Annotated in this window: 58 protein-coding genes and 3 tRNA genes (2 of these 61 cut by a window edge); 32 read left to right on the forward strand and 29 right to left on the reverse strand. The window is 68.0% G+C overall.

From position 1 onward, the window contains the following. A protein-coding gene (locus tag ACFWQC_RS10720) for a PLP-dependent aminotransferase family protein (RefSeq protein WP_378676960.1) crosses the window boundary here: on the forward strand, positions 1-1,075 show its 3' portion. The gene continues 242 nt to the left of window position 1, outside the view; the window shows 1,075 of its 1,317 coding nt (coding positions 243-1,317); its start codon lies off the left edge, out of view; the stop codon is at positions 1,073-1,075. Positions 1,076-1,359: 284 nt separating this feature from the next. Here ACFWQC_RS10720 and ACFWQC_RS10725 read toward each other — a convergent pair whose 3' ends face one another. The 3 genes from ACFWQC_RS10725 to rsmG form a co-directional block, all read right to left on the reverse strand. Next, positions 1,360-2,400, reverse strand: a complete 1,041-nt coding sequence (locus ACFWQC_RS10725) for a ParB/RepB/Spo0J family partition protein (protein WP_378676963.1) — start codon at positions 2,398-2,400, stop codon at positions 1,360-1,362. Positions 2,401-2,459: 59 nt separating this feature from the next. After that, entirely contained in the window at positions 2,460-3,455 is a 996-nt protein-coding gene (locus ACFWQC_RS10730) for a ParA family protein (RefSeq protein WP_378676966.1), read from the reverse strand. 161 nt (positions 3,456-3,616) lie between these two features. Further along, complete coding sequence (gene rsmG / locus ACFWQC_RS10735) at positions 3,617-4,357, reverse strand: 16S rRNA (guanine(527)-N(7))-methyltransferase RsmG (RefSeq protein ID WP_378676968.1); 741 nt, start codon at positions 4,355-4,357, stop codon at positions 3,617-3,619. 359 nt (positions 4,358-4,716) lie between these two features. On the opposite strand from rsmG, the gene ACFWQC_RS10740 reads away from it, so the two are divergent. Both ACFWQC_RS10740 and ACFWQC_RS10745 read left to right on the forward strand, forming a co-directional pair. Beyond that, positions 4,717-5,046: a GIY-YIG nuclease family protein gene (locus ACFWQC_RS10740; RefSeq protein ID WP_378676971.1), complete on the forward strand. Its 330-nt coding sequence runs from the start codon at positions 4,717-4,719 to the stop codon at positions 5,044-5,046. A 489-nt stretch (positions 5,047-5,535) separates the two neighbouring features. Next, the gene (locus ACFWQC_RS10745; RefSeq protein WP_378676974.1) at positions 5,536-6,291 is read left to right on the forward strand and encodes a peptidoglycan-binding protein; all 756 of its coding nucleotides are present in this window, start codon (positions 5,536-5,538) and stop codon (positions 6,289-6,291) included. Between the two features lie 86 nt (positions 6,292-6,377). On the opposite strand, the gene ACFWQC_RS10750 is transcribed toward ACFWQC_RS10745, so the two are convergent. Genes ACFWQC_RS10750 through rpmH form a run of 5 tightly spaced genes read right to left on the reverse strand, consistent with a single transcriptional unit; the run spans position 6,378 to position 8,729 of the window. Further along, entirely contained in the window at positions 6,378-6,872 is a 495-nt protein-coding gene (locus ACFWQC_RS10750; RefSeq protein ID WP_378676977.1) for a protein jag, read from the reverse strand. 23 nt (positions 6,873-6,895) lie between these two features. Next, positions 6,896-7,885: a membrane protein insertase YidC gene (yidC, locus tag ACFWQC_RS10755; RefSeq protein ID WP_355018865.1), complete on the reverse strand. Its 990-nt coding sequence runs from the start codon at positions 7,883-7,885 to the stop codon at positions 6,896-6,898. A gap of 4 nt (positions 7,886-7,889) precedes the next feature. After that, positions 7,890-8,216 carry a membrane protein insertion efficiency factor YidD gene (yidD, locus tag ACFWQC_RS10760; RefSeq protein WP_378676980.1) on the reverse strand — a complete coding sequence of 109 codons (327 nt, stop codon included), beginning with the start codon at positions 8,214-8,216 and terminating at the stop codon, positions 7,890-7,892. After that, a complete protein-coding gene (gene rnpA / locus ACFWQC_RS10765) occupies positions 8,213-8,566 on the reverse strand; it encodes a ribonuclease P protein component (RefSeq protein ID WP_378676983.1) in 354 nt (117 codons plus the stop codon). Before rnpA ends, yidD begins: the two co-directional genes overlap by 4 nt. A gap of 25 nt (positions 8,567-8,591) precedes the next feature. Beyond that, positions 8,592-8,729, reverse strand: a complete 138-nt coding sequence (rpmH, locus tag ACFWQC_RS10770) for a 50S ribosomal protein L34 (RefSeq protein ID WP_091044043.1) — start codon at positions 8,727-8,729, stop codon at positions 8,592-8,594. Between the two features lie 545 nt (positions 8,730-9,274). Here rpmH and dnaA point away from each other — a divergent pair. From dnaA to gnd, 3 genes are all read left to right on the forward strand, one after another. Then, the gene (gene dnaA, locus ACFWQC_RS10775) at positions 9,275-10,960 is read left to right on the forward strand and encodes a chromosomal replication initiator protein DnaA (protein WP_378677258.1); all 1,686 of its coding nucleotides are present in this window, start codon (positions 9,275-9,277) and stop codon (positions 10,958-10,960) included. A gap of 607 nt (positions 10,961-11,567) precedes the next feature. Continuing rightward, positions 11,568-12,707, forward strand: a complete 1,140-nt coding sequence (gene dnaN, locus ACFWQC_RS10780; protein ID WP_008355535.1) for a DNA polymerase III subunit beta — start codon at positions 11,568-11,570, stop codon at positions 12,705-12,707. Positions 12,708-12,798: 91 nt separating this feature from the next. Beyond that, positions 12,799-13,689, forward strand: coding sequence for a phosphogluconate dehydrogenase (NAD(+)-dependent, decarboxylating) (gene gnd, locus ACFWQC_RS10785; RefSeq protein ID WP_378676986.1), 891 nt, complete (start codon positions 12,799-12,801; stop codon positions 13,687-13,689). A gap of 63 nt (positions 13,690-13,752) precedes the next feature. On the opposite strand, the gene ACFWQC_RS10790 is transcribed toward gnd, so the two are convergent. Continuing rightward, positions 13,753-14,199, reverse strand: a complete 447-nt coding sequence (locus ACFWQC_RS10790) for a DUF2752 domain-containing protein (RefSeq protein ID WP_378676989.1) — start codon at positions 14,197-14,199, stop codon at positions 13,753-13,755. Further along, positions 14,174-14,596 carry an NINE protein gene (locus ACFWQC_RS10795; protein WP_378676992.1) on the reverse strand — a complete coding sequence of 141 codons (423 nt, stop codon included), beginning with the start codon at positions 14,594-14,596 and terminating at the stop codon, positions 14,174-14,176. Before ACFWQC_RS10795 ends, ACFWQC_RS10790 begins: the two co-directional genes overlap by 26 nt. Positions 14,597-14,625: 29 nt before the next feature. On the opposite strand from ACFWQC_RS10795, the gene recF reads away from it, so the two are divergent. The 5 genes from recF (at position 14,626) to ACFWQC_RS10820 (ending at position 22,068) form a co-directional block, all read left to right on the forward strand. Further along, the gene (gene recF / locus ACFWQC_RS10800) at positions 14,626-15,783 is read left to right on the forward strand and encodes a DNA replication/repair protein RecF (protein ID WP_378676995.1); all 1,158 of its coding nucleotides are present in this window, start codon (positions 14,626-14,628) and stop codon (positions 15,781-15,783) included. Further along, the gene (locus tag ACFWQC_RS10805; protein WP_378676998.1) at positions 15,776-16,345 is read left to right on the forward strand and encodes a DUF721 domain-containing protein; all 570 of its coding nucleotides are present in this window, start codon (positions 15,776-15,778) and stop codon (positions 16,343-16,345) included. The genes recF and ACFWQC_RS10805 overlap by 8 nt, the downstream gene beginning before the upstream one ends. Before the next feature lie 356 nt (positions 16,346-16,701). Next, positions 16,702-18,765 carry a DNA topoisomerase (ATP-hydrolyzing) subunit B gene (gene gyrB / locus ACFWQC_RS10810; RefSeq protein ID WP_378677260.1) on the forward strand — a complete coding sequence of 688 codons (2,064 nt, stop codon included), beginning with the start codon at positions 16,702-16,704 and terminating at the stop codon, positions 18,763-18,765. Positions 18,766-18,814: 49 nt separating this feature from the next. Further along, entirely contained in the window at positions 18,815-21,514 is a 2,700-nt protein-coding gene (gene gyrA, locus ACFWQC_RS10815) for a DNA gyrase subunit A (RefSeq protein ID WP_378677000.1), read from the forward strand. Further along, complete coding sequence (locus tag ACFWQC_RS10820) at positions 21,514-22,068, forward strand: DUF3566 domain-containing protein (protein ID WP_357333662.1); 555 nt, start codon at positions 21,514-21,516, stop codon at positions 22,066-22,068. The genes gyrA and ACFWQC_RS10820 overlap by 1 nt, the downstream gene beginning before the upstream one ends. 73 nt (positions 22,069-22,141) lie before the next feature. Here the strand turns inward: ACFWQC_RS10820 and ACFWQC_RS10825 are convergent, their stop codons facing one another. Then, positions 22,142-22,369, reverse strand: coding sequence for a hypothetical protein (locus ACFWQC_RS10825; RefSeq protein ID WP_378677003.1), 228 nt, complete (start codon positions 22,367-22,369; stop codon positions 22,142-22,144). Positions 22,370-22,531: 162 nt separating this feature from the next. On the opposite strand from ACFWQC_RS10825, the gene ACFWQC_RS10830 reads away from it, so the two are divergent. Continuing rightward, positions 22,532-22,605: transfer RNA gene (locus ACFWQC_RS10830), tRNA-Ile, on the forward strand. Between the two features lie 266 nt (positions 22,606-22,871). Here the strand turns inward: ACFWQC_RS10830 and ACFWQC_RS10835 are convergent. Continuing rightward, the gene (locus tag ACFWQC_RS10835; RefSeq protein ID WP_378677007.1) at positions 22,872-23,537 is read right to left on the reverse strand and encodes an MBL fold metallo-hydrolase; all 666 of its coding nucleotides are present in this window, start codon (positions 23,535-23,537) and stop codon (positions 22,872-22,874) included. A gap of 8 nt (positions 23,538-23,545) precedes the next feature. Then, a complete protein-coding gene (locus tag ACFWQC_RS10840; protein WP_378677010.1) occupies positions 23,546-23,800 on the reverse strand; it encodes a hypothetical protein in 255 nt (84 codons plus the stop codon). 72 nt (positions 23,801-23,872) lie between these two features. On the opposite strand from ACFWQC_RS10840, the gene ACFWQC_RS10845 reads away from it, so the two are divergent. The 3 genes from ACFWQC_RS10845 to ACFWQC_RS10855 all read left to right on the forward strand — a co-directional run bounded on the left by ACFWQC_RS10845 (position 23,873) and on the right by ACFWQC_RS10855 (position 25,113). Further along, entirely contained in the window at positions 23,873-24,820 is a 948-nt protein-coding gene (locus tag ACFWQC_RS10845; RefSeq protein ID WP_378677012.1) for a hypothetical protein, read from the forward strand. A gap of 80 nt (positions 24,821-24,900) precedes the next feature. Beyond that, positions 24,901-25,020, forward strand: a complete 120-nt coding sequence (locus ACFWQC_RS10850) for a DLW-39 family protein (protein ID WP_378677015.1) — start codon at positions 24,901-24,903, stop codon at positions 25,018-25,020. 17 nt (positions 25,021-25,037) lie between these two features. Further along, positions 25,038-25,113, forward strand: a tRNA-Ala gene (locus ACFWQC_RS10855). Positions 25,114-25,320: 207 nt separating this feature from the next. Here the strand turns inward: ACFWQC_RS10855 and ACFWQC_RS10860 are convergent. Genes ACFWQC_RS10860 through ACFWQC_RS10875 form a run of 4 tightly spaced genes read right to left on the reverse strand, consistent with a single transcriptional unit; the run spans position 25,321 to position 27,235 of the window. Beyond that, the gene (locus ACFWQC_RS10860; protein ID WP_378677018.1) at positions 25,321-25,917 is read right to left on the reverse strand and encodes an SRPBCC domain-containing protein; all 597 of its coding nucleotides are present in this window, start codon (positions 25,915-25,917) and stop codon (positions 25,321-25,323) included. Positions 25,918-25,920: 3 nt separating this feature from the next. Next, complete coding sequence (locus ACFWQC_RS10865) at positions 25,921-26,253, reverse strand: ArsR/SmtB family transcription factor (RefSeq protein WP_378677021.1); 333 nt, start codon at positions 26,251-26,253, stop codon at positions 25,921-25,923. A 43-nt stretch (positions 26,254-26,296) separates the two neighbouring features. After that, on the reverse strand, positions 26,297-26,800 hold the full coding sequence (locus ACFWQC_RS10870; RefSeq protein WP_378677023.1) for a hypothetical protein: 504 nt from the start codon (positions 26,798-26,800) through the stop codon (positions 26,297-26,299). Between the two features lie 33 nt (positions 26,801-26,833). Continuing rightward, the gene (locus tag ACFWQC_RS10875; RefSeq protein WP_378677025.1) at positions 26,834-27,235 is read right to left on the reverse strand and encodes a DUF1304 family protein; all 402 of its coding nucleotides are present in this window, start codon (positions 27,233-27,235) and stop codon (positions 26,834-26,836) included. Positions 27,236-27,405: 170 nt separating this feature from the next. Between ACFWQC_RS10875 and ACFWQC_RS10880 the strand changes: the two genes are divergently transcribed. The 7 genes from ACFWQC_RS10880 to ACFWQC_RS10910 all read left to right on the forward strand — a co-directional run bounded on the left by ACFWQC_RS10880 (position 27,406) and on the right by ACFWQC_RS10910 (position 32,855). Continuing rightward, positions 27,406-27,825 (forward strand): MarR family winged helix-turn-helix transcriptional regulator, encoded by a 420-nt coding sequence (locus ACFWQC_RS10880; RefSeq protein WP_378677027.1) that lies wholly within the window; start codon positions 27,406-27,408, stop codon positions 27,823-27,825. A 250-nt stretch (positions 27,826-28,075) separates the two neighbouring features. Then, on the forward strand, positions 28,076-29,113 hold the full coding sequence (locus tag ACFWQC_RS10885) for a TauD/TfdA family dioxygenase (RefSeq protein ID WP_378677029.1): 1,038 nt from the start codon (positions 28,076-28,078) through the stop codon (positions 29,111-29,113). A gap of 95 nt (positions 29,114-29,208) precedes the next feature. Continuing rightward, positions 29,209-30,111, forward strand: coding sequence for a hypothetical protein (locus ACFWQC_RS10890; protein ID WP_378677032.1), 903 nt, complete (start codon positions 29,209-29,211; stop codon positions 30,109-30,111). Between the two features lie 78 nt (positions 30,112-30,189). Next, positions 30,190-31,026, forward strand: a complete 837-nt coding sequence (locus ACFWQC_RS10895) for an SURF1 family protein (protein WP_378677034.1) — start codon at positions 30,190-30,192, stop codon at positions 31,024-31,026. Next, positions 31,023-31,355: a DUF3817 domain-containing protein gene (locus ACFWQC_RS10900; protein WP_160026085.1), complete on the forward strand. Its 333-nt coding sequence runs from the start codon at positions 31,023-31,025 to the stop codon at positions 31,353-31,355. Before ACFWQC_RS10895 ends, ACFWQC_RS10900 begins: the two co-directional genes overlap by 4 nt. 78 nt (positions 31,356-31,433) lie before the next feature. Beyond that, on the forward strand, positions 31,434-31,943 hold the full coding sequence (locus ACFWQC_RS10905; RefSeq protein WP_378677036.1) for a peptidylprolyl isomerase: 510 nt from the start codon (positions 31,434-31,436) through the stop codon (positions 31,941-31,943). Positions 31,944-31,967: 24 nt separating this feature from the next. Continuing rightward, positions 31,968-32,855, forward strand: coding sequence for a rhomboid family intramembrane serine protease (locus tag ACFWQC_RS10910; RefSeq protein ID WP_378677262.1), 888 nt, complete (start codon positions 31,968-31,970; stop codon positions 32,853-32,855). 144 nt (positions 32,856-32,999) lie between these two features. Here ACFWQC_RS10910 and ACFWQC_RS10915 read toward each other — a convergent pair whose 3' ends face one another. Next, on the reverse strand, positions 33,000-33,461 hold the full coding sequence (locus ACFWQC_RS10915; RefSeq protein ID WP_141802023.1) for a cell division protein CrgA: 462 nt from the start codon (positions 33,459-33,461) through the stop codon (positions 33,000-33,002). Positions 33,462-33,576: 115 nt separating this feature from the next. Between ACFWQC_RS10915 and ACFWQC_RS10920 the strand changes: the two genes are divergently transcribed. Next, positions 33,577-34,305, forward strand: coding sequence for a DUF881 domain-containing protein (locus ACFWQC_RS10920; protein ID WP_378677039.1), 729 nt, complete (start codon positions 33,577-33,579; stop codon positions 34,303-34,305). Between the two features lie 26 nt (positions 34,306-34,331). Here the strand turns inward: ACFWQC_RS10920 and pknB are convergent, their stop codons facing one another. From pknB to ACFWQC_RS10955, 7 genes are all read right to left on the reverse strand, one after another. Then, on the reverse strand, positions 34,332-36,140 hold the full coding sequence (gene pknB / locus ACFWQC_RS10925) for a Stk1 family PASTA domain-containing Ser/Thr kinase (protein WP_378677041.1): 1,809 nt from the start codon (positions 36,138-36,140) through the stop codon (positions 34,332-34,334). Further along, a complete protein-coding gene (locus ACFWQC_RS10930) occupies positions 36,133-37,674 on the reverse strand; it encodes a serine/threonine protein kinase (protein ID WP_378677043.1) in 1,542 nt (513 codons plus the stop codon). The genes pknB and ACFWQC_RS10930 overlap by 8 nt, the downstream gene beginning before the upstream one ends. Further along, positions 37,671-39,137 carry a peptidoglycan D,D-transpeptidase FtsI family protein gene (locus ACFWQC_RS10935; protein WP_378677046.1) on the reverse strand — a complete coding sequence of 489 codons (1,467 nt, stop codon included), beginning with the start codon at positions 39,135-39,137 and terminating at the stop codon, positions 37,671-37,673. Before ACFWQC_RS10935 ends, ACFWQC_RS10930 begins: the two co-directional genes overlap by 4 nt. Continuing rightward, complete coding sequence (locus ACFWQC_RS10940; RefSeq protein WP_378677048.1) at positions 39,134-40,567, reverse strand: FtsW/RodA/SpoVE family cell cycle protein; 1,434 nt, start codon at positions 40,565-40,567, stop codon at positions 39,134-39,136. The genes ACFWQC_RS10935 and ACFWQC_RS10940 overlap by 4 nt, the downstream gene beginning before the upstream one ends. Positions 40,568-40,643: 76 nt before the next feature. Beyond that, positions 40,644-41,978: a PP2C family protein-serine/threonine phosphatase gene (locus tag ACFWQC_RS10945; protein WP_378677051.1), complete on the reverse strand. Its 1,335-nt coding sequence runs from the start codon at positions 41,976-41,978 to the stop codon at positions 40,644-40,646. Continuing rightward, on the reverse strand, positions 41,975-42,457 hold the full coding sequence (locus ACFWQC_RS10950) for an FHA domain-containing protein (protein WP_378677054.1): 483 nt from the start codon (positions 42,455-42,457) through the stop codon (positions 41,975-41,977). Before ACFWQC_RS10950 ends, ACFWQC_RS10945 begins: the two co-directional genes overlap by 4 nt. Next, positions 42,454-43,161, reverse strand: a complete 708-nt coding sequence (locus ACFWQC_RS10955) for an FhaA domain-containing protein (protein ID WP_378677057.1) — start codon at positions 43,159-43,161, stop codon at positions 42,454-42,456. Before ACFWQC_RS10955 ends, ACFWQC_RS10950 begins: the two co-directional genes overlap by 4 nt. 244 nt (positions 43,162-43,405) lie before the next feature. On the opposite strand from ACFWQC_RS10955, the gene ACFWQC_RS10960 reads away from it, so the two are divergent. Next, a tRNA-Leu gene (locus tag ACFWQC_RS10960) sits at positions 43,406-43,489 on the forward strand. Between the two features lie 112 nt (positions 43,490-43,601). Here ACFWQC_RS10960 and ACFWQC_RS10965 read toward each other — a convergent pair. Further along, positions 43,602-43,871 (reverse strand): hypothetical protein, encoded by a 270-nt coding sequence (locus ACFWQC_RS10965; RefSeq protein WP_378677060.1) that lies wholly within the window; start codon positions 43,869-43,871, stop codon positions 43,602-43,604. Continuing rightward, the gene (locus ACFWQC_RS10970) at positions 43,820-44,431 is read right to left on the reverse strand and encodes an alpha/beta hydrolase (protein ID WP_378677062.1); all 612 of its coding nucleotides are present in this window, start codon (positions 44,429-44,431) and stop codon (positions 43,820-43,822) included. The genes ACFWQC_RS10965 and ACFWQC_RS10970 overlap by 52 nt, the downstream gene beginning before the upstream one ends. 207 nt (positions 44,432-44,638) lie before the next feature. Here ACFWQC_RS10970 and ACFWQC_RS10975 point away from each other — a divergent pair, with 207 nt between their 5' ends. From ACFWQC_RS10975 to ACFWQC_RS10995, 5 genes are all read left to right on the forward strand, one after another. Beyond that, positions 44,639-45,184, forward strand: a complete 546-nt coding sequence (locus ACFWQC_RS10975) for a TetR/AcrR family transcriptional regulator (protein ID WP_378677065.1) — start codon at positions 44,639-44,641, stop codon at positions 45,182-45,184. 342 nt (positions 45,185-45,526) lie between these two features. Beyond that, positions 45,527-47,899: a sulfatase-like hydrolase/transferase gene (locus ACFWQC_RS10980; RefSeq protein WP_378677068.1), complete on the forward strand. Its 2,373-nt coding sequence runs from the start codon at positions 45,527-45,529 to the stop codon at positions 47,897-47,899. Positions 47,900-47,967: 68 nt separating this feature from the next. Then, a complete protein-coding gene (locus tag ACFWQC_RS10985) occupies positions 47,968-48,339 on the forward strand; it encodes a DoxX family protein (RefSeq protein WP_378677071.1) in 372 nt (123 codons plus the stop codon). Positions 48,340-48,395: 56 nt separating this feature from the next. After that, the gene (locus ACFWQC_RS10990; RefSeq protein WP_378677074.1) at positions 48,396-50,945 is read left to right on the forward strand and encodes a LuxR C-terminal-related transcriptional regulator; all 2,550 of its coding nucleotides are present in this window, start codon (positions 48,396-48,398) and stop codon (positions 50,943-50,945) included. Positions 50,946-51,010: 65 nt separating this feature from the next. Continuing rightward, on the forward strand, positions 51,011-51,457 hold the full coding sequence (locus ACFWQC_RS10995; protein WP_378677077.1) for a cupin domain-containing protein: 447 nt from the start codon (positions 51,011-51,013) through the stop codon (positions 51,455-51,457). 81 nt (positions 51,458-51,538) lie between these two features. On the opposite strand, the gene ACFWQC_RS11000 is transcribed toward ACFWQC_RS10995, so the two are convergent. Then, positions 51,539-51,670 carry a methionine/alanine import family NSS transporter small subunit gene (locus ACFWQC_RS11000; RefSeq protein WP_378677080.1) on the reverse strand — a complete coding sequence of 44 codons (132 nt, stop codon included), beginning with the start codon at positions 51,668-51,670 and terminating at the stop codon, positions 51,539-51,541. Further along, positions 51,667-53,220, reverse strand: a complete 1,554-nt coding sequence (locus tag ACFWQC_RS11005; protein WP_378677083.1) for a sodium-dependent transporter — start codon at positions 53,218-53,220, stop codon at positions 51,667-51,669. The genes ACFWQC_RS11000 and ACFWQC_RS11005 overlap by 4 nt, the downstream gene beginning before the upstream one ends. Before the next feature lie 197 nt (positions 53,221-53,417). Between ACFWQC_RS11005 and ACFWQC_RS11010 the strand changes: the two genes are divergently transcribed. The 3 genes from ACFWQC_RS11010 to ACFWQC_RS11020 all read left to right on the forward strand — a co-directional run. Continuing rightward, positions 53,418-54,599 carry a cytochrome P450 gene (locus ACFWQC_RS11010; RefSeq protein ID WP_378677086.1) on the forward strand — a complete coding sequence of 394 codons (1,182 nt, stop codon included), beginning with the start codon at positions 53,418-53,420 and terminating at the stop codon, positions 54,597-54,599. A 79-nt stretch (positions 54,600-54,678) separates the two neighbouring features. Continuing rightward, positions 54,679-55,221: a TetR/AcrR family transcriptional regulator gene (locus ACFWQC_RS11015; RefSeq protein WP_378677089.1), complete on the forward strand. Its 543-nt coding sequence runs from the start codon at positions 54,679-54,681 to the stop codon at positions 55,219-55,221. A 208-nt stretch (positions 55,222-55,429) separates the two neighbouring features. Next, on the forward strand, positions 55,430-55,958 hold the 5' portion of the coding sequence (locus tag ACFWQC_RS11020) for a GNAT family N-acetyltransferase (RefSeq protein ID WP_378677092.1). Its footprint extends 341 nt past the window's final position; only the first 529 of its 870 coding nucleotides appear in the window; it begins with the start codon at positions 55,430-55,432; its stop codon lies off the right edge, out of view.

Below are 55,958 nucleotides of genomic sequence, written 5' to 3' on the forward strand. Positions count from 1 at the left end.
CGGCGGCCAGGGCGATCCCGTCCTGCGCGAGCAGATCTGCGGGGTCATGCGCCTGGAGGGCATCGAGGCCCACCCCGACGACGTCGTCGTCACCGTCGGCTCCCAGCAGGCCGTCGACCTGGTCACCCGCGTCTTCTGCGACCCCGGCGACGTGGTGATCTGCGAGGCCCCTTCGTACGTCGGTGCTCTCGGTGTCTTCAAGGGCTACCAGTGCGACATCGTGCACGCCGAGGTCGACGCCAGCGGCCTCATCCCGAGCGCGCTCGAGCAGGCGATCATCTCGACCAAGGCCTCCGGTCGCAAGGTGAAGTTCCTCTACACGATCCCGAACTTCCAGAACCCGACCGGCGTCACCATGACGCCCGAGCGCCGCACCGAGATCCTCGAGATCTGCCGGCGCCACGACATCCTGGTCCTCGAGGACAACCCGTACGGCCTCCTCGGCTTCGACGACGAGCCGCGCCCGGCAATGCGCGCCCAGGACCCGGGTGTCATCTACCTCGGCTCCTTCTCCAAGACGTTCTCCCCCGGCCTGCGGGTCGGCTGGGCGCTGGCCCCCTCCGCGATCCGTGAGAAGCTCGTCCTCGCCCAGGAGTCCGCGACGCTCTGTCCGCCGCCGTTCAACCAGATGGCCGTCTCCGCCTACCTCTCCAACCACGACTGGCAGGGCCAGATCAAGGAGATGCGGGAGATGTACCGCGAGCGCCGCGACGCCATGCTCGATGCGCTCGAGGCCTACATGCCCGCGGCCTGCACGTGGACCAAGCCCGACGGCGGCTTCTTCGTCTGGCTGACGCTGCCCTCCGGCATCGACAGCAAGGCGATGCTGCCCCGCGCGGTCACCTCGCGAGTCGCGTTCGTCCCCGGCACCGGCTTCTTCGCCGACGGCTTCGGCGCCTCCTCGATGCGGATCTCCTACTGCTATCCCACCCCGGAGCGGATCCGAGAAGGCGTGCGTCGCCTGGCGGGTGTCATCGAGGCCGAGATGGAGCTCCTGGAGACGTTCGGTGCCACCGGCCCCATCCCAGGTCTCCCCATCCGCGGCGCCGAGCACCCCTCGACGAACACGCAGTAGCCCAGCCGCCGGTGGTCGAGCCTGTCGAGACCACCGTGCTGACACAACGGGCATCTCGACAAGCTCGATGACCGAGCAACACCGCTGGTCGAGCCTGTCGAGACCACCCGTCCCGACACGAAAAGTCATCTCGACAAGCTCGATGACCGAGCAACACCGGTGGTCGAGCTTGTCGAGACCACCGTGCTGGAACGAAGGTCATCTCGACAGGCTCGATGACCGGACGGCATCCGATGGCCGGAGTAGAAATCTATTTGTCGACAAAGCGCTTTAGCGCTTGATGCCTAAATGGATTCGTCGGGTGCGGGCGACATCAGCTCGACGATCCGACGCAGGTCGTCGAGGGTGGCGAACTCGACGGTGATCTTTCCCTTGGAGCGCCCCAGATCGACCTTGACCCGGGTGTCGAAGCGGTCCGAGAGCTTGTCGGAGATCTCCTTGAGGCCAGGAGCGGTCGGCTTGGCCCTCCGCACGCGCGGCGTAGCGAAGGCGTCGCCGTCAGGATCGCCCAGAGCGACGATCTCCTCGAGGCCGCGTACGGAGATGCCTTCCGCGACCACCTTCTGCGCCAGCTTGTCCTGCTGCGGCTCGCCGTCGACCGCGAGCAACGCCCGGGCGTGACCGGCCGAGAGCACGCCGGCGGCGACCCGGCGCTGGACCGACGGGGACAGCTTCAGGAGCCGGATCGTGTTGGAGATCTGCGGCCGTGACCGGCCGATCCTCTGGGCGAGCTCGTCGTGGGTGCACTCGAAGTCGCTGAGCAGCTGCTGGTAGGCGGCCGCCTCTTCGAGGGGGTTCAGCTGCGAGCGGTGCAGGTTCTCCAGCAGGGCGTCCCGGAGCATGTCGGTGTCGTCGGTCTCGCGGACGATCGCCGGGATGACATCGAGGCCGGCCTGCTGGGTGGCGCGCCACCGGCGCTCACCCATGACCAGCTCGTAGGAGTCGGTCGCCACTTTCCGGACGACGATCGGCTGCAGGAGGCCGATTTCGTTGATCGAGTGGACCAGTTCGGCCATCGCGTCCTCGTCGAAGACCTGACGAGGCTGCACGTGGTTGGGGTGGATCTGGGTGACCGGCAGTTCGGCGAAGTATGCGCCGTCGACGGGTGCCAGATCCGAATTCTCGATCTGGCGGCCTGCCGCCGAGTCGGTGGACCTGGGGTCCACGGATGCGCCAGAAGTCGCTCCAGCGGAAAGGTCCGAATGACGGACGTCCAGCTGGACAGAAGCGCGATCCGCCGACTCGTTTCCGCCGGCGGGCGGAGCGGTCGGAATCAGCGAGCCCAGACCTCGTCCGAGACCACGCTTTGGCGGCTGCTTGCTCATATTTCAGTGTCCCCCATGTCAGTTCCGTGCCGTGTTACGGGTGATCTCGACAAGCTCGATCACCCCTGCTCGCTCCGTTTGGCGAGCTCCTTGGCGGCCTCGAGATAGCTCAGCGCACCCGGCGAGCCGGGGTCGTACGTCATCACCGTCTGCCCGAACGACGGCGCCTCGGACACGCGCACGGCGCGGGGGATGAACGTGCGCATGACCGTGTCGCCGAAGTGCTCGCGCACCTCCTCGGCGACCTGCGAGGCGAGGCGGGTGCGGGCGTCGTACATCGTGATCAGCATCGAGGAGACCTTGAGCGTCGGGTTCAGCGCGGCGCGCACCATCTCGACGGTCTTGAGGAGCTGGCCCAGGCCCTCCAGCGCGTAGTACTCCGCCTGGATCGGGATCATCACCTCGGTGCTCGCGACGAGCGCATTGACCGTGAGCAGGCCCAGCGACGGCGGGCAGTCGATGAGGACGTAGTCCCACCGGTCCTCCGCGTCACCAACTCGGGGAGACCTGGCCAGCGCCTCCTTCAGGCGCTGCTCGCGCCCGTCCTCCTCGACGAGCTCGACCTCGGCACCGGCCAGGTCGATGGTCGCCGGCACCAGCTCGAGGCCCTCGAGCTTCGGGACCGGAACCACGACGTTCTCGAGGCTGGCCCCCTCGACCAGGACCTCGTACGTCCCCGGGGTGCCCTGGAAGTGGTCGACGTCGAACGCGGTGCAGGCGTTGCCCTGTGGGTCGAGGTCGATGACGAGAACCTTCTGACCGAGCTGCGCCAGAGCCGCGGCGATGTTCACCGTCGAGGTGGTCTTGCCGACGCCGCCCTTCTGGTTGGCGGAGACGATCACGCGCGTGCTCGCCGGGCGCGGCAGCGGTGGCCGGTTGCTCGCCGCACCACGTGCCAGGAGCGTGTGCTCGGCAGCAGCGGCCAGCGGCGTCGCCTCTGTGTCGAAGTCGTTCTCGAAGGACGCGATGTCCCCGGCCGTACGGAGCCTGATCGACACCGGTTCGTCGGTTTCACGTGAAACGGCGTTCTGCGCGCTCTCGTCGTCGTACGGCATGTTTCCTCATCCTCATCGTTCGGTCATCGAGCTGGTCGAGATGCGGTGTATCGAGCTTGTCGAGATGCGGTGTATCGAGCTTGTCGAGATGCGGTGTATCGAGCTTGTCGAGATGACGTCTCACGCCCGAAAGCTCGTGGTCTCGACAAGCTCGACCACCTTCAGCGGCGGCGCTTCGTCTTTCGGGGCCCGCCCTTGGGCCCTTTCTGGCCGCCCTTCGGGACCGGCGGCCAATCTACCCGTGCGGGATCCGACCAAACCACCCGAACCGCAACAGTTGTCGTCTCCAAAACGTCAACACCGAGCTCTGAGACCGTCGGCGGCGCGCATGCCCACTTCTTCAGCGCCGCTTCGGCCTCCTCGATCTCCGCCTCGATGCTCGACCCCTTCATCGCGACCAGCGCACCCGTGGGGACGACCAACGGCATCGACCAGTCGAGCAGCTTGCCCAAGCCCGCCACGGCTCGCGAGGTCACCACGTCGAACCCGAGCTCGCCGTGGAAGGCGTCCGCCCTCCCCCGCAGCACCGTCACGTTCTCGAGGCCGAGATCCTCGGCGACCTCCTCGAGAAAGGTCGTACGCCGCAGCAGCGGCTCGATCAGCGTGATGTGCAGATCCGGGCGAGCGATCGCGAGGACCAGACCGGGGAGTCCCGCACCGGACCCGATGTCCGCCACCGCGACCCCCTCAGGGATCACCTCCCCCAGCACCGCGCAGTTGAGGATGTGTCGATCCCACAGCCTCGGAACCTCCCGCGGTCCGATCAGACCGCGCACGACCCCTGCGTCGGCCAGCCAAGCGGCGTACCTCTCCGCGAGCTCGAGTCGATCAGCCGGAAACACCTTCTCCGCCCGAGGGTCGAGCTCCCCCAGACCACCCAAGTCCCCACGTTCCTCGCTCACACACAAACTGTTTCACGTGAAACGCACAACCAAGAACTCCCGGTGGTCGAACCCGCCGAACATTGCGGCACGTACGTCCGGGGCATCTCGACAAGCTCGATGACCGGTGGTCGAGCCCGTCGAGACCACCCCACCCCGGTGGTCGAGCCCGTCGAGACCACCCCACCCCGGTGGTCGAGCCCGTCGAGACCACCCCACCCCGGTGGTCGAGCCTGTCGAGACCACCCCACGTACGTCCGGGGCATCTCGACAAGCTCGATGACCGGTGGTCGAGCCTGTCGAGACCACCACCCCGACGAACAGAGGTCTCGACAAGCTCGACCTCCGAGACTGTCGGTGGTGCCACTCATGATGAGGACATGGCTTACACATACATGCTTCTCTGCGGGGACCGAACTCTCTACGTCGGCAGCACCACAGACCTTGAACGCCGCATGACCGAACACCGAGTCGGCCTCGGTTCGGAGTACACCCGACACCGCCTCCCCGTGGAGCTCGTCTGGTACGAGCAATACGACAACGTCGAGCATGCGTTCATGCGGGAGAAACAGATCCAGAACTGGGGTCGGGCCAAGCGGCTCGCGCTCATCAGAGGAGAGCTCGGTGAGCTCCCACGCCTGGCCAACACCTCGACGACCCCACACCCCTTATCTACTCCGCAGCAACGGTCATCTCGACAAGCTCGATGACCGGTGGTCGAGCTTGTCGAGACCACCCCACGCACGTGCACGAGGACCCGATGGTCGAGCCTGTCGAGACCACCCCCAGCATGTGCTCGATGACCGGTGGTCGAGCTTGTCGAGACCACCCCACGCACGTGCACGAGGACCCGATGATCGAGCCCGTCGAGACCACCCCCCGCACATGCACGAGGACCCGGTGGTCGAGCTCACGAACCGCACGCGCGCATGGTCATCTCGACAGGCTCGATGGCCACCCCGTTTCACGTGAAACACACCTCCCTGAAGACGCCTGGAAGAACGTCAGCCCAACGAATTCGCAGAAGCGTTCCCAAAGGCGTCGTCGGGGCGTCGGGTGCGCTAAAGTCCGCGAGCAGCCTCGCGAATCTGATGCAACCGCGCACGCTGCTCGAACGTCTTAGTCGTAGAAGGTCGCACTCGGGGTGCGACTCCAGCGGCCCGTGCGACCGGGCCACCATCCATGACCACGGAGCTGATGTGAACGTCCGTAGAACCCCGGTGGCGATCTTCCTCACCACCATCCTCGCCTTGGGATTCTCCCTGGGCTCGATCGCGGCGCCGAGCAGCGCCCAGGCCACTGCGCCGACGGCCTCCGTCGGGCAGATCGGGCTGCACACGGCGTACACCGTCCTCTACCAGCAGGGCTCGACCGGCCTCGGGGTGCGCAAGGTCCAGGCGCGCCTCAAGGAACGGAGGATCTACAGCGGCCGGGTCACCGGCAACTACGGCTCGAAGACGACCAGCGCCGTGAAGGCCTTCCAGCGCAACCAGCGTCTGGCCATCACGGGCAAGGTCAACCAGCGCACCCTCGACCGGCTCCGCTCCCTGACGAGCACGCCGACCGATGCCAAGCTCTACAACCTCGACCGTCGTTGCCTCACCGGCCGTGTGCTCTGCGTCGACAAGACCGACCGTCGGATGCGCTACGTACGCGCCGGCAAGATCATCCGGGCGATGGACGCCCGCTTCGGTTGCTCCGACACCAAGACCCGCGAGGGCGCGTTCAAGGTCTTCAAGAAGAGCCGCAACCACGTCTCCTCGATCTACCACACGCCCATGCCGTACGCGATGTTCTTCAACGGCGGCCAGGCGGTGCACTACTCCTCCGACTTCGCCGCCCGCGGCTACAACGGCTGCTCCCACGGCTGTGCGAACGTCCGCAACAAGTCGTCTATCGCCTGGGTCTTCGACCAGATCCGTATCGGCGACCGGGTCGTCGTCTACTGGTCCTAGCTGAACCGGTGGTCGAGCTTGTCGAGACCACAAAGAGATCGCCCCTCGTGCCACACGGCACGAGGGGCGATCTCTTTGTGTCAGCGTCACTCAGGCAGTACGACCACGTAACGCCGCGGCTCGACGCCAGAGGACTCGGAGGTGAGCCCGGCACCGGCGACGGCGTCGTGGACGACCTTCCGCTCGAACGGCGACATCGGCTTGAGCGAGACCGGGGCACCGGACTCCTTGACCTTCGCGACGGTCTCGTCGGCGAGCGCCATGAGCGTCGAGCGACGGTCAGCACGGTAGCCACCGACGTCGAGCATCAGGCGGGACCGCTCACCGGTCTCGCGGTAGACCGCGAGCCGGGTCAGCTCCTGGAGCGCGTCCAGGACCTCGCCGTGGCGACCGACCAGCTGCTGCAGGTCGCCACCGACGATCGAGACGGCGGCACGGTCGCCCTCGACGTCCATGTCGAGGTCTCCATCGAGGTCGGCGATGTCGAGAAGCTCCTCGAGGTAGTCGGCCGCGATGTCACCTTCCTGCTCGAGCTGCTTGAGGCGCGTCTCTTCGCTGACCTCCTCCACCGGCTCAGTCACGGTCTCGCTCACATCCTGAGTCGTCACTTGGTTCCCCCGTCCTTCTGGGTCGTGGAGCGACCGGCGGTCGTGCCGGCCTTCTTCCGCTGGCTCCTGGTCTGGGCCTTGGGCTGGGTGCGCTGCGCGGGACGCTTCTCGGCCGCGGCCTCGTTGGCCTCGGCGATGTCGATCTCCGCGTCGGGCAGACCCTTCTTACGGCGCTTCTCCCGCTCGCGCTCCTGCTTGGCGTCGAACGCCGGCGTCCCCGGTGCGGGGTTGTTGCGGATCACGTAGAACTGCTGACCCATCGTCCACAGGTTGGAGGAGGTCCAGTAGAGGATCGTTCCGACCGGGAAGGCGATACCACCGACGGCGAACACGACGGGCAGCACGTAGAGGAGCAGCTTCTGCTGCTGGGCGTACTGACCGGTCATGGCGTCGGCCGGCATGTTCTTCGACATCAGCTGACGCTGGGTCAGGAAGGTGGTCGCGATCATCGCCACGACCAGGAACCCGGTGAGGAAGTACGTGCTCATGTGGTCGGCCGTCGTGAACTGGTCCGAGAGCAGCGAGCCCAGCCAGGTCGACGTCGCGAACTCGTGCGCGGCCTCGTCGCTCAGGAATCCCTTGCCGACACCGTCCGAGGCGTGCTCGAGCATGCGGAACAGCACGAAGAAGATCGGCATCTGCAGCAGCAGCGGCAGGCAGGACGCGAACGGGTTGGTGCCCGAGTCCTTGTAGAGCTTCATGGTCTCGTTGGCGAGCTTCTCGCGGTCGTGACCGTACTTCTTCTGCAGCTCCTTGACCTTCGGCTGCAGCAGCTGCATGTTGCGGCTGGAGTTGATCTGCTTCACGAACAGCGGGATCAGCAGCGCGCGGATGGTCACGGTCAGGCCGACGATGGCCAGGGCCCACTGCCAACCTTCAGACGGAATGACGTACGAGAACGCCTTCTGCCATACGAGCAGGATGCCCGAGATGGCGTAATACAGCGGTGTTGCGATCCATCCGAACAGATCGCCTATGGCTCCCACGGAATCAGGCTCCTCGGTTTGGGGAGTCCGCACTTACACGGACCAGGTCTTCAGGGTCTCTTGAAAATTTCGTCGGGGTCGGTACGGGATCGAAGCCCCGGGTCTTGGCCCAAGGGACGCAACGGGCCAGGCGGCGCGCCGTCAGCCAGCTCCCGCGCCAGGGGCCGTGGGCCTTGACGGCCTCGAGCCCGTACGCCGAGCACGACGGGTAGTAGCGACACACATCGCCGTAGAGCGGACTGATCAGAGTCCGCCACACGTGAAGCAGGCCGATCAGGACGGCCGCCACCAGGTGGTTGAGCTTGTCGAGACCACCCCGCACGACGTTCATGACAGCACTCGCGCGAGGCAGCGCCGCAGATCGGCGCCCAGGGCGTCGTAGTCCGCGTCGGCGGCAGCTGGAAGCGCACGGACCACAAGCACAGCAGAGCCCGGGAGTCCGCTCAGGGACTCCCGGGCCTGGTGACGCAGTCTGCGCTTCACGCGATTCCGGACGACGGCCGGACCGACGGCCTTGCTCACCACGAAGCCCACCTGCGGCTCGCTCTCCCGGTCGGCAGCTGGGCCGGTGCCGGGGACGAGCAGATGGACCACCAGACTCTTCGAGCCCGCGCGCTTGCCTCGTCGTACTGCTTCTTTGAAGCCCGACGAATCGACCAGTCGGTGGCGACGTGGCAACACGCGCGTGGTGGCTGAGGCCGCGGCCTCAGACGGTCAGGCTCTTGCGACCCTTGCCGCGGCGCGCAGCGAGGATCGCGCGGCCGGCACGGGTGCGCATGCGCAGGCGGAAACCGTGCGTCTTGTGACGGCGGCGGTTGTTCGGCTGGTAAGTACGCTTGCTCACGGGTGCTTCCTTAGTGTGTGGTGTGGTGGCCGGTCGCTCTTCCGGCTGTCCTGCTTGTTAGGACCAAGAATCACGCACCCGTGGAACGGGCGACCTAGTAACGGTACGTGGATGGCGAAACCACGGTCAAACTCGCGCCCTATCACACACCTGTGATTCGCCCTCCCCCTGTGGAGGACGGGTTGCCCATGACCCTCGCCAGCCGGTAGTTTCGTCCTCTACCGAGGTTTCCCTGCACATCGTCAGGAGCATCGGCCGCATTCGGGGGGATGCCACGCAGGGAACTAGTTTTCCCGCCTGACCTGCCGAAACGGTCGGATTCTCGAGGACGGCGAAGTGTCTCGGTTGGTCTCCGATGCCTACATTCGGGGATGCTCCACAGCTTGTGGAAAAGTCTGTGGAGGATGTAGACCGGACCGCTGCATCAATCCAGGCTGCATCAATAAAAGACCACCCACCCGAGCCATCAGGGAAGGCAGGAACCTGTGGAGCACTCCGGCCTCGCGCCAGAACCACAGCCAGATCTCCAGTCCGCATGGACGAAGGTGGTCGCCGAGCTTCCGCCGAACCAGCGGGCCTGGCTCCGGGACAGTGAGCCCCTCACTCTGCACGGATCGACCGCGATCGTCGAGGTCCCCAACGACTTCACCCGCAACCAGATCGAGGGCCGCCTGCGTGGCTCCCTCGAGAGGTCGCTGGGCGAGATCTTCCATCGCGAGATCCGCATCGCGGTCACCGTGAACCCCGATCTCGACGTCACGCCTGATCCCGACACTCAGGCGATCATGATCTCCGAGCGGGAGATCGCCGCCGCGGACGCTGCCGCCGCCGCTGCCCTGCAGCAGCAGTCGCCATTCTCGAACAGCGCAGCCGCGAACCAGTCGGCGTTCCCGCACCAGTCGGTCTACCCGCCCAACTCGCCCGGTCTGATCCCCGGCCCCCTGCCGGCGAGCGCGCCGCACGGCGAGCAGGGCGCGCCCGCTGCGTACTCGGCGCCGCAGGCTCCCGTCGCGCCGCCGGCCGCGCAGCAGCCGGCTCCGCCCTCGGCGCATGGAGACGTACGTCCTGGATATGGCGACATGTCGACAAATCCACCGGTGCCTCCGGTGGCTCCCGTCGAGGAGCCGGTTCCGCCCCGGCCGCTCGTCCCTGGTCCGCCCACGCGGCCGAGCGAGCCGAGCCACAACGTCCTCGAGACCCGGCTGAACCCGAAGTACACCTTCGAGACGTTCGTCATCGGCTCCTCCAACCGGTTCCCGCACGCGGCCGCGGTCGCGGTCAGCGAGGCGCCGGGCAAGGCCTACAACCCGCTGCTCGTCTACGGGGAGTCGGGTCTGGGCAAGACCCACCTGCTGCACGCGATCGGCCACTACGTGCGGAGTCTCTACTCCGGGGCGAAGGTGCGCTACGTCAGCTCGGAGGAGTTCACCAACGAGTTCATCAACGCGATCCGCGACGACCGGCAGGACCGGTTCAAGCGGCGCTACCGCGATGTCGACGTCCTGCTGATCGACGACATCCAGTTCTTGGAGGGGAAGACCCAGACGCAGGAGGAGTTCTTCCACACCTTCAACACGCTCCACAACGCCAACAAGCAGATCGTGCTCACCTCCGACCGGCCGCCCAAGCGGCTCGAGGCGCTCGAGGACCGGCTGCGCAACCGGTTCGAGTGGGGTCTGATCACGGACGTCCAGCCGCCGGACATCGAGACCCGCATCGCGATCCTTCGGAAGAAGGCCGCCATGGAGCGGCTCACCGCGCCGCCGGACGTGCTCGAGTTCATCGCGAGCAAGATCCAGACCAACATCCGTGAGCTCGAGGGTGCGCTGATCCGGGTGACGGCCTTCGCCAACCTCAACCGGCAGGACGTCGACCTGACGCTGGCCGAGATCGTGCTCAAGGATCTGATCCCCGAGGGTGGCGAGCCCGAGATCACCGCCGGCCTGATCATCGCCCAGACCGCCGCGTACTTCGGGCTGTCGATCGACGAGCTCACCGGGCCCTCACGTGGGCGTCACCTCGTCATGGCCCGCCAGATCGCCATGTATCTGTGTCGGGAGCTCACCGAGGACTCCCTGCCCAAGATCGGCAAGCACTTCGGCGGCCGCGACCACACCACCGTGATGTACGCCGAGCGCAAGATCAACCAGCTGCTCGCCGAGCGCCGGGCCGTCTTCAACCAGGTCTCCGAGCTCACCAACCGCGTCAAGATGCAGGCCCGCCAGGCGTAGCCCAACCAGCAGTCGTACGCGGCCGCCGCCCCTCCCGGGCCGGCGGCCGTTTCGCGTTTTGGGATTTGTAAAACCCACAGGACGAGATTTCCCAGGTTGTCCACAGCCCACAGGCTGGGTGGAACCTGTGGAGAACCGGCCGTTCAAATGGGATGGAAAAGGGGATGGCCTGTGCACAAAACACTCGAACGGGCCGACAACTCTCCACAGCCCACAGTGACGTGCGTCATTTCAGCATCGCGTCCACATCCCCTGTGGAATCACATTTCCGGGCATGACCAGGGAAGACGCTGCTCATCCACATTTCCCACAGATGCTCTTACAACGTACGAAACTATTTAGATCCATGGATCCTCCGTGAAATTCCACGAACGCCCTTCCCTGGGGACAACCCGCTCGCCGAGCCGAGTGCACAGGGACGCCTGTGCAGACCGGACACAGCTGAGCGCTTACCGGTTGTCGGCGGTCCGTGGCAGGATGCGTACTCCAGGTCATGTCAACGCGGGGGCGTTCCGGAACCGGTGGCGTCTTCCCCAAGGTTCAATCAGAGCCCGGACCGCATGTCCTCAACCGCCCCGATGTCGAGTTAGAAGAAGGACAGGTCATCGTGAAGTTCCGCGTCGACCGCGACGTGTTCGCGGATGCCGTCGCCTGGGCTGCCCGCAGCCTTCCGGTCCGCCCCAGCACCCCGGTGCTCTCAGGTCTCCTGATCGAGGCGGGTCACGAGGGCCTGGTGCTCTCGACATTCGACTACGAGACCTCAGCGCGGGCGACGCTCTCGGCCGAGGTCGCCGACGAGGGCAAGGCCCTGGTGTCCGGCAAGCTGCTCGCCGACATCTGCCGCAGCCTCCCGGCCAAGCCGGTCGAGATGGTCACCGATGGTGCCCGCGTCTCGCTCACCTGCGGGAGCGCGCGGTTCAGCCTCCAGACCATGCCGGTCGAGGACTACCCGACGCTGCCGGAGATGCCGACCGCGGCCGGCACGGTGAAGTCCGAGCTGTTCGCCCACGCCGTCGCCCAGGCCGTGACCGCCGCCGGTCGCGACGACATGCTCCCGGTGCTGACCGGCGTGCGGCTCGAGATCGAAGGCTCCACGATCTCGCTGCTCGCCACCGACCGCTTCCGGCTCTCCCACCGCGAGCTCGAGTGGAACCCGGCGACTCCCGACGAGAGCCTGGCCGCGCTGGTGCCGGCGAAGGTCCTCGGTGACACCGCCAAGTCGCTGACCAGCGGCAGCGAGGTCACCCTCGCGCTGTCCACCACCGGCACCGGCGAGGGCATCATCGGCTTCGAGGGCGCGGCCGCGGGTGGCGTACGTCGCACCACGACGCGCCTGCTCGACGGTGAGTTCCCGAAGGTGCGCAGCCTCTTCCCTGCCGAGCATCTCACCACCGCGCTGGTCGACAAGGCCTCCCTGGTCGAGTCGGTCAAGCGCGTGGCCCTGGTCGCCGAGCGCAACACCGCGGTCCAGATGGTCTTCGAGGACGGCGTGCTCACCCTCGACGCCGGCTCCGGCGACGAGGCCCAGGCGTCCGAGTCGATCGAGGCGACCATGGAGGGCGAGGGGCTCACCACCGGATTCAACCCGCAGTTCCTCCTCGACGGGCTGCAGGCCATCGACGAGCAGGTCGTCGAGCTCGCCTTCACGCAGGCTCCGAAGCCTGTGGTGATCAGCGGCAAGCCGGCCGAGGGTGGCGAGGAGCCGGGGTTCCGCTACCTGCTGATGCCGCGGCGCCTGCTTTCCTGATCCACCCCCTCACTAGGGTGGTCTTGTCTCGACAAGCTCGACACACGCGACAAGACAGCTCGACCACCGATTTCGCCTGATAGGAACTTGCATGCACATCGGACTCGTCGGCCTCGGCAAGATGGGTGGCAACATGCGCACCCGGCTGCGGGAGGCTGGTCACACCGTCGTCGGATACGACCGCAACCCCGATCTCGCCGACGTGGCGAGTCTGGCGGCGCTCGTCGAGGCGTTGCCCAGTCCCAAGGTGGTCTGGGTGATGGTGCCGGCGGGCGACCCGACGCGTTCCACGATCGACGAGCTCAAGGAGCTCCTCGGCGAGGGCGACCTGGTGGTCGACGGCGGCAACTCGAAGTACACCGATGACGCCAAGAACGCCGCGAGCCTTGCCGAGAACGGCATCGGCTTCGTCGACTGCGGCGTCTCGGGCGGCGTCTGGGGTCTGCAGAACGGATACGCGCTGATGTACGGCGGCTCCGACGAGGACGCCGCCAAGGTGATGCCCGCCTTCGAGGCGCTCAAGCCGACCGGCACCGAGGACGGTCTGGTCCACTGCGGCGTCACGCCTGGTGCTGGCCACTTCTCGAAGATGGTCCACAACGGCATCGAGTACGCGATGATGCAGGCCTACGCCGAGGGCTGGGAGCTTCTCGACAAGGTCGACATCGTCGACAACGTCCCCGAGATCTTCGCCTCGTGGCGCACGGGCACCGTCGTACGTTCCTGGCTTCTCGATCTTCTCGTCGACCAGCTGCGCGCCGACGAGCACCTCGACAAGATCAAGGGCTACGCAGACGACTCGGGCGAGGGTCGCTGGACTGTCGAGGCAGCGATCGAGAACGCCGTGCCGATGCCGGCGATCTCGGCCTCGCTGTTCGCGCGGTTCGTCTCGCGCCAGGAGGACGACCACGCCATGAAGGCGATCGCCGCGATGCGCAACGGGTTCGGTGGGCACGCGGTGATCTCGGAGTCGGAGGCCTGAGCACCCGCTTGCGCGGGTGGTCATCTCGACAGGCTCGATACAACGCTCGACAAGCTCGACCACCTAGATGGCGGGGATGGCCCCGGTCATGGTGAGGATCAGGCGTACGGCGCCGTAGGCGACGAAGAGGGCGAAGAAGCCGAGGATGATCGGGCTTCGCACCAGCTTGTCGAGGTCGGCGGGGCGCCGCCGGCTCAGCCGGGCGCGCACGGAGACCACGGCAAGGACGACGATCGCCACGATGAGCACCGGTCCGAACCAGTTGCTCGCCAGCGACGAGCCGATGTCGCCGTGCATCAGGTAGACCCATGACCGGGTCAGTCCGCAGCCGGGGCAGGGCAGCCCAGTCAGGGCACGGAACGGGCAGAGCACCGGGCCGTCCTCGATGCCGCCGGCCGGTAGGAGCGCCGCGATGAGGATCCCGCCGACGCCGATGGCGGCCGTGACCTCCGTGGAGCTCACCGCCGCGATGCGCTGATGCAGGTCAGGCGAGGGGTTTGCCGTCGGCATCCGGGAACTTTCGCACGATGACGAGGATGAGGTCGATGATCGTCCAGATCCCGAAGCCACCACAGGTGATCAGCTTGAGGATGCCGAGGCCGATCTGTCCGACGTAGAACCGGTCCACGCCGAAGGGACCCAGGAAGATCGAGAGCAGCAGCGTGACGAGCCACTCGCGGCTCGAGAAGACACCCGGGATCTGTTTCACGGGAAACCACTGCTGGTCGGTGCCGAGGCTGGCCGGGGTGTCCGACTTGATCTGCCCGGCGGCAGCCATCTGAGCGAGCTGCTGGACCGGGTAGGGCCCGTGGACCTGGCCCATCACCGACAGATAGAAGGGCCCGGCCGGCTCGCTATAGGCGGGTTGCCCTGGAGGCGGACCGTACGGGTTGGGAGACTGGGTCATGCAGGCACCTTAACGAGAGAGGAAACTCGATGTACGTCTCACACCTCTCTCTCCACGACTTCCGCTCCTATCCGAGCGTCGAGGTCCCGCTCGAGGCGGGCGTGACCGCCTTCGTCGGGCGAAACGGCCAGGGCAAGACCAACCTTGTCGAGGCGATCGACTACCTCTCCCGCCTGCAGTCCCACCGCGTCGCGACCGATGCGCCGCTGGTCCGGGCCGGCGCCGAGCAGGCGGTCGTGCGCGCCGCAGTCGTACGCGACGGTCGCACCGCGACGCTCGAGGTCGAGATCAACGCCGGGCGCGCCAACAAGGCCAGGATCAACAAGAGCCCGCTCCCCCGCACCCGCGACCTGGTCGGCCTGGTCCGCACCGTCGTCTTCTCCCCCGAGGACCTGACCCTCGTCAAGGGCGACCCCTCCGACCGGCGGCGCTTCCTCGACGACCTGATGATCCTGCGCGCACCCCGTCTGGCAGGCGTACGCAGCGACTACGACCGCGTTCTCAAGCAGCGCAACTCGCTGCTGAAGACCGCCGGCCTCGCGCGCGGCTCCGCCCGAGAGGGCGCGCTCGCCACCTTGGCCGTCTGGGACGACCACCTCGCCGCCATCGGCGCCGAGATCCTGGCCCAGCGGCTCGCCCTGGTCGAAGCGCTGAGACCGTACGTCGGCAAGTCCTATGAGACGGTCGCCCGCGGCGCGAGCCGCGACGACGCCGAGATCACCTACAAACCGGTGGTCGAGGTGGTCGAGCCTGTCGAGACCACCACCCCGACCGTCGAGTCCCTCCGCGAGGCGATCCTGTCCGAGCTGGCAAGACGCCAGAAGGACGAGCTCGACCGCGGCATCAGTCTCGTCGGCCCCCACCGTGACGACCTGCTCCTCCACATCAGCGCCGGCGCCGAGCGTCTCCCGGTCAAGGGCTACGCCAGCCATGGCGAGTCGTGGTCCTTCGCGCTGGCGCTCCGGCTGGCGGCGTACGACCTGCTGCGCGCCGACGGCGACGACCCGATCCTGATCCTCGACGACGTCTTCGCCGAGCTCGACAGTCAGCGCCGGGTCCAGCTGGCCGAGCTGGTCGCCGACGCCGAGCAGGTTCTCGTCACCGCGGCGGTCCCCGAGGACGTACCTGCCGCTCTCGCCGGTGCCCGCTACCACGTCACGGCAGGCGAGGTGACCCGCGATGAGTGACGAGGACCCGGAGGTGGTCGAGCCTGTCGAGACCACCCCGGAAGAAGAGGAGCCGGAGAAGCGCGCCGACGGCCTAGACCTGGCCCGCTCCCTGACCCGGGCAACAGCGAAGATGCCCGCGCCCAAGGCAGGGATGCGGAAGAAGCGGCGTACGCCGGACAACGCCACCCGGCGCGGCACGGTCTCCGGCGCCCGGCCCGATGACCGCGACCCCCAGATGATCGAATCGGTGGTGAGCCGGATGGTCAACGACCACGGCTGGGACACCTCGCTGCGCGTCCACGGCGTGATGGCCCGCTGGCCCGACATCGTCGGTGAGGAGATCGCTGACCACACGACCCCGGAGTCGTACGCCGACGGCAAGCTCTCCGTACGCACCGACTCCACCGCCTGGGCCACCCAGCTCAAGCTGCTGGCGCCGACCCTGGTGAAGCGCCTCAACGAGGAGCTGGGTCACGGCACCGTCCTCCTCATCGAGGTGCTCGGACCGCATCTGCCCTCGTGGAAGAAAGGCCCCCGGGGCCTACGCGACGGCCGCGGGCCGCGCGACACCTACGGCTGAGATCCCAGTCGGGAGCAGAGCGTGAACACGTGTTCGAGCCTCAGTGCGTGAGCCGCGATCTGCCGCGCCAGGCGCCCCAAGGACGTATAGGGACTCACCGAGCCCCCTGCTGAGGGCCTAGAGACGCCGTCAGGAGACGTACAGACGCTCATTTCGATGACAGTTCCCCCTCAGGAACGGCGGCATGCGTGGAATCCGGGGTTCTACGGGGTAATATGGGGACTGGGTCGATCGTCCTAGGTTTTAACCTCCCGGCGCTGGTCGGCCCGTTGCATGCCCGACCGACACCATGTCCGAATCCGGACCGAAATGACAGGTGGATCGCACCGGTGACCGCTGCCGACCAGACGACTCCCATGCCGGACGACAAGACCACAGACGGAGTCGAATACGACGCGTCTGCCATCCAGGTCCTCGAAGGGCTCGAAGCGGTCCGCAAACGACCGGGTATGTACATCGGCTCGACCGGAGCCCGCGGCCTGCACCACCTGATCTGGGAGATCGTGGACAACGCGGTCGACGAGGCGCTCGCCGGCTACTGCGACACCATCAAGGTGACGCTCCGTGACGACGGCTGGGTGAGCGTCTCCGACAACGGCCGAGGCATCCCGACCGACACCGCCGCCGGCCAGGAGATCCCCGCCGCGACCCTGGCGCTGACCGTGCTGCACGCCGGCGGCAAGTTCGGCGGCGGCGGCTACAAGGTCTCCGGCGGTCTGCACGGCGTCGGCTCCTCCGTGGTGAACGCCCTCTCGACCAAGCTCCACATGGAGATCAAGAACCGGGGCCGCCTGTGGGAGCAGGAGTTCACCAGCGGCGTACCCGACTACGACCTGCGCGAGGTGCGTGAGCTCGAGGAGGGCGAGCGCACCGGCACCACGATCTCCTGGAACGCCTCGAGTGACATCTTCGAGTCGACCGACTACAACCTCGAGACCATCTCGAGCCACTTCCGCGAGACCGCGTTCCTCAACAAGGGGCTGCGGATCGAGCTGCGCGACGAGCGTCCGGAGGCCTCCGCCATCGCCGAGGCGGTCGAGGACGGCACGAGCGAGTCCGACACCGACAGCGCCGACGAGCTGCACAGCTCCGGCAACGGCGAGCGGGTGCTGGAGCAGTCCTTCTACTACGAGCGCGGCTTGGCCGACTACGTCGACCACCTCAACAAGCGCAAGACCCCGGTCTCCAGCATCATCGCCTTCGAGACCGAGACCGACGACAAAGCGCCCAACCCGATGAGCGTCGAGATCGCCATGCAGTGGCAGGCGTCCTCCTACAACGAGTCGGTCCACACCTTCGCCAACACGGTCAACACCCCCGGCGGCGGCACCCACGAAGAGGGCTTCCGCGCCGCGCTCACCACCCTGGTCAACCGCTGGGGCGAGGAGTGGGGTCTGATCAAGAAGAAGGAGGACCGGCTCACCGGTGACGACATCCGCGAGGGTCTCACCGCGATCATCTCGGTGAAGATCAGCGAGCCGCAGTTCGAGGGCCAGACCAAGGACAAGCTCGGCAACACCGAGGTCAAGGGCTTCGTGCAGGGAGCGGTCAACGACCGGCTCGGCGCCTGGCTGGAGGAGAACCCGGCCGAGGGCAAGGAGGTCATCCGCAAGTCGATGGCTGCCGCCTCGGCCCGGATCGCCGCCCGCAAGGCCCGTGACCTGGCCCGCAACCGCAAGGGCATCGGCGGCGGTGGCGGTCTGCCCGGCAAGCTCGCCGACTGCCAGTCGACCAACCCCGAAGAGTGCGAGATCTTCGTCGTCGAGGGTGACTCCGCGGGTGGCTCGGCCAAGTCCGGCCGCGACCCGCGCATCCAGGCGATCCTCCCGATCCGAGGCAAGATCCTCAACGTCGAGAAGGCCCGGATCGACAAGGTGCTGGCCAATCAGGAGGTCCAGTCGATCATCTCCGCGCTGGGCACCGGCGTGCACGACGACTTCGACATCAACCGGCTGCGCTACCACAAGATCGTGATGATGGCCGACGCCGACGTCGACGGCCACCACATCAACACGCTGCTGCTGACGTTGCTGTTCCGGTTCATGAAGCCGCTGATCGAGCAGGGGTACGTCTACCTCGCCCAGCCGCCGCTCTACCGCCTGCGCTGGAACAAGCCGGCCGAGCACGAGTTCGTCTACTCCGACTCCGAGCGCGACGCCCTCATGCGCGACGGTCTCGAGCAGGGCAAGAAGCTGCCCAAGGAGAACGCGGTCCAGCGCTACAAGGGTCTGGGCGAGATGAACGCCGACGAGCTGTGGGAGACCACGATGGACCCGTCGCAGCGACTCCTGCTGCAGGTCACCCTCGAGGACGCCGCTCACGCCGACGAGATCTTCTCCATCCTCATGGGCGAGGACGTCGCCGAGCGACGCTCCTTCATCCAGCGCAACGCCAAGGACGTCCGATTCCTCGATATCTGAGTCTCGCCGAGGCCGTAGATACCGATAGACGCACGCAGAAAGTGAAATCGTGACCGAGACTCCTCCGGAAGGCCCCGGGCAGACCGCTGCCGGCGGCCGGATCGAGACCATCGAGCTGCAGTCCTCGATGCAGGCCAGCTACATCGACTACGCCATGGCCGTCATCGTCGGTCGGGCGCTGCCCGACGTCCGCGACGGCCTGAAGCCCGTCCACCGCCGGGTGCTCTACGCGATGTACGACGGGGGCTACCGTCCCGACCGCGGGTTCTCCAAGTGCGCCCGTGTCGTCGGTGAGGTGATGGGTAACTACCACCCCCACGGCGACTCGGCGATCTACGACACCCTGGTCCGGCTCGCGCAGCCGTGGGTGCTGCGCAACCCGCTGATCCACGGCCAGGGCAACTTCGGCTCGCCCGGCAACGACCCGGCCGCGGCCATGCGTTACACCGAGTGCCGGATGGCGCCGCTTGCGCTGGAGATGGTCCGCGACATCACCGAGGACACCGTCGACTTCGGCCCCAACTACGACGGTCGCTCCCAGGAGCCGGCGATCCTGCCGGCGCGGTTCCCGAACCTGCTGGTGAACGGCTCGGCCGGCATCGCGGTCGGGATGGCGACCAACATCCCGCCGCACAACCTGCGTGAGGTCGCCTCCGGCGCCAAGTGGGCGCTCGAGCACCCCGACGCCACTCGTGAAGAGCTCCAGGACGCGCTGCTCGAGCGGATCAAGGGCCCAGACTTCCCCAACGGCGCCCTGATCGCCGGCCGCGAGGGCATCGAGCAGGCCTACCGCACCGGCCGCGGCTCGATCACCCAGCGCGCGGTGATCGAGGTCGACGAGGACGCCAAGGGCCGCACCAACCTGGTGATCACCGAGCTCCCCTACATGGTGAACCCGGACAACCTCGCCCAGAAGATCGCCGACCTCGCCGACACCGGCAAGGTGCAGGGCATCGCGGACGTCAAGGACAACACCTCCTCCCGCACCGGGCAGCAGCTCGTGGTCGTGCTCAAGCGCGACGCGGTCGCCCGCGTCGTACTCAACAACCTGCTCAAGCACACCGAGCTGCAGACCAACTTCTCCGCCAACATGCTGGCGCTGGTCGACGGGGTGCCGCGCACCCTGACCCTCGACCAGTTCATCTCCCACTGGGTCGAGCACCAGATCGACGTCATCCGGAGGCGTACGGCATTCCGGCTGCGTAAGGCCGAGGAGGACGCCCACATCTGGCGCGGCCTGGTCAAGGCGCTCGACCAGCTCGACGCGGTCATCGCGCTGATCCGCTCCTCCCCCGAGGTCGACGACGCTCGCCAGGGCCTGATCCGGCTGCTCGAGATCGACGAGGTCCAGGCCAACGCGATCCTCGACATGCAGCTGCGTCGCCTCGCGGCGCTGGAGCGGCAGAAGATCGTCGACCGTCTGGCCGAGCTCGAGGTCATCATCGCCGACCTCGAGGACATCCTCGCCAACGTGACCCGCCAGCGTCAGATCGTCATGGACGAGCTCGACGAGATCGTCGCGAAGTACGGCGACGACCGCCGCACCCAGATCATCGCGGCTGACGGCGACCTCTCCATGGAGGACCTCATCCCCGATGAGGAGCTGGTCGTCTCGATCACCCGCGGCGGCTACGCCAAGCGCACCCTCGCTGGCGAGTACCGCACCCAGAAGCGCGGTGGAAAGGGCGTACGCGGCGCCACCCTGCGCGGCGACGACGTGGTCGAGCACTTCATCTCGACCACGAACCACCACTGGCTGCTCTTCTTCACCACCGCCGGCCGGGTCTACCGGATCAAGGCCTACAACCTGCCCGAGGCGGCGCGTGACGCCAAGGGCGGTCACGTGGCCGGGCTGCTCTCCTTCCAGCCGGACGAGTCGATCGCCCAGGTGCTCGCGATCCGCGACTACGAGCAGGCGCCCTACCTCGTGCTGGCCACCCGCTCCGGTCTGGTCAAGAAGACCCGGCTCGGGGACTACAACTCGCCCCGCCAGGCCGGCGTCATCGCGATCAACTTCCGCGAGGACGACGACGAGCTGATCGGCGCCGAGCTGGTCAACTCCGAGGACGACATCCTGCTGGTCTCCCGCAAGGGCCAGGCGATCCGGTTCCGCGCCGACGACAACCAGCTGCGGCCGATGGGCCGGGCGACCTCGGGTGTCACCGGCATGAAGTTCCGGGAGGGCGACTCGCTGCTGTCGATGTCGGTCATCCGGGCCGAGCACGTCGCCGCCGAGATCGCGGCCGGGCTCTCCGAGGCCAACGAGGACACCGCGGACGTCGCGGCTCCCGTCTCCGGCGCCGAGTCGCCCGACGAGGTCAAGGAGCAGTTCGTCTTCACCATCACCGATGGTGGCTTCGCCAAGCGTACGAAGATCTCCGAATACCGGCTGCAGTCCCGCGGCGGTCTGGGCATCAAGACGATGGCCTTGGCCAACGCCGATCGCGGCGGTCTGGTCGGGGCGTTCATCGTGGTCGACGGCGACGAGATCCTCTCGATCACCGCGACCGGTCAGGTCGTACGCAGCCCGATCAACGCCGACTTCCGGCCGACCGGCCGCTCCACCCAGGGCGTCAAGTTCGTCTCGCCCAAGAAGGGTGACTCGGTCGCCGTCGTCGCGCGTTCCGTCGAGGCCCGCGAGGTCGACGATGACGTCGTCACCGGGACAGAGGTTGCGGATGATGTAACAATCGGGGAAGACGGCGAGCACGGAGCGCCGTCCGAGACCACGACGGAAGATGAATCCTGATGACGGACCGCACCGCCGACCGTACGACTGGGGGAGTCGCGATGACCGAGCGGAACGAGACCGCGCAGCCGGTGACCCAGCGGATCACGGACACGGTCGCCAACGCGGCTAGGCGTACGACTTCGGCGGTGGCCTCGACCGCCCGCACCTCCGGCCCCGCCGGCGCGGAGCGGGACGCGGTCAGCGGCTCGTCCCGCCGGGCCCGCCTGAGCCTGAGCCGCATCGACCCGTGGTCGGTCATGAAGATGGCCTTCCTGCTCTCGATCGCGCTCAGCGTCGTGGTGATCGTCGCCGTCTTCGTGATCTGGTCGGTCCTCGGTGCCGCCGGGGTGTGGGACTCGATCAACCAGGCGGTCCAGGACGTCGTCGGTGACTCCAGCGCCGGCTGGAACGTGCAGGACTACCTCGGCCTCCCCCGCATCATGGGCTTCACCATGGTCGTCTCGGTCGTCAACATCGTCCTGATGACCGCCGTCGCCACCCTCGCCGCGTTCCTCTACAACATGGCCGCCGCCCTCCTCGGTGGCGTCGAAGTAGAGCTCACCGAGAACTGAGCCCCGCTCGAACCCGCAACCTGGGGAGGGTTGTCCGAACACCGTTCGGATGGCCCTCCCCAGGTTCATTCGTTCACGGGGCAGGTTTGGCCACAGTTCTTCCAGCCTCCCGCTCCACCGCCGCCCAAGCCCGCTGCTCCCAGGTGAGCGGCCCGGTGTGATTGACGTAGACGCGCGGGTGCACGCGGCGGAGCTCGTTGCGACGTACGGACCGCTCGATGTCGATCCTGGTCAGACCGCCGGCGGTGAGCTGGGCATCGGTGGCGACGCCGTCCTGCATCCGTCGCTGAGCATCCAGCATCCGCGCTGCATCCTCGCGCGCGGAGATCGCCTGCAGGCCTCCGAGTCGGACATGTTGGCTCCCCAGGGTCGACGAGGCCTCATCGTTTTGGTGCCCCGGGCAGCTGCCGGGTAATGTTTCTCTCGCCTGCTGGTAGGGGCTTCCACCCTCCAGTTGGCGCCTGCGCTTATAGCTCAGACGGTTAGAGCACCACACTGATAATGTGGGGGTCGGAGGTTCAAGTCCTCCTAAGCGCACAGCAGTTTCACCAGGTCAGAGGCTCCTTCGGGGGCCTCTTCCTCGTTTTCATCGCCCCGCGTATACCCGTCGGAGGCTCGTTAACTAGACCGCGGCCCCGAGTCGGTGCCCGAGACCACGGCACCAACGGCACACGTCGTGGTGTCGCTCTCCACGTAGGAGGAGTCACCCTGACTGCTCCGTTGGTGCCGAACACGGTAACCAGTCACGCGCTACGAATGCACGCGCTCCGGGAGATCGGCCGATCTCGAGGGACTTCTTGGATTCAGAGCCGGCTGGACGCGTCGTGGTCGTGGGTGGGGACGACCCGCATCAGGTGGCGAGCCAGGTGCAGGCGGTGGAGGGTGGCGAAGGCGGCGTCTCGGTCCTCGTCGACGAGGTCTCCGGGGAAGGCCGGCTTCTGCCTGACCAGATCGACCTGGTCGTAGTGCCAGGCGGCGTCGCCGGCGATCAGGACCCAGCCCGACGGGGTTCGGGCGAGGACGCCGATGCTGCCCGGCGTATGGCCGGCGAGCTCGACGAGCAGGACGGAGCTGTCGCCGAACATGTCGTGGGAGGCGGTGAAGGTCGCGACGGGCGGGCCGTCGAGGTCGTACGTCTCCACAGGCCGACCATCGGTCAGGGCCGGGCGGACGCCTCCGACAGGCGGCTGACCGGGGCCGAGGATCCAGTCGCGCTCGGTGGTCCGAAGGCGTACCGGCAGGCCGGGGAGATCCAGGAGGCCGCAGACGTGGTCCCAGTGTGCGTGGGTCGGGAGGGCGAAGTCCGGCTTGACCAGCGCTGTCTGCAGCGAGTCGACGGTGGCGATGGTGTCGGCCGGAGGCGTGACCAGGCGTCGCAGCATGGCCGGGAGCTCGCTCAGAGCGCGTTCGGGGGCGTCGCGGCAGTAGGACGGATCGACGACGAACGTCGCCTCGGGATGAGTGATCACGAAGCAGGTCATCGCGTTGCGTACGCGCCGGCGGAGGCCGCGCCCTCGATGAGGCCGCCGGCGGGCAGGCTGCGCGGGACCTGAGGCATCGTGCTGACCGTCACCGTACGGTCGCCCGAGGGCAGGCCGGCGTCGGTGATCGTGGAGAGGAGTCGTTCGTCCGGGCGGCGCGGACGCAGCATGCCGCGACCGAATCCGGTCAGGGCACCGATCAGCTCTCGAGCTGCCGGCGTGGCAGGGGAATCAGTGGGGTTGCTCGTCACACGACGAACCTAGCGACCGTGGCACGGCCCGCCATCCGATCGCGGTAGGAACCGCATGCGAATATCGCCATCATGACGAAGATCGACCTTCCGTTCGACCTCGACTCCATCCCGGGACGTACTCGCCGGTGGGTCAGGGGCGGGATGAAACGCACCGAGAGGTGGGGGCAGCGGCTGGGTGGTCGCGTCGGCCCGCTCATCCCCAACACGCTCGCCACCGGTGGCACCGACGACTGGACGCCGCAGGGGCTGGGCTACGGCCCGGACACCAACATGCTGGCCCAGAGCTATTACTCCCACGACAAGGGTTCGGCGCTGGTGCTGGTCGACCTGAAGAGCGGGAAGACCGCCGCCGAGGTGCTGCTCGTGGGCCACAACGGCAAGGCCGGGCCCGGGCACGCCGGCGGGGTCGCGATCGACGGCGACGACGTCTGGGTCTCCAAGGGTGCCGGCGGCGGCACCGGCCGGCTCTACCGCTACTCGCTCTCAGCCATCCGGGATGCGGCGAAGGGCGCTGAGATCGAGCCGATCGAGGCGCCGGCGAAGGTGGCTGCTGGCTCCTACTGCCGGATCCGTGGGAACCGTATCTATGTGGGCGGCTTCGGAAACCAGACGCTGTTCGCCTATGAGAAGGGCGCGAACGGTGAGTGGGACTTCTCCGAGCCCGTCCTCTCGACCAGCACCCCGCCCAAGGTCCAGGGCGTCGTCGTGCGCCGCGACGAGTACGTCTTCTCCTCCTCGTTCGGCCGGCACCGGCCGAGCACGATCTTCATCTGCGAGCGGAAGCCCGACGGCCGAGTCGGTGCGGTCCGCCGCAAGTTCAGGTTCCCCAACATGGCCGAGGCGATCGTCGAGGTCTCGGGCGAGCTCATCACCACCTACGAGTCCGGCGCCTCCCCCTACAGCCGGCCCTCGGCGTACGGCTTCGGCATCCTGACCGGCCGGATGTGGGCGAGCACCCACATGACCTGCACGCCGATCGCCTCCCTGGGCCTCGCCCCCGACCCCGAGGCCGGTTGATTTCGTACGCTTCATGGCGGGCCGGTACGCTTTCCTGGTCTAACGGGCGGCGATGCCCACCACGACTCGCAGGAGAAGACATGAAGAAGATCGTCCTCGTACTGCTGGCCGCGGCTGGCATCGTCCTCGCCATGAAGAAGCTCGACCAGTCCAACCCCGAGAAGGGTCACTGGGCCGCGGCGACCGACAAGGTGAACTGACCGACGGACACCCGTCCGGGGCATTGGCGCAATTGGTAGCGCACCTGCTTTGCAAGCAGGGGGTTAGGGGTTCGAGTCCCCTATGCTCCACCAGGATTCGAGGCCGCTGAGTGAGCAGCCGTCTCAGCAGTGAGGTCTACACCGAGACCTCACCGACTCACCAGGTCAACGAAGAATTCGTGCTCGACGGTGCGACACCGGTCCCCGGGCTCGAGAACGGATGCGTCCATGACGTGCCGCGGGTGGTGCGTCATCTCGGCCTCCATCTGGCCGAGGGACGCCCGGTCGCCCGGCGCCCGCCTACGAAAGCAGGGCGGCGTACGTCGGTCGAAGCTCGTCGGTGCGGTCCTTGACGTGCTCGACGACGCGGGCGGAGGCCTCCTCGGTCATGGGCGAGGGGCCCTTGTCGAGGAGGTCGGCGAGCTCGTCCAGGCAGACATGCCAGCCGACGGCGGTGTCCGTGTTGCCGGTGGTGCTGGCGAGCCAGGTCGTGAAGGTGAGGCGAGTGCCGTCGTCGGTGGGCTCGAGGTCGAAGCGGAGCAGGTCGGTCAGGTCCTCGCGACCGTCCATCCCCCAGGTGAACTCGAAGGTCCGAGGCGGGTCCCAGACCCGCAGCTCGCCTTCCGAGACGTAGTTGCCCGGGTCGACGCCCATCTCCTCGATCGCCTCGGTGGTGCTCGCCAGCTCCAGGCCCTCCGGCCAGAAGGGGAGGCTCAGGCGCGCGCCGACAGTACGCTCGCCGACGATGTCGGTCGGGAACCAGTGCCGCAGGCCATCGGTCTCGGTCAGGGCCCGCCACACCTTCTCGGGTGAGTGGCTGAGCACGCGTACGTAGCGAAGACCCCTCTGCTCGCCGTCGAGGAGCACCTCGCCCATGGGTCCGGTCGTCGTGGTCATCTTTCAGTCCTCCTTGTGGTCAGGGTCGTCGAGCTGGTCCAGGTGACGCTCGAGAGCATCGAGACGATCGGCCCACATCCGGCGGAACGGCGCCAGCCACTCCTCCAGCTCTTGGAGCCGTTCGGGACGAAGCCGGTAGTGGCGGCGCGGCCCGTCGATGCGTACGTGAACCAGATCCGCCTCACCCAGCGTCCGCAGGTGCTTGGACACGTTCGGCTGGGCGAGCCCGAGGGTCTCCACCAGCTCACCCACCCCCATCTCGCGCTGACAGAGCAGGTCGAGGATCTGCCGACGGGTCGGGTCGGCGATCACGCTGAATACGTCTCGGGTGGGCACGCGCCTAAATATGCCTCGCAAGGAATATGCCTGTCAAGGCATGTTAAAACAGCAGATCGTTGACCGCCAAGCCGACTGCCACAACGGCGGCCAGGGCTGCGAGCACCCACAGAACGGTCGACCCGTGCCCGGACAGCAAGGTGTGCCGGGGCGCCTGGACGAGGGAATCGGGAGGGGAGATCCGGCGTTCCTGCTCGTCGCCCATCCAGTCGATGTCGTCCCGCTCGTCTCCGTCGGGAGCGCCGCCCGGGTCGGTGGCGCCGGTTGTCAGGGCCGGCCGCGACGCGGGGCGGAGCCAAGGCTCCTGGAGGCGCTGAGCAGCCGCGGTTGCCTTCCGTTCCGTCAGGGCAAGCAGCTGCTCGGTATCGGCAGCGAGCGCCGCGTCCAGGTGAACACGCGCCGGATGTCCCTCGGGAAGGTCTTTGAGGAGCTGGATGTATCGCTCGATCCGGCTGAGGAGACGGGCTCGGCGACTGCCGTTCTTGAATATCCAGGCGAGGCATGCGAGTGCCACCGCGAAGAGTCCCGAGATGACCGCTGCGCCCATGGGTCGGAGCGTAGTGGCCGGGAGTGCATCCCGCTATCCGACTGCGATCGCGATCAGCGCGACCGCGGGCAAGATGGCGGAGCCGATGGTGCCTCGGACGCTACCGCCGCGTGGGAGCCAGTATCCGAGGGCGTCGGCGATCCCCATGAACAACGACGCGAGCAGCATGTAGATGGACGTGACGACCACGACCGTGACACCGGTGGACTCGTCGCCGAAGTTCACCATCCAGAGACCGACGAGCGCACCGACGCCGGCGAGGGCGTTGCGGGCGCCGATGCAGAACGACCACAGGTGGACGTTGCGGATGCCGTTCGGCTCGATCCCGAGGAACCGCTGGACCTCGGGGCGGTGGATGAAGAAGGCCTCGACGGGGAAGACGGCGATGAGGATCAGGGCGGCGATACCGGCACTGAGCTGCGCGACTGCGTTCATGGGGACCTGCTCGGGACGGGGCCTCGGTGGCGAGGCTGTGGAGAATCGTGGAAGCAACACGCGTCCGGCGGAGCCCCGTGAACAGACGGCTGTGTCTGGACACCGGAGAGCGATATAGTCAGTCTTACTGACTATATTGGCGAGAGTGCCGCACAGTGTCAAGGGGTTCGATGGACGTCGCAACGCTCATGCTCATCGCCTACCGGGCGATGGATGAACGGGTCATCTCCGCGATGCGGGACGCCGGCTACGACATCACTGTCGCGCAGGCCAGGCTCGCCCAGCGGATCGCCGAGGACGGCTCGCGCCTGGTCGACCTGGCCGAACAGGCGCAGGTCACCAAGCAGACCGCGAGCGTGCTGGTCGCGGCGTTGGAGAGCAAGGGGCTGGTCGAACGGGTCCCGGACCCGGTCGACGGCCGGGCGCGTCTGATCAGGTTCACGGCCGCCGGGCAGGACGCCGCCGACCGAGCTCGTGAGGTGGTGATGAGCGTCGAGCATGAGTGGAACGACCACCTCGGCCCCCGCCTGGCGCCAGCACTGCGGGAGGCGCTCACCTCGCTGCGCGAGCTCGTCGATCCGTATCAGTGACGTCCAGAACCCGCGCCAGACGGGCAAATTCGGGTAACTGGCGGACCGCAATGGGGATACATTCCCTAAACAGGTTCGCGGCGATTGCGCAAGGGGCCTAATACCTATCGTCTCGATATTTGGACCTATCACTCGTTTGAATTCCGTACGGCGGAACAAAGTGGTCTCGAACTTAGGAAACCCTTTGGTGCGGGCGCCAGAAAACGCTTCTGACGAACCCCTCCACCGCAAAGTCCGAGAGGTCAATGTCGTGGGCGCAGAGTCCGTAGTCACCCGGGTCGAGATGACCCCAGCAGAGTCCCAGGCCGCAGCCGAGCTGTCGGAGTCGTTGCTCGCCCGATTCGAGAGCCCGGTCTCCTCGGAGTTCCTCGAGACCGCGCCCTTCCTCGGCGGCGAGCTTCCAGACAGCGTCGCCAAGGCGATCCGTGCCTTCCGCTACGGCGATGCGACCGACGCCCTTGTGATCAGTGGGCTCCCGGTGAGCGCCGGCCCGACCCCGCCGCACTGGAACCACCCCGACGCCCAGGCGCCGCACATGGCCGACTTCTGGCTCGCGCTGATCATGGCCCAGCTCGGCGACGCCGTCTCCTGGTCCTCGCTGCAGGGTGGCCAGCTGGTCAACAACATCCTGCCGATCCAGAAGCAGGAGAGCCTGCAGACGGGGCACAGCAGCGACGTCGTGCTCGACCTGCACATCGAGGACGCGTTCAGCAACCTTCGCTGCGACCACCTCGGGCTGATCTCGCTGCGCAACGAGGACATGATCCCGACCACCGCGGTCGGCATCAGCTCGATCGACGTGACCGGCCCTGAGTACGCTCCCCTGTTCGAGCCGCGCTACGTGATCCACCCCGACGACGAGCACCTCCGCAACCTCCGCGCGGCCGGCGTCAACGAGGCCGAGCTGCTCGCCGCGCCGACCGCCGTTCTCTCCGGCTCGCCCCAGGCTCCCGACGTCCGGCTCGACCCGCCCTACATGGCGGCTCTGCCGGGTGACGTCGAGGCCGACCGGGCGCTCCAGCTGCTCATCATGGAGCTCTCCGCGAACGTCGAGGACGTCGCGCTGGCTCCCGGCGAGATCCTCATCGTCGACAACCACCGTGCTCTGCACGGCCGTAAGCCCTTCACGGCTCGCTACGACGGCACCGACCGTTGGCTCCGCCGCCTCACGACCGTCAAGGACCTGCGCCGCAGTCGGGTCGCTCGGTCCGAGGCCTCCTCGCGGATCATCGACCCGGTGCTCGAGCCTCTTCCCGCATCCCTTGAGCTCACAGGCGCTGGTCGCTGACGCTCGGGATCAAGGAGGCCGCAGGCGCGTTCCGCCTGCGGCCTCCATCTATTTCATGACACCTACCGTGACGGGGATCGGGAATACTCGTTGGGGTGAACGTGACGCGATGGGGCATGTGCGTGCTGGCCGCTGGGCTGGCCGTTGCGCTGGTCGGCTGCGGGGACGACAGCGAGCCGAAGAAGCCGGAAGTGGCGGCGTCGGAGGACACCTACCCCGTGTACGCCGCGACCATGGGCCCTGTCGAAGCAGCGATGACGTTCGTGCCGGAGGGCGCGAAGACGCTGGCGGTGACCGACTACGACGAGGTGAAGTCCCTCTTCGGGCTCGACGACGTCACCAGCCGGTCGAGCCCCGCGGACCAGAGTGACCTGTGGAACCGGGCCGACAAGGAGGCCGCCCAGGTCAGCGGTGGTCTGCTGCGTGGGATCGATCAGCGTCTGCGCGACACGTACCAGTGGGGTGCGGCCGATGTCGCCTGGGAGGCCAGGTTCACCGGCGGCGGTCAGGACGGGTACGTCATCAAGGTCGCCGACCGGGTCAAGCCTGGCTCGGCGATCAAGGCGGGCGTCGGGCCGCTGAAGGGCGCCGAGTTCGACCCGGAGACCCACCTGATCACCAAGAACACCGCAAGCTCGAACGTGGAGAACTGGGCCGCGCAGGAGGTGATGGTCGCCGTCGCCGGAGGCCCGGCCACCTCGACGTACGTCGTCAAGGGCTGTGCCGAGGGTGGGCCGAAGGAGAAGACCCGGCTGGCGCCGGTCGAGGCCTACTCGGTCGAATTCGGAGGCGGGTTGGCCACCCTGCGTCTCGGCGAGGACCGTGACGACCTGTTCGTCCGGCTGAAGCTGGGCGATCGGGTCGCGGCGTACAAGAAGGTCTTCACCAACGGTGTCGCCGATCCGGCCACGGGACGGATCGGGTTCCGGGTGACGAACCCAGTGATCGCGGCCACCCTGGTCACCAGCGAACCCGTCCCGTTCGCGGTCTGCGACTAAGGGCGGGCCCCTCAATCCGGAAGCGCCGGCCGAGCCCGGATTGAGGGGCCCGCCCTAGGGCCGTACTCTGGGAGCGCTATGGCCGCCCAGACCAGTCCCCCGCGCAGCATCCTCTCCCCCAGGTTGTGGGGTGCACACGCGCTGGTGGTGATCTTCGTGACCGGCGCGGTGCTGCTCGGGGTGTGGCAGTACCAGTCGAGCCAGCAGGACAAGCAGGACCAGGTCGCGGAGCTGGTGCACGCGAAGCCGAAGGCGTTCACCGACCTGATCGGACCCAACGACGCCTTCCCGTGGGAGCAGATCGGCCGCCCTGTGACCGTCTCCGGGATCTGGATGCCCGAGGAGACCATCTTCATCGACGGGATGGAGCGAGGCTCTCAGGTCGGATTCTGGGCCGTCACACCGGTGCTCGTCGAGGACACTGGGTCGGCCGTCTACGTCGTGCGCGGCTGGACCCCTGAGGTCGGTAGCGCACCGCCCGCGCCGCGCGGCCATGTCACCGTCACCGGCTGGCTGCAGCCCAGCGACTGGACCGACGTCGCCGACGACCGCAAGTCCGACAACGTCTTCCCGCAGCTGGACGTCTCCGACCTGATCTCGCGCACCAGCTACGACCTCTACAGCGCCTACATGGTGCGCTCGCCGGTCGAGGAGAGCTGGCCGGCCAGCTCGATGCCGGTCAACGACGGCTCCACGGACGTCGCCGACGTGCCCGCGCCGCAGCTGCCCGAGCCGGAGGCCACGACCGGCCTGCGCAACCTCCTCTACGCGATCGAGTGGTGGCTGTTCGGGATCTTCGGGATCTACGTGTGGTGGCGCTACGTACGCGACACCCTGAACCCCCGGCCCGACGACACGGACGAAGAAGACCCTGAGAAAACCACTCAGGATCTGCGCGTACGCTCAGACGCGTGAACAAGCTGTTCGGCACCTACAAGGTGCTTGCGTACGTCGTGGGTGTGCTGCTGCTCGTCGGCACGATCTCATCGCTGTTCAAGTATCTGCTCCCCGAGGGCACCGCCCTGCAGTCCTTCGGCGAGGCGATGACGCCGCTGTGGGTCGCGCACGGCTGGATCTTCATCATCTACGTGATCGTCGCGTTCCTGCTGACGCAGAAGGCCCGCTGGACGATCCCCGAGTTCCTGCTGATGATGATCGCCGGCCTGATCCCCGGTCTGATCTTCTGGGTCGAGCGCCGCGTCGCCGACCGGATCGCTCCGAAGCTCGCTGACGCGGCCTCCTGACCTCGGGCCCGCGACCGACCCTGTGGGAGGATCGAGGAGTTACATCCCGTACCAATCCCAATGTCGGAAGGGCAGGTCATGGCTGACCAGAAGGCCATCCTCCACACCAATCACGGTGACATCACGATCACCTTGTTCCCCAACCACGCTCCGGAGACGGTCGCCAACTTCGTCGGCCTCGCCACGGGGACCAAGGAGTACACGGACGACGCCGGCCGCTCCGGTGTCCCCTACTACGACGGTCTCGGCTTCCACCGTGTCATCCCCGGATTCATGATCCAGGGCGGTTGCCCCCTGGGCACCGGTACGGGCGGACCGGGCTACACCTTCAAGGACGAGCCGCACCCCGAGCTCACCTTCGACAAGCCCTACCTGCTCGCGATGGCCAACGCCGGCCCCGGCACCAACGGCTCGCAGTTCTTCATCACCACCGGCCAGGCGCCGTGGCTGAACTTCAAGCACACCATCTTCGGTGATGTCGCCGACGAGGAGTCGAAGAAGGCCGTCGACTCGATCTCCGGCACCAAGACGGGTGCGATGGACCGCCCGGTCGAGCCGGTCGTCATCGAGACGGTCGAGATCGTCTAGTTGTCCGACTCGACCCCGGTCGGGGTGCCGGTCTGCTACCGCCACCCCGACCGTGAGACGCATATTCGCTGTCAGCGCTGCAGCCGGCCCATCTGCCCTGACTGCATGACGGGCGCATCGGTCGGTTTCCAGTGCCCCGAGTGCGTGCGTGAGGGCCACAAGTCCGTACGCCAGCCCAAGCGCTTCACCGGCGCGAGGGTCGGGTTCCGGGCACTCCCGGTGACCTTCTCGCTCATCGGCGTCAACGTCCTGGTCTGGCTGAGCATCATCCTCACCGGTGGCTCCGGGTCGAGGATCGCCGACCTCCTCGCGATCCGGCTACAGGGCTACTGCCTCACGCCTGACGGTGGCTTCGCGGTGCCGAGCGATGTCTGCCGGGCGAGTGGCGGCACCTGGATGCCGGGAGTCGACGACGGCGCGTTCTGGCAGCTGCTGACATCGACGTTCACCCACGTCTCGATCATCCACCTGGCCGTGAACATGCTGTCGCTCTACATGCTCGGCTCGTTCCTCGAGCCGATCGTGGGCCGGCTGCGGCTCCTGGTCTTCTACCTGATCTCCGGCCTGGCGGGCTCCGCCCTGGTGGTCTGGGCGTCGGTACCGGCCGGCTCGACCGTCGGCGCCTCCGGTGCCATCTTCGGCCTGCTGGGTGTCCTGGTGGTGCTCTTCGTCAGGGCCGGGCAGTCGCTCTCCCCGCTGCTGCCGGTGCTTCTGATCAACGCGGGCATCACCTTCTTCGGCAACGGCATCTCCTGGCAGGGGCACCTGGGTGGCTTCATCGGCGGTCTCGTCGTCGCGGGCATCTTCACCTCGCTCCGGGCCGACCGGAAGGCACCGTTGCAATGGGCTGCCCTGGGTGCCTTCACGTTGGCGTTGCTTGCCCTGATCGGCGTACGGATCCTGCTGTTCTGACGCCTTCGCGGTAGGTGTTTTCGGGGCGTTTTCACCGCGTGCACAAATCCACAGGTGTGGATGGCCCTGTGGAGAACTACACGCGTGTAACGCAAAGCGGCGCAAACCAAAGGTTTGCGCCGCTTTTGTCGTCTAACGACAGGGTCACTCCCACTTCGTGGCGAAGGTGAAGCCCACCGCCATGAAGCCGATGCCGACCAGGAGGTTCTTCTGACCGAGGTCGTTGAAGACCCAGATCTTGTCCAGGTGATCGTTGGCGAAGACGTAGAAGACGCAGATCCAGATCAGGCCGATGACGAAGCAGCCGAGCATGCCGACCACGACGCCGCGGCCGCGGCCCAGCGGGGTCTTCGGGTGAGCGGCGACGGCCAGGCCCAGGAAGAGCAGGACGAAGCCGATCAGGTAGTTCCACCCCTCGAGCTTCTGCACCGGCTTCGGCCCGGTGAAGTCGCCACCGACCTCGTTGGGGCGGACCCCGACGTAGTAGTAGGCGATCCAGCCGATGCCTAGGGCGATCAGCAGCAGGGCGACCCCGAAGCGCGGAGTGAAGATCGGCTCCTTGGGAAGGTCGAGATCACTCTTCTTCGAGAGCTTGAGCTTGGCCACGGGTGATGCTCCTCAGACAAATGTGATTGCTGCGCATACCCTAATGGTCGTGAGCTCCGGAACCCAGGCTAACCCCACCTCCGAATCAACGCGTCGGGCAAAGCGCTGGTCCCGCGTGACCTCTTGGAGGCTTGGTACGCCCGTCGTGGTGCTGCTCTGTGGCGGCCTGCTCGCGGTGAGTTTCGTGAACGCCGACGGCACCGACCTGCGTCCGGGCCGCTACGACGACCTCGCCACGCTCGTCGACGGCGAGCGGATCCGCTACAACCGTCTCGAGGCCCAGCTGACCGACCTGCAGAGCGAGGTGGACCAGCTCACCAGCGGCGTCACCGACAAGGACGTCAAGAAGCTCCAGAACCAGTCCGCGAGGCTCGCCGATCCGGCCGGCACCTCCGACCACAGCGGCGCCGGCATGCAGATCGTCCTGGGCGACGCGCCCTCCGAGGTCCAGGAGAGCTACACCGGCGACGACCCGAACTCGCTCGTCGTGCACCAGCAGGACATCCAGGCCGTCGTCAACGCGCTCTGGGCCGGTGGGGCCGAGGCGGTCACCATCGCGGGCAAGCGGATCATCACCACCACCGGCATCAAGTGCTCCGGCAGCACGGTGCAGCTCGACGGTGTCCCCTACCCCCAGCCGTACGTCATCGAGGCGGTCGGGGACCCCGACCGCCTGCAGGCCGCGATCGACCGCGACAACCACGTGCAGAACTACCGGGCCGACGCCCTCGACCCCAACGTCCAGATCGGCTGGTCCCTCCAGCCGCTCACCTACCTCACCGCTCCGGCCTACGATGGCCTGCTCGACGTGAAATACGCGAAGCCCCTGCCTCAGGAGAACTGAGCCAGGGGCTTCGGTGGGCGTCCGGGCTACGGCGCCGCCGGGCTGCTCGGCGGGAGCGCCGGGTCACACGTCGGCGGGTCGCCCGGGTCGGCGGTCTGGGTGGCCGAGGCCGACGGGTTGGCCGGGTCCGTCCCGGGCACCAGTGTCTGACAGCTCGGCAGGGCCTCCTCCTTCGTCGAGACGAAGATGATCACCTGGCCGTCCTGCGCGAGCGGCGTGCCCTTGGCCGGCGTCTGCTCGACGACGGTGCCCTTGGGCTCCTCGGTGTTGGGCTCGTCCTTGCGTACGGGCGTGAAGCCGGCATTGCGGAGGATCTCCTCGGCCTGCTCGGCCGTCTTGCCGACGACGTTGGGGACCTTGTTCGGGCCCTCGGAGACGGTGAGGGTGACGACGGTCGACTTGCCGCTGGTCACGCTCTCCTCGGCGACCGGGTCGGACTTGGTCACGGTGCCCTTGTCCTCGTCGGATTCCTCCGTCTCGATCTTCACCGTGAAGTTGTAGGGATCGCCCTCGAGGAGGTCCTTGGCGGTCTTCTGCGGCATTCCGATGACGTTGGGCACCTCCCGGTTGGGCGGCCCGGTGGAGACCGTCAGGGTGACTGTGCTGCCCTCTTCGACGTCCTGCCCTGCGGACGGGTCCTGGGAGATCACGACACCGACCGCGACGGTGTCGCTCGACTCCTGCTTGACCTCACCCTTCAGCTTGGCCGTGCTCAGCTCGGCCATCGCCTTCGCCTGGGTCAGGCCGGTCACGTCGGGCGCCGGTGTGGTCTGCGGGCCGAGGGCCGCTGGCAGGAAGTAGGCACCAAGCCCGATGAGGCCGATGATGACCAGACCGAGCAGGACGAGCACCCACGGGCGTGGGCCCTCGGCGCGGTCGTCCTGGGGCGGGTAGTAGCCACCGTTGGTGGGGTCGCCGTCGTAGGGGCCGACCGCGCGGTTCTGGGCGACCTGGGTCTGGTCCATGCTCGGTGGCACGGTCGCCTGGACCGGACGCCCGGCGAGGTAGCGCTCGATGTCGGTGCGCATCGCCTGCGCGGACTGGTAGCGGTCCTCGACGCGCTTGGCCAGCGACTTCATCACGATCGCGTCGAGCTCACGGGTCAGCGTCGGGTCGTGGGCCGAGGGAGGCTGGGCCTGCTCGCGTACGTGCTGGTAGGCCACCGAGACCGGCGAGTCGCCGACGAACGGCGGACGGCCGGTGAGTAGCTCGTAGAGGAGGCAGCCGGCCGAGTAGACGTCGGAGCGGGCGTCGACCTGCTCGCCCCGGGCCTGCTCGGGGCTGAGGTACTGGGCGGTGCCTACGACGGCCGCGGTCTGGGTCATCGTGGACTGGGCGTCGTTGAGCGCACGGGCGATGCCGAAGTCCATCACCTTCACGTCACCGGCCGGCGTCAGCATGACGTTGCCCGGCTTGATGTCGCGGTGGATGATCCCGTTGCGGTGGCTGTAGTCGAGAGCGTTGAGTACGTCGGAGCTGATCTCCAGCGCCCGCTCGGGCAGGATCTTACGACCCTCACGGAGTACGTCGCGCAGCGTGCGGCCGGCGACGAACTCCATCACGATGTAGGGCTGGGCGACGCCGTCGTCGGACTTCTCCTCGCCGGTGTCGTAGACCGACACGATCGAGGGGTGGTTGAGCTTCGCCGAGGACTGCGCCTCGCGCCGGAAACGGGCCTGGAAGGTCGCGTCGCTGGCGAGATCGACCCGCAGGCGCTTGATCGCGACCACACGGCCGAGCCGGTGGTCGGTGCCCTTGCGGACCTCCGCCATGCCGCCGCGGCCGAGCAGCTCGCCGACCTCGTAGCGACCGGCCAGGAGAGCTCCCTCAGCCATTGCCGCCCCCGTTGCCATTGCCGCCGCCAGTCTCGTCGCCGGGGAGGTCCGGGATGCCCCAGTCGGAGGACTCTCCGTCGGTCGGCTCCTCCTCGTCGCTCTCTTCCTCGTCGGGCTCCTCGTCGGCGGGAGGGGGCTCGACCACGGGGCGCTCGCCGTAGTAGCGGATGGTGATCGGGTCGCCCTCGTAGAGGTTGCGGGTCGGGTCGAGGCCGGCGACCGTGTCGGGCTCGTAGCTGCCGTCGTTGTCCTGGACCGCCACCTTGACCTTCAGCCCGAGGTCGTCCAGCTCGGAGCGCACCTCATCGACGTTGCGGCCGACGTAGTCGTCCTCGTTGATCTCGACGGCCTTCGGCTCCTCCTCGGGCTCCTCCGACGGGGTGGGAGTGGGGGAGGCTGACGGAGTGGTGGACGTGTCGTTGGCCGGAGGGGTCTTCGGGTCCGCCGCGAGGGTCGAGATGATCCAGATGATCGCGACAATGACGGCCACGAGCATCAGGATGACGATGATGTTGAACGGCTTCTTGTACCAGGGCCTCTGGTCATCGTCCTCGTCGTAGCGGTCGTACGGGTCCTGGTAGCGAGGCGGGGGCGGGCCCTCGGGACCGCCCGCGGTGCCCTGCATGCCGACGTAGTTCTGAGTGGGCGACGGCACCGGGTCCATGACCGAGGTCGCGGTCGCGTCGCCGGCCGCCGCGGCGACGACGGTGGTGGCATCGGCGTCCGGGTCAGCGGCGCCGTGACCGACAATCGCGGAGGTGAACGCCGCCGCGTCGGCGTAGCGGAGGGTCGGGTCCTTCTGCAGGCTCCTCATCACGATCGCGGCCAGATCGGCCGGGACGTGGTCGGGCAGCGGCGGGACCGGGTCGTGGAGGTGGGCGATCGCGGTCGCGACCGGGGTCTCCTTCTGGAACGGCCGGTAGCCCGCCAAGCACTCGAAGGCGACCACACCGAGGGAGTAGACGTCGGAGGCCGGCGTGGCCTTCTCGCCACGGGCCTGCTCGGGGCTGAGGTACTGCGGCGTGCCCATCACCTGGCCGGTGCCCGTGATGCCGGTCGAGGCCTGCGCACGGGCGATCCCGAAGTCGGTGACCTTCACCTTGCGCTGCGGGGTGATCAGGAGGTTGGCGGGCTTCACGTCACGGTGCACGATGCCGGCCCGGTGGGCGGCGGCAAGCGCGTCGCCGGCCTGACCGAGCAGGTCGCGGACGACCTCGGGGGCCAGGGGCCGCCCATCACGGATGAGCTCCGAGAGCGGCTTGTGGTCGACGAGCTCCATCACCAGGAACGGCCGCATCAGGCCGGAGGCGGTCGGCATCTCGCCGACGTCGTAGACGGCCACCACGTTGGGGTGGTGCAGCGCCGCGGCATGCTTCGCCTCGGACTCGAAACGGGAGCGGCCGATCGGGTCCTCGGCGTGCTCGGGCTTGAGGAGCTTGATCGCGACTTCGCGGTTGAGAGTCGTGTCGGTCGCCCGCCACACCTCGCCCATCCCGCCGGTGCCGATGAGCTCGTGGAATACGTAACGACTCATGAGATCGCTGCCTCCATCATGGCCTTCGCGATTGGGCCGCCGAGCCGTCCGCCGGCGATCTCGCTGCGTTCCGTGCCGCTCTTCTGAACCATCACGGCGACCGCGATGGACGGGTTCTCCGCGGGGGCGAACGAGGTGAACCAGGCGTACGGCGGCTTGTCCGGCGTGGTCTGGGCGGTGCCGGTCTTGCCGGCGACGCTCACGCCGTCGATCGCGGCCGCCTCGGCGGTGCCGTTGTCGACGGTGCTGACCATCATCTGGGTCAGGATCTCGGCGGTGTCCTGCGAGACCGCGGGCTGATTGTCGATCGTGGTCGGGTTGCCCTGGTCGATGACGTCGAGGGAGGAGGAGGTGACCCGGTCGACGAGGTAGGGCTTCATGACCTCGCCCCCGTTCGCGATGCCTGCCGAGACCATCGCCATCTGCAGCGGGGTCGCGATCACGCTCTGCTGACCGATCGCGGCACGGGCCTGCTCGGCCTTACCGTCGTTGGGCGGGTACTGGCTCTCGGCCAGAGGGCCGATGTCGTCGAGGTAGTCCTGGCCGAATCCGAACCCCTCGGCCTGCTCCTGCATCTCCTCGTCGGAGAGCTCCATCCCGAGCTGACCGAACGCGGTGTTGCAGGAGACCTCGAGAGCGCGGGTGAGCGTGATCTCCTCGCCTCCGCAGCTGGTGCCGTTGAGGTTGGGCAGATCGGTGTCGGTGCCGGGCAGGTCGAGCGTGGCGCCGCCGTAGACCATGCTGTCGCCGTCCATGCCGAGGTTCTCGATCGCGGCCGCCGCGGTGACCAGCTTGAAGGTCGATCCCGGCGGCAGCGCGGTCTGGATGGAGCGGTTGAGCAGCGGCTCGTTCTCGTCCTTCGAGAGCTGGTTGTAGGCCTTCTGCGCAGCGCTGATGTCGTTGTTCGCAACCCGATCCGGGTTGTAGGTCGGCGTGTTGGCCATGGCCAGGATCTGGCCCGTCTTCGGGTCGATCGCCACCGCCGCCGCCTGGACGTCCTCACCGAGGGCGGTCAGGCCCTCGTACGCAGCGTCCTGGACCTTCGGGTCGATGGTGAGCTCGACGTTGCCACCGGCGGGCTCGGAGTTGGTGACCAGGTCGACGAGCCGGTTGGTGAAGAGCTTGTTGTCCTTGCCCGACAGCACCGAGTCCTGGGAGCGCTCGATCCCGGTCTGACCGTAGGAGTAGGACATGAAACCCGTGATCGGGGCGTACTTCTTGCCGCCGGGGTAGGTGCGCTGCCACTCGAACTTGCTGTCGCTCGGCACGCTGGTGGCGACCGCCTTCTTGCCGACCAGGATGTCGCCGCGCTGCTGCGAGTAGGCCTCCTCGGTGACCCGTCGGTTGTCGGCGCGGTCGTTGTACCAGTTGGCCTTGAAGAACTGGACGTACGTCACGTTCAGCATCAGCGCCACGAAGAGGATCAGGCAGCCGACGCTCAGCGTGCGGATAGGGCGGTTCACTTGTTCAACGCCCCTTTGTCGAGCTTGACGATCTGGGTCTCCTCAGCAGCGAGGTCTTCATCGGACGGTGCAGTCGGCAGGGGACGGCGGGACTGGTCCGAGACGCGCAACAGGAGGGCGACGATCACCCAGTTGGCGACCAGCGAAGACCCACCATACGAGAGGAACGGTGTGGTCAGACCAGTCAGCGGGATGAGCCCGGTCACGCCGCCGACGACCACGAAGGTCTGCAGCGCGACCGAGGTGGCCAGGCCGACGGAGAGCAGCTTGCCGAAGTCGTCGCGGGCCACGATCGCCGTGCGCAGGCCGCGCTCGACGATCAGGCCGTAGCAGAGCAGCAGCGCGAGGAGCGCGGTCAGGCCGAGCTCCTCGCCGATCGCCGGAATGATGAAGTCGGAGTTGGCGTAGGGGACCCGCCAGGGCTCGCCGGAGCCGAAGCCACGACCGATCATGCCGCCCCAGGCCATCCCGAAAAGGCCCTCGACGAGCTGGCCCGATGAGGTCACGCCATCGTCGCCCACGGGGTAATACTTGAACGGATCGAGCCAGGTCAGCACGCGGACGCGGACGTGGCTGAAGAGGCTGAGCGCGGCGAAGACCCCGCCGGCGAAGAGCAGCCCACCGACGACGATCCAGCCCTTGCGCTCGGTCGCCACGTAGAGCGTCACCACGAAGAGGCCGTAGAAGAGCAGGCTGGAACCGAGGTCGCGCTGCAGGACCAGGATCGCGAGGCTGATCGCCCACATCATCAGCAGGGGGCCGAGGTCACGGCCGCGGGGCAGGTCGATGCCGGCGAACCGGCGCCCGGCCAGCGCGAGAGCGTCGCGATGGACCGCCAGATAGCCGGCGAAGCAGATCACCAGCAGGACCTTGGCGACCTCGCCGGGCTGGAAGCTGACCGGCCCGAGGTTGATCCAGATCCGCGCGCCGTTGATCGTCTTGCCGATGATCGGGAGCATCGGCAGGATCAGCATGACCACCGCGCCGAGGCCGGCGGTGTAGGTGAACCGCTGCAGCATCCGGTGGTCGGGGACCACGAAGAGCGTGATCAGGAAGAGCACCACGCCGATCGTCATCCAGATCAACTGCTGGCGGGCGAAGGCGTCGGTCTCGCTCGCCCCCGCGGCCAGGTCGAGCCGGTGGATGACCGCCAGACCGAACCCGTTGAGCATCGCCACCAGCGGAAGCAGCACGGGGTCTGAGTACGGAGCAAGCAGACGTACGCCGATGTGGGCCGCTACCAGGAGGGCGACCAGCCAGGTGCCGTAGCCGACGATGTCGACCGGGATCTTCTCCTGCACCCCGAGGCCGACCGCAGCGTACGCACCGATCCCGACCACCAGGGCCAGGATCAGCAGGACCAGCTCCGCTCCCCGCCGTGACCGGTGGACGAAAACGGGCATCGAGCTAGCCGGAGTGAACCCGCTCATGCCGCCACCTCCGTAGCGCGAGCGCAAGAGTACGGACGTGGCGGCCTGAGGTTTGTTGTCGCTCGCTGGCGCTCGCTCATGACCCGCTTCCCGCATCTGCGGCGCTCTGGTCCGCGAGCGACTGCACCTTCTCCTGGGCGCCGGCCAGGTCCTTGCTGTGGATCCCGTCCTCGAGCTGGTTCTGGTACGTCTCGGCCAGGTCCTCGACCTTCAGGTTGGAGGTCTGGTAGGGCTCGGAGAGATCGAGGCCGATCATCGTGGTGGGTACGCCACGGAAGATCGTGACGTTGCCCTCCTGCTCGCCGATGTACCACTGGTTCTGCGACCAGACGAACGCGGTCGCGACGGCGATCCAGACGACACCGATAAGGGTCAGCAGCCCGAAGGCCCAGCGCAGCTTGAGATACTTGGCCGGAGCCTGGAGTGCGTAGCGCATCTCCTCCGGGTCGGCGGCGATCGCGCCGTCGGGGATCTCCTCGTCGATCGGGTCCAGCTCGCCGGTGTCGCCCATCCGGTGACCGCGGAACAGGGCGGTCATCTGGCCGGTCTTGGTGGTCCTCCGCTTGAGCTCGGCCGCCGCACCCACCATCTGGGCCTCGAGGCCCGGGGTCGGGATGGTGTCGCTGGGAACCACGTCGGCGACCACGCAGGTCACGTTGTCGGTGCTGCCGGAGTCGAGGGAGACCCGGACCAGCTCGACGGCTGCGTACTCGGGCGTGCCGGTGGCCAGGATGTCGGCGATCCGCGGGTCGTCGACGTAGCCGCAGACACCGTCGCTGCAGAACATCAGCCTGTCGCCGGCGGCGAGGTCGACGATGAACAGGTCGGGCTCGAGCTCGCGGGTGCCGTCGAGGGCCTTGAGGATCAGGTTGCGGTGGGGGTGGGTCTTGGCCTCCTCCTCCGTGATCCTCCCCTCGTCGAGCAGCGTCTGCACGAAGGTGTGGTCGTGGGTGACCTGGTGGATCGCGCCGTTGCGGAGCAGGTAGGCACGGCTGTCGCCGACGTGGCCGACGGTCAGCTTGGCGCCGTCGAAGAGGCCGACGGTCGAGGTCGTGCTGGTGCCGTTGAGCGTCGGGTCGTGGTCGACCAGGTGGCCGATCTCGTCGTGGGCCATGTGCAGCGCGTGGGAGACGAGGCCGATCAGGTCGTCGTCGACCAGCCCGAGGGCCGGCTCCTCGTCGAGCTTGCGCAGCTGCTGGACGGCCGTGCTGGAGGCGATGTCGCCGCGGGCGGCGCCGCCGACACCGTCGCAGACGGTCAGCAGCCAAGGTCCGGCGTACCCGCTGTCCTGGTTGTCCTTGCGCACCCGGCCGACGTCCGAGACCGCCGCGAACTCGAGGCGGAAGGGTCGTCCATCGGCAGCGCCCAGGCTAGGAGCGGGGTCGGAGGTGGGGTCGGTCGCAGCGGTCACTTGCGCAGCTCCAGGATTGTTTTGCCGATCCGCACCTGGGTCCCGAGAGAGATGGCGGTCGGCTGATTGATCCGGACGGACCCGATGTAGGTGCCATTGGTCGATCCGAGGTCCTCCACGAACCACTGGTCGCCGGAGACGGCGATCCGGGCGTGGCGGGTGGAGGCGTAGTCGTCATCGAGGATGATCGCGGCATCGCTGCCGCGGCCGATGACGATGGGTGCCTGCGAGAGAGGAACGGTCACACCGGCGTTGGATCCGGTGGTGACGGCCACATGCGTGGGTACGCCGCGCCGCGGCGCCTTCGCCGCAGCAGCCTTGCCGCGAGCCGGCGGGGCCGCCGGCTGGCCGCCGGCGGAGGCGTTGGTGACCCGCGCGCCGAACATGTCGGAGCGGATCACCGACAACGCTGCCAGCACGAAGATCCACAGGATCGCCAGATAAGCGACCCGGATCAGAAACAGAGTCAGCTCGCTCAACGGCGTTCCTCCACGATATGCGCGGTGATGACGGTGGTGCCGATGCGCACCTGAGAGCCGTCGTCCAAGGTGGCACTCGCCATCTTCTGCCCGTTGACCAGCATGCCGTTGGTCGAGCCGAGGTCATAGACCTCGACGCGTACACGGTCGCCGGCCGGCTTCGAGCGGAACTCGATGTGGCGGCGGCTGATGCCCGGGTCGTTGATGCGCAGGTCGGCGTCGGTGCCCCGTCCCACGACGAGGTTGCCGTGGAGGGGATGCCGGGTGCCGTTGATCTCCAGGAAAGCCTGCGCGCGGCTCACCTGGGTGTCGGTCATGTCGCCGCCCGAGACCGCCGCCTGGGCGCGGCTGCGCACCCGGAACCGGCCGATCGTCAGGTCCTTCGACTCGCCGAACTCGATGCTCACGCGGCCGGGGAAGACGAACCCCTGCGCCTCGGCGTGGTCCATCAGTTGGCGCTTCAGCTCTTCCTTGAGGTGGGGTCCGTAGGACTCCAGCTTGCCCAGGTCGCTGGCGGACAGCTCCACGAAGAAGTCGTTGGGGACCAGGCGCCGCTGGCGGCTGAGCACCTGGGCGTTGTTGTCGATCTCGCGCTGGAGCGCGGCGACGATCTCCACCGACTTCACCTCGGACCGGAACGCCTTCGCGAAAGCGCCTGAGATGAGCTGCTCCAACTTCTGCTCGAACTTCTGCAGGCCGCTCACGTTGTTGCGCTCCTCTCAGGTGCCGGGGGTGGGCCGGTCGGGGTGGGTGGTCAGTCGCGTACGGGCACAGTGGTCCCCGGGATTCGGCCCGATCGTATCGGTGCACCCTAGGGGATCTGCCACTTCCCGCATTCTGCGTGGTTTCGATCCTCCCACGATCCGGTGACCACCAGCGTCAAGGTGGGCGGGGTGCCGTCGTTTTGGGTCGATGGGTGCCCGTCGGCTAACGTTTCCTCTGCTGCACGCGCGAGTGGCGGAATAGGCAGACGCGCACGGTTCAGGTCCGTGTGTCCGAAAGGACGTGGGGGTTCAACTCCCCCCTCGCGCACGTGAGTGGCTGGCCCCGGGTCCTGGACCCGGGGCTTCGTCCATTTCGGCCGAGGTTGTGTGGCCAGGCGTGGAGTGCCTCGTGATGTCCAGTAGGACGTAGGAACGGCGGCTCATGGCTGGACGGTCGGAACGTGGGCCGCGAGGAAGCCGAGCTGGTCAGTGACGACGGTGTCGAAGTAGGGGTCGAGGTAGGGCTCGAAGTGCTGGCAGTCATAAGTGCGGATCTCGCCCTTGGGGATTCGGCCCGCCGCCTTCATGGCGACCTTGAACGGGGTGACGCTGTCGCGCTCGGCGATCTGAACCAGGGTGGGCGCGGTGATCTTGGGAGCTAGGCGACCGGGCGAATAGAACGGGACGCGCAGCGCGATGCGTGCTGCCACGTCGTTCTCCGGGAGCAGCTCCTCGTACCGGTCCCGGCCAGACGAATGGCCATCGGCGCCGCGTCGGGCGAGGTCATCATGGCAACCTCGCCCGGGTAGCCGGCGGCGGCGACCCGGTAGGGCTCGCGGCCGGCGAGCGCACGGAGCTGGTCCCAGATCCCGGCGGCGACCAGTCGCACGACGAGCCTCGGCGGCACCGAGAACATCGAGGCCGGGCCGCTGATGTGCGGCACCTGCGCGATGACCGCAGCGAGGTCGTGATCCTCCGCGGCCAGGTGCAAAGCGTGACCGGCACCGAAGGACGAACCCCACGCGACCACCCGTCTCGTGTCGATGCCTTCGAGGCTGCGGGCGTAAGCAACGCCGGCACGCCAGTCGAGCTGCTGGGCGGGGATGTCGAGCACGCGACGGGGCTCGCCCGCGCTGTCGCCCCATCCTCGGTAGTCGAACACCAGCACCGCGTAGCCGGCCTCAGCGAACCGGGCGGCGTAGGCGTCCAGGCGGAGTGCCCGGATCGCCGCGAACCCGTGCGCCATGACGACGATCGGCGGTTTCTTCACGCCGCTCGGGCGGTACAACCACGCCGCGCACGTTGTCCCGTGCGAGTCGAACGCGACGTCCTCGCGGGTGTAGCCGGTCAGCTCTGGTCCCTTCGAACTTCTGTTGAATGCCAATCAAGAACTAACGAAGAGGAACCGTAGCATTGTCTTGATCGACGTTCTAGAGCCTTCTGGGGGAGCGATCAAGAGATCGGTAGGGTTCGTGCCATGCCCGCCAACAAGCGCCAGCAGGACCGCGAGGAGAAGCGCGCCGAGCTCCTCGCCGAGGCCCGCCGCCTGTACATCGTGAACGGGTACGAAGACACGTCCATGGCGACCCTTGCCAAGGCAGCCGGGGTGGCCGGGAACACCATCTACTGGTACTTCGCCGACAAGGACGACGTCCTGCTCGCCGTGCTCAACGCCGTACTGAGCGACGTCCTCACCGACTACCAAGAGGTCGCGACCGCCCCCTTGGAGGACCAGCTCGTTTGGGTCGTCCGGCAACTGCAGCAGATGCGCCGCCTCGTCAACACCGTCCACACGCGGGCGGCACACTCACCGGCCATCGACGAATGGCACACCGGATTCCACGCCATTACCGAAGGCATGTTCCGCGCCACGCTCGAACAGGCCGGCGTCGACCGCGACGGCATCGATACCGAGATCAAGATCGGCGTCTTCGCCGTCGAAGGACTGCTGACCCACGGACTCGACGACGCTCAGCAGCAGGCGATCTGCAGGCGGCTCGCCGAACAATGGACCCGTCCATGACCACGAGAGAAGCGAGCGCTCAGGCCATCGTTCCGGACCGAGGTCGGCTCTGCTCGGGGACGCGCCTCAATCGAGGATCGCGGTGGCTTCGATCTCCACGAAGAACTCGGGTGTGAAGAGCGCCTGGACGCCGATGATCGTGATCGGTGGGGTCGGAGCGGGCAGGCCGTCCAACTCCTGCGCGCCAGGTCCTGGGTCGCGGGATTCGCCACCCCTCCATTGTGCGCTGGCACTCGCGCATCACGTGCGAGTGGCCAGTCGATCATCCGCCAAGGGTGACGTGGTGCGCGCGGTCGATTGCGACGCTCGGTGGACACCCCGCCGATGACTGGAGCGCCTGCGATGCCGAACCGTCCCGACACTCACGCCCGGACCATGTTGCCGATCCCGGACCGACCAGCGTCGGGACACACGACGTACGACGCCAAGGATCCCGATACCGCCTACCCGCCGATCGAGCCGCTGCTCCCGCCGGGCGGCGCGCCCAACGTGCTCGTCGTACTTCTCGACGACGTCGGCTTCGGAGCATCGAGCGCGTTCGGAGGGCCCTGCGCCACGCCGGTCGCCGAGCGGCTGGCCGCCAACGGCCTGCGCTACAACCGGTTCCACACCACGGCGTTGTGCGCCCCGACGCGGCAGGCCCTGCTGACCGGCCGCAATCATCACTCCGTCGGCATGGGCAGCATCACCGAGACGGCCACCTCGGCGCCTGGCAACAGCTCGGTGCGGCCCAACACCAAGGCCCCGCTCGCGATGACCCTCAAGCTCAACGGGTACTCGACGGCACAGTTCGGGAAGTGCCACGAGGTCCCGGTCTGGCAGACCTCGCCGCTCGGCCCGTTCGACGCCTGGCCATCGGCCGGTGGCGGGTTCGAGACGTTCTACGGATTCATCGGCGGCGAGAACAACCAGTGGGACCCGGCGCTCTACGAGGGCACCACCCCGATCGAACCCCCGGCGACGGCCGAGGAGGGGTATCACCTCACCGAGGACCTGGCCGACCACGCGTGTGCCTGGATCCGTCAGCAGAAGGCGCTGATGCCCGACCGGCCGTTCTTCGCCTACTTCGCACCGGGTGCGACCCACGCTCCCCATCACGTCCCCCAGGAGTGGATCGACAAGTACGCCGGGAGGTTCGACGACGGCTGGGACGTCCAACGGGAGCGCACCTTCGCGCGGCAGAAGGAGCTCGGGGTCATCCCGGCCGACGCCGAGCTGACCGCCCGTCACGAGGAGATCCCCGCCTGGGACGACATGCCGGACGAGCTCAAGCCCGTGCTCGCCCGCCAGATGGAGGTCTACGCCGGCTTCCTCGAGCACACCGACCACCACGTCGGCCGCGTGATCGACACGATCGCCGACCTCGGCGTACTCGACAACACCATCGTCTACTACATCGTCGGCGACAACGGCGCCTCGGCCGAGGGCACCGTCAACGGAGCCTTCAACGAGATGGCCAACTTCAACGGCATGGCCGCGTTGGAGACCCCGGACTTCATGCGGGCGAAGATGGACGAGTTCGGCTCGCCCAGCTCCTACAACCACTACTCGGTCGGCTGGGCGTGGGCGATGAACTCGCCGCTGCAGTGGACTAAGCAGGTCGCGTCGCACTGGGGCGGGACCCGTAACGGCACCATCGTGCACTGGCCCGAGCGGATCGACGACCCGGGCTCGGTGCGTTCCCAGTTCACCCACGTGATCGACCTGGCGCCGACCATCCTCGAAGCGGCAGGACTGCCGGAGCCGGCCATGGTCAACGGCGTCCAGCAGTCGCCGATGGAGGGGACGAGCATGCTCTACACGTTCCGCGGCGCGAACGAGCCGGAGCGCCACGATCTGCAGTACTTCGAGATGTTCGCCAACCGCGGCGTCTACCACAAGGGCTGGAGCGCGGTCACCAAGCACCGCACCCCGTGGGTGATGGTCGGAGGGGACCTGCCGGCGTTCGACGACGACGTGTGGGAGCTCTACGACGGCGACACGGACTTCAGCCAGGCGAGGGATCTCTCGGCGGAGCACCCCGAGAAGCTGGCCCAGCTGCAGCGGCTCTGGCTGATCGAGGCCGTGAAGTACGGCGTACTCCCGATGGACGACCGCACCGCCGAGCGGATCGAGCCCGCCATGGCCGGCAGGCCGACGCTCGTGCGAGGGTCGAGCCAGCTCTTCTTCCCCGGTATGGGCCGGCTGTCGGAGAACAGCGTGGTCAGCATCAAGAACAAGTCGTTCTCCGTCACCGCCGAGGTGACGATCCCCGACACCGGTGCCGAGGGCGTGATCATCGCCCAGGGCGGCCGGTTCGGCGGCTGGACGTTCTTTGCCCGCGACGGAAGGCTCAAGTTCGTCTACAACGTGCTCGGTATCCAGCAGTTCCCCGTCGTGTCGGAGTCCCTGCTCGCGGCAGGGACCCGCCAGGTCCGGATCGAGTTCGCCTACGACGGCGGCGGCCTGGCCAAGGGCGGCGATGTCACGCTCTACGACGACGGAAAGCCGGTCGGGTCGGGCCGGGTGGAGGCGACCCAGCCGATGGTCTTCTCGGCCGACGAGACCACCGACATCGGCTACGAGTCCGGTACGACGGTCTCCTCGGACTACACCAGCCGGACCAGCCGGTTCAGCGGCAAGATCGCGTGGGTCCAGATCGACCTCGGCGACGACGTCCACGACCACTACATCGACCCGGAGGAGCGGTTCAGGATCGCGATGGCACGCCAGTAGCGATGTCACAGATGCACCACGTGCCTCGTCGTAGGGGCATCCGTGCATCGACTGACCTTGGAGACATCATGAACATCGCCCTCTGGATCGTCGCCGGCGTCTTCGGCATCGCCTACGTCGCCGGCGGCATCGTCAAGCTGACGATGCCGTACGAGAAGTACACGGCCAAGACGCACTGGCCGGAGGACTTCACGCCCGGGAAGGTGAAGTTCATGGGCGCCGTGGAGACGCTGGGCGGACTCGGCCTGATCCTCCCGGGGCTGCTCGACATCGCGCCGGTCCTGGTGCCGGTCGCGGCGTCGTGCATGGCGCTCTACATGGCCGGTGCGGTCACCGAGCGGCTTCGGCGCGCCGAATACAAGGAGCTGCTCGGAGACCTGCTCTTTCTCGCGGCGATGATCTTCATCGCCTGGGGGCGCTTCGCGATCGAGCCGTTCTGAGCACAGCCACCTTTTGAGTGATGTGTGACCGGACCTCGTGCCACTAGCCTGACCTCATGGAGCGGCCGTGGCCGCTGACCGGCCGGGACGAGGAGCTGCGGAGGGTCGCGGCGGCGATCAGGCCCGGTGCGGCGGGCGTCATCGTTGCGGGCCCGGCGGGGGTGGGGAAGACCCGGCTCGCTCGTGAGGCGTTGGCCGCCGCCGGTCACGGAGGATCCGTCCTGTATGCCCACGGGAGCACGGCCGCCCGCCAGTTCCCGCTCGGTGCGTTCGCCGGTCTGCTCGACGTCCCGCCCGGTGAGGCGGCCGAGACCATCGGCCGGGCGCTGGACCAGATCACCCGGCAGCTGCCGCTCGTGCTGACCGTTGACGACGCTCACCTGCTCGACGAGCACTCCGCGATCGTGGTCCACCGGGTGGTGGCCCGGCGGATGGCGCCGGTGCTGATCACGCTCCGCACCGGGGAGCCCGCGCCCGACGTCGTGACGTCGCTGTGGAAGGACGAGCACCTCCCGCGCCTGGACCTGGCGCCGTTGGACGCCGAGGAGAGCACCCGGCTGATCGCCCGGGTGCTCGGCGGTCCGGTCGACACGGACTCCGCCCACCGGCTGTGGACGATGACCCAGGGCAGCCCGCTGTTCCTGCGGCACCTGCTGGCCGGGGAGGTGTCGGCGGGCCGGTTCGGTGCGGTGTCCGGGATCTGGCGATGGAGCAGCGAGCCGGCGATCTCGCCGGAGCTCGCCGGTCTCCTGGAGCGGGAGATCGGCGACCTTGCGACCGGGGTGCGGGACGTCGTCGACCTGGTGGCCCTGGCCGAGCCGGTGGCGGTCGCGACCCTGTCCTCGCTGACCTCGGCGGCCGACCTCGAGGAGGCGGAGGAGCGTGGGCTGGTGCGTACCGACGGGGTGGTCGCCCGGCTGGCACACCCCCTCTACGGCGAGGTACGCCGCGCCGCGATGGGCACGCTGCGTGCCCGCCGCCTCCGCGGACGGGTGGCGCTCACCTTGGACCCGGAGCCCGACCCGATCCCCCGCGCCGTGCTGACCCTCGACTCCGACCTGCCACCGGAGCCGGCGCTGTTCCTACGGGCCGCCGAGGCCGCGACCCGGATGTACGACCTGCCGCTGGCCGAGCGGCTGGCGCGTGCGGCCGCTGCCACCGGCGACCTCGCGGCCAGGGTCGTGCACGGCGCGGCGCTCTCCTGGCTCAGCCGCGGCGAGGAGGCCGAGGCGATCCATGAGGACATCGTCGCCACCGCGTCCGACCCGGGGCTGCTCGCGATGGTGCAGCTGCACCGCACCGGCAACCTGCTCTTCACGATGGCCCGGCCCGACGAGGCCCATCAGGCGCTGGCCGCAGCCGAGGCCACCGGGGCAGCACCGGTCCACGCCGCCGCCATGGCGCTCGTCCTGCGCCTGGTGGACGGCGAGATCTCCGCCGTGCTCGCCAGGGCGCCGCAGCTGTTGCGGAGCGATCTTCCCGACGACCTGGCCGGCATCCTGGTCGCCACCTCCGCGTCCGCGGCGGCCGCCGCCACCGGTGACCGCGAGCTCCTCGACGAGGCCGCCGTCGTGGGCGGACTGACCGCCGACCGGGTGCCGACCGTCATCCCCGGCTTCGGGCTCGCCGACTTCCAGGTGCTCGGACACCGTCTTGCCGGCACACCGGACCGGAGCGCGGACCTGGCCCGGAGGATGCGGGCCGCATCGGCCGACCTTCCCGGGCCGGCCAGGCTCATGGGCCTCGTCGTCGCAGGTCACGCGGCCCTTGCCGAGGGCCGCCTCCTCGATGCGCTGCTCTCGCTGCGCGAGGCCTGGGCCGCGCTGGAGGGCTCCGGCCACGAGTTCCGGTTCCGGTGTCGTACGTTGCTGGCGACCGCCCTCGCGCAGGCTGGTCGACCGGAGGACGCCGCGCCGCTGCTGGCCGGCGTGGCTGCCGGGCACCATCCGGCGTACCGGCTCTATCTGCCCGACGATCGCCTCGCGCTGGCGTGGGGTGCCGCTGCCGAGGGGTGGACGACCGAGGCGATCGGCCATGCGGTCGCCGCGGCGGACGTCGCCCGCGAGGCGGGTTCGCCGGCGTACGAGGTCCTCGCCTGGCAGACCGCGGTCCAGCTCGGCGATACGACCGTGGCGCCGGCCCGCTGGCTCGCACCGCTGGCCGGACTCGGCCCGCGCGCCGACACGGCGCTGGCCCATGGCCGGGCGTGGGCGGACCAGGACGGCGACGCGCTGCTCCGGATGGCGCATGCGTGGGCCCGGCTCGGTGACCTCGTCGCCGCGGGCGACGCGGCCGCGCAGGCCGCCGATGTGCAGCGCCGCGCGGGGCGGCAGGGGTCGGCCCTGACCGCGGCGGCCACCGCGGCGAAGCTGGCCGAGAGGTCGGGTGCCCGTACCCCCGCGCTGCTGGTCGCGGCCCGGCCGCTGCCGCTGACCGCCCGCGAGCGCGAGATCGCCGCCCTGGCCGCCCGAGGGTTGTCGAACAAGGACATCGCGGCGCGACTGACCCTGTCGGTGCGCACCGTCGAGGGCCACCTCTACCGGGCCGGCCACAAGCTCGGCGTCTCCGAACGTGCCGGGCTGGCCGACCCTCTCGGAGTCGAGTAGCGCACTACTCGCACCGATCCGGCTCCAGCGGCGGATGCTGAACGCACCCGACCGAAGGAGGAGTCATGAGCACCACCTACGTACGGCCCCACGAGGGCCGGCACAGCCCGATGATCGACGGCGACCATGTCGCGAAGGCCGCCGTCAAGGACGCCCAGGGGGCCTTCGAGGTCTTCGAGGTGATCGCACCCGCCGCCCCGATGACGCCGCCGCACGTCTCGCCGTGGAGCGGGGTGCTGTACCTGCTCGAGGGCCGCATCACGGCGTACGTCGACGGGAGGTCCTACGACGTCGAGCCCGGCGGACTGGTCGTCTTCCCGGCGGGCACCCCTGGCACCTTCGAGGTCGTCGGCGACTCCGCCCGAGCGCTCGCGATCACCACGGGCGACGGCGCCGGCCGGTTCTTCGCCGACTTCGCCAGCTCTGTTCCCGCAGGCCAGCCGGCCGCGGACTCGATGGCCGCGATCCTGTCGGTGACCGAGCGCCATGGCGTCGCCCTCGCGGGCGGATGACTCAACGACAGGGGCCTGTCTCGGAACGCGACTTCACGCCGCGTTCCGAGACAGGCCCTGTGTGTGTGGGTCGGTGACCCGTCAGAGGTCGCGCCGGATCTCGTCCTCGCGGGGAAGGTCGGGGCTGCGTCGCAGGTTGACGACGGCGAGCGCGAGGCCTCCCCAGATGACCAGCATCGCGACGAGCATCATGACGATGGCAGAGGCAGTCATGACTGTGCTCCCTTCTCGTTGAAGTGAACCGAGGACAGAGCCTCGGGGTCTCGCCACTTGGCCTGAGCGGCCAGGAACCCGAAGACGATGACGGCGCCGGCGGCGCCCCAGCCGAAGACGGCGAGCATCCAGGCCGGGTAGCCCTCGTACGGCGTCTTCAGGTCCTCCCAGAAGGAGAGCCCGAGCACGAGGACCAGGCCGATCGGGGCGACGATGCTGACCAGGATCCGCCACCAGGCACCGACGACGATCGAGCTGCCGTCGGACAGGTGAGCGCTGAAGGTCGGCAGCACGCGCAGCCACCAGCTCATGACCAGCATCGAGATCACCGCGACCAGCAGGATGCCGAACTGGTTGATGAAGTGGTCGATGATGTCGAGCACGTAGATCCCGCTCGTCGTGGCGAAGAACACCAGGCTGAGCACGGCCATCGGCACGGTGACCGCGATCGTGGCGGTGGTGCGCGTCATCTCGAACTTGTCACGCACCGCCGAGATCACGACCTCGACGATGGAGACCATCGAGGTGAAGCCGGCGATGACCAGGGAGAAGAAGAACAGCACCCCGATCAGGGCACCGGCGGGCGCCTCGCTGATGATCGCGGGGAAGGCGACGAACGCCAGACCGATGCCAGAGGTGGCGACCTCGCCGACCGCGACCCCGTTGGCCTGCGCCATGAAGCCGAGCGCGGCGAAGACGCCGATGCCGGCGAGCAGCTCGAAGCTGGAGTTGGCGAAGCCGACCACGAGCCCCGCGCCGGGCATGTCGGTGTGCTTGTGGACGTAGGAGGAGTAGGTGATCATGATGCCGAAGCCGATGGACAGCGAGAAGAAGATCTGTCCGTACGCCGCCGCCCACACCGTTGCGTCGGTCAGCGCACTCCAGTTCGGGGTGAAGAGCGCGTCCAGCCCTTCGGCCGCACCGGGGAGGAAGAGCGAGCGCACCACGAGGATCGCGAAGGCGACGACGAGGATCGGGATGAAGATGGCCGAGGTCGCGCCGACGCCCTTCTGGACGCCGAGCAGCATGACGGCCAGGATCGCGACCCACACCAGCAGCAGCGGGATCAGCACGCCCCACACCGGGGTGGCGTCGATGCCAGGATCGCCTGCCTTGAGGAACTCGCCGAAGAAGAAGCCCTCCGGGTCGTCACCCCAGGCCTTGGTGACGCTGAAGATCGTGTAGCGCACCGCCCACGCCATCACGGCTGCGTAGTAGATGGCGATCATGAAGCAGATGCCGACCTGCCACCAGCCCAGGCCCTCGGTGCCGCGGCGCAGGCGCGCGAACGACAGCGGCGCGGAGCCGCGGTAGCGGTGGCCCAGTGCGTAGTCGAGGAACAGGAACGGGATTCCGGCCGTCAGCAACGCCACGATGTAGGGGATGACGAACGCGCCACCTCCGTTGTCGTAGGCGACGTAGGGGAAACGCCAGATGTTTCCCAGGCCCACCGCGGACCCGATTGCCGCGAAGATGAAGACCTGTCGCGATGAGAACGCTCCGCGCTTCGCCGCGGCCGCTTCATGCACGCCCTCAGGTGTCGTGCTCATATCCGCCTCCTTGCTCGATATGTGCGTGGCGCTTGTGGCGCCGATGTACTGCTGGCGACGCTTGTGGCGCCGGTCACAGAACCCTAGTCATCTGAAAGGCGGTGGTCGACTCCGGGGCGCGCGCGGCTGTCGGCCACAGCGTCGACCCATTGACAAAGTTGCGCCTCCTGTTGATTGTATGAGACATGGAATCAAATGTGTCTCATGCGGCGTCGGCGTACACCCCGTTGTCCGGGGAGTCGTGGGCCGACCCGTGGCCGATGTACGCCGCGCTGCGCGAGCACGACCCGGTCCACCACGTCGCCCGGGGTGACTACTGGGTCCTGACCAGGCACGTCGACGTCTTCGCGGCGGTGCGTGACCACGAGACGTACAGCTCGACCGGCGGGCTGACGACGGCTCACGACGAGCTCGAGCGGATCGGGCTGGCCGACAATCCGCCGATGGTGATGACCGATCCGCCGGCGCACACGGCGTTCCGGAAGCTGGTGAACCGCGGGTTCACGCCGAAGCAGGTCGAGGACGTGACGCCTCGGGTCACCCGGTTCGTGGGCGAGCGGGTCGAGCAGATCAAGGCAGCCGGTGGCGGCGACATCGTCGCGGAGCTCTTCAAGCCGCTGCCGAGCATGGTGGTGGCCCACTACCTCGGCGTACCCGAGGTGGACTGGGATCGGTTCGACGTGTGGACCGACGCGATCGTGGCGGCCAACGCGGCTCAGGACGAGAGCATCGGAGCCGGTGCCGCCGCCGAGCTGATGGGTTACTTCGCCGAGCTGATCGAGCGGCGCCGACAGGAGCCCGGTGACGACACCGTCTCCCATCTCGTCGCGGCCGGGGAGGCCGACGACGACGCCGGTCTGCTGCGGGTGCTCGCGTTCGCCTTCACGATGGTCGCGGGCGGCAACGACACGACGACCGGACTGCTGGGTGGTGGTCTGCCGCTGCTGGCGGACCGCCCTGACCAGCGCGAGCTCGCTCTGCAGGACGTCCCGGCCGCCGTCGAGGAGCTGCTGCGGCTCACCTCGCCCGTGCAGGGGCTCGCCCGGACCACCACCCGCGACGTCACGATCCACGACGTCACGATTCCCGCGGGGAAGAAGGTCCTGCTCTGCTACGCGGCGGCGAACCGGGATCCGCGCGCCTTCGGCGCCGACGCCGAGGAGCTCGACGTCACCCGGCATCCGCGGCAGATCCTGACCTTCGCCCACGGCGCGCATCACTGCCTGGGCGCCGCGGCCGCCCGGATGATGGGCCGGGTGACGCTCACCGAGATACTCACCCGGATGCCGTCCTTCACCGTCGACCACGACTCCCTGCGGTGGGCGCCGGGGAGCTATGTACGCAGGCCCGTCAGCCTCCACGTCGAGGTGGGCCGATGAGCGAGCGCCAGCGAGTGACCTGTACGTACATCATCGGGCCGCGTCCGTATTCTGGCGCTCGCGCTACGGAGGTGGCCCGATGAGCTGGTTGGAGGCGGAGCGCACCGAGCTCGCCGCCGAGCGGATCCTCGACGCCGCGGGCGAGCTCTTCGTCGAGCGAGGCGTCGACAAGCCGGGCATGGACGAGGTGGCCCGCGCGGCCGGCTGCTCGCGCGCGACCCTGTATCGCTACTTCGAGAACCGGCAGGCGCTGATCTACGCCTTCGCCCACCGCGAAGCGCGGCTCATCACCAAGCAGGTCGCCCAGGCCATGACCGAGGTGTCCGACCCCCGGCTCCGCGTGGTCGAGGCCGTCCTCGCCTGCCTCGCCGCCGTGCGCGAGCGCCCCCACCTCGCCGCCTGGTACGCCGGTGACAGCACCCTGCTGCGCGAGGTGCTCCACGACTCCCCGGTGATCCGCGGCGTCGCGGAGAGCTACCTCGCCTCTGACTCGGAAGCCGCCGATCCCGACCTCGGCGACTGGATCCTGCGGATCATCCTGTCGTTCCTCTCCAACCCCGGCGACGACGAAGAGGCAGAGCGCCGCCTGCTAGAGCGATTCCTCATGTCACCGCCCGCGTAGGTCCTGTCTCACAAGTCCGTTCCGCGGTGCGGCCAGCAGACGAGGACCCTGCTCGAGGCGAGTCCGGACCAAGCGTCCTAACCTACGACCGCGCCTGACCACACCATCCACCCTCGAGGAGCGCGACATCAACGACACGATCAGCGACATCGTCGTCCGACCCCTCTCGAGCCAGGACGAGCTCGACCTGTTCCTCCGGCTCTCCTACGTGCTCGACGACGAGCTGGCTGATGACCTGGCCGAGGGGCGGCGTCGCCCCGAGTGGATGTGGGTCGCCACCAGCGGGGACCGCCTGCTTGCCCGTGCCTCGTGGTGGGGTCGACCGGGTGCGACGGCGCCGGACGTCCTGGACTTCTTCGACCTCGACGACACCCTGGACGCGGACGCGGCCAGCGGGATCGGAAGCCGGCTTCTGCGTACCGCGCTGGCCGCCGTCGTGCCGGCCGGCTCGACGCCCCCGGAGTACGGGCGGTACATCCCGCCCGACTGGCGGGACGATCCGGCCGCGCGACGCGTCGTCGAGTCGCGCATGTCCGTCCTCGAAGGGCTCGGGGCGACCCCGCTCGTCGAGCGTCTCCGCCTCGAGTGGCGGGCCGGCTCCCCGGTTCCCGTCCCGAGCGGGCGCCTGCGATTCCGATCCGTGAGCGATCGTGACGAGCTGGTGGCACTGATGGAGCCGGTCCTGAAGGGGACGCTCGACGCTCACAGCCAGGCTGACCTCGAGACGACGTCGCCCG

Origin of the sequence: Nocardioides sp. NPDC058538, assembly GCF_042719275.1 — a bacterium.
Taxonomy (GTDB): Bacteria; Actinomycetota; Actinomycetes; order Propionibacteriales; family Nocardioidaceae; genus Nocardioides.

Bases quoted from the DNA above. Each gene is read 5' to 3' on its own strand.
- ACFWQC_RS10725 (WP_378676963.1), bottom strand. From the start codon at position 2,400: ATGAGCAAGCAGCCGCCAAAGCGTGGTCTCGGACGAGGTCTGGGCTCG.
- ACFWQC_RS10730 (WP_378676966.1), bottom strand. From the start codon at position 3,455: ATGCCGTACGACGACGAGAGCGCGCAGAACGCCGTTTCACGTGAAACC.
- ACFWQC_RS10740 (WP_378676971.1), top strand. From the start codon at position 4,717: ATGGCTTACACATACATGCTTCTCTGCGGGGACCGAACTCTCTACGTC.
- yidD (WP_378676980.1), bottom strand. From the start codon at position 8,216: ATGAACGTCGTGCGGGGTGGTCTCGACAAGCTCAACCACCTGGTGGCG.
- gnd (WP_378676986.1), top strand. From the start codon at position 12,799: ATGCACATCGGACTCGTCGGCCTCGGCAAGATGGGTGGCAACATGCGC.
- ACFWQC_RS10790 (WP_378676989.1), bottom strand. From the start codon at position 14,199: ATGCCGACGGCAAACCCCTCGCCTGACCTGCATCAGCGCATCGCGGCG.
- ACFWQC_RS10795 (WP_378676992.1), bottom strand. From the start codon at position 14,596: ATGACCCAGTCTCCCAACCCGTACGGTCCGCCTCCAGGGCAACCCGCC.
- recF (WP_378676995.1), top strand. From the start codon at position 14,626: ATGTACGTCTCACACCTCTCTCTCCACGACTTCCGCTCCTATCCGAGC.
- ACFWQC_RS10805 (WP_378676998.1), top strand. From the start codon at position 15,776: ATGAGTGACGAGGACCCGGAGGTGGTCGAGCCTGTCGAGACCACCCCG.
- gyrB (WP_378677260.1), top strand. From the start codon at position 16,702: ATGCCGGACGACAAGACCACAGACGGAGTCGAATACGACGCGTCTGCC.
- ACFWQC_RS10820 (WP_357333662.1), top strand. From the start codon at position 21,514: ATGACGGACCGCACCGCCGACCGTACGACTGGGGGAGTCGCGATGACC.
- ACFWQC_RS10825 (WP_378677003.1), bottom strand. From the start codon at position 22,369: ATGCTGGATGCTCAGCGACGGATGCAGGACGGCGTCGCCACCGATGCC.
- ACFWQC_RS10845 (WP_378677012.1), top strand. From the start codon at position 23,873: ATGACGAAGATCGACCTTCCGTTCGACCTCGACTCCATCCCGGGACGT.
- ACFWQC_RS10850 (WP_378677015.1), top strand. From the start codon at position 24,901: ATGAAGAAGATCGTCCTCGTACTGCTGGCCGCGGCTGGCATCGTCCTC.
- ACFWQC_RS10860 (WP_378677018.1), bottom strand. From the start codon at position 25,917: ATGACCACGACGACCGGACCCATGGGCGAGGTGCTCCTCGACGGCGAG.
- ACFWQC_RS10870 (WP_378677023.1), bottom strand. From the start codon at position 26,800: ATGGGCGCAGCGGTCATCTCGGGACTCTTCGCGGTGGCACTCGCATGC.
- ACFWQC_RS10875 (WP_378677025.1), bottom strand. From the start codon at position 27,235: ATGAACGCAGTCGCGCAGCTCAGTGCCGGTATCGCCGCCCTGATCCTC.
- ACFWQC_RS10880 (WP_378677027.1), top strand. From the start codon at position 27,406: ATGGACGTCGCAACGCTCATGCTCATCGCCTACCGGGCGATGGATGAA.
- ACFWQC_RS10895 (WP_378677034.1), top strand. From the start codon at position 30,190: ATGGCCGCCCAGACCAGTCCCCCGCGCAGCATCCTCTCCCCCAGGTTG.
- ACFWQC_RS10905 (WP_378677036.1), top strand. From the start codon at position 31,434: ATGGCTGACCAGAAGGCCATCCTCCACACCAATCACGGTGACATCACG.
- pknB (WP_378677041.1), bottom strand. From the start codon at position 36,140: ATGGCTGAGGGAGCTCTCCTGGCCGGTCGCTACGAGGTCGGCGAGCTG.
- ACFWQC_RS10930 (WP_378677043.1), bottom strand. From the start codon at position 37,674: ATGAGTCGTTACGTATTCCACGAGCTCATCGGCACCGGCGGGATGGGC.
- ACFWQC_RS10940 (WP_378677048.1), bottom strand. From the start codon at position 40,567: ATGAGCGGGTTCACTCCGGCTAGCTCGATGCCCGTTTTCGTCCACCGG.
- ACFWQC_RS10975 (WP_378677065.1), top strand. From the start codon at position 44,639: ATGCCCGCCAACAAGCGCCAGCAGGACCGCGAGGAGAAGCGCGCCGAG.
- ACFWQC_RS10980 (WP_378677068.1), top strand. From the start codon at position 45,527: ATGCCGAACCGTCCCGACACTCACGCCCGGACCATGTTGCCGATCCCG.
- ACFWQC_RS10985 (WP_378677071.1), top strand. From the start codon at position 47,968: ATGAACATCGCCCTCTGGATCGTCGCCGGCGTCTTCGGCATCGCCTAC.
- ACFWQC_RS10990 (WP_378677074.1), top strand. From the start codon at position 48,396: ATGGAGCGGCCGTGGCCGCTGACCGGCCGGGACGAGGAGCTGCGGAGG.
- ACFWQC_RS10995 (WP_378677077.1), top strand. From the start codon at position 51,011: ATGAGCACCACCTACGTACGGCCCCACGAGGGCCGGCACAGCCCGATG.
- ACFWQC_RS11000 (WP_378677080.1), bottom strand. From the start codon at position 51,670: ATGACTGCCTCTGCCATCGTCATGATGCTCGTCGCGATGCTGGTCATC.
- ACFWQC_RS11005 (WP_378677083.1), bottom strand. From the start codon at position 53,220: ATGAGCACGACACCTGAGGGCGTGCATGAAGCGGCCGCGGCGAAGCGC.
- ACFWQC_RS11015 (WP_378677089.1), top strand. From the start codon at position 54,679: ATGAGCTGGTTGGAGGCGGAGCGCACCGAGCTCGCCGCCGAGCGGATC.